The sequence below is a fragment of the Fibrella rubiginis genome, assembly GCF_017353185.1.
GTDB lineage: Bacteria > Bacteroidota > Bacteroidia > Cytophagales > Spirosomataceae > Fibrella > Fibrella rubiginis.
Map to the genome: position 1 here is coordinate 1 of NZ_JAFMYV010000009.1, position 57,671 is coordinate 57,671.

Annotated in this window: 49 protein-coding genes (1 of these 49 running past the window's edge); 24 read left to right on the plus strand and 25 right to left on the minus strand. The window is 56.6% G+C overall.

Going from position 1 to position 57,671, the window contains the following annotated elements:
* The 4 genes from J2I47_RS16995 to J2I47_RS17010 all read left to right on the plus strand — a co-directional run.
* The coding region (locus J2I47_RS16995) for a fumarylacetoacetate hydrolase family protein (RefSeq protein ID WP_229374706.1) at positions 1-990 on the plus strand (990 nt) is incomplete at its 5' end.
* 161 nt (positions 991-1,151) lie between these two features.
* Positions 1,152-2,279: an FAD-dependent oxidoreductase gene (locus J2I47_RS17000; protein ID WP_207365794.1), complete on the plus strand. Its 1,128-nt coding sequence runs from the start codon at positions 1,152-1,154 to the stop codon at positions 2,277-2,279.
* A gap of 104 nt (positions 2,280-2,383) precedes the next feature.
* On the plus strand, positions 2,384-3,145 hold the full coding sequence (locus tag J2I47_RS17005; protein ID WP_207365795.1) for a cyclase family protein: 762 nt from the start codon (positions 2,384-2,386) through the stop codon (positions 3,143-3,145).
* A gap of 33 nt (positions 3,146-3,178) precedes the next feature.
* A complete protein-coding gene (locus tag J2I47_RS17010) occupies positions 3,179-4,060 on the plus strand; it encodes an alpha/beta hydrolase (RefSeq protein ID WP_207365796.1) in 882 nt (293 codons plus the stop codon).
* An 80-nt stretch (positions 4,061-4,140) separates the two neighbouring features.
* On the opposite strand, the gene J2I47_RS17015 is transcribed toward J2I47_RS17010, so the two are convergent.
* The 11 genes from J2I47_RS17015 to J2I47_RS17065 all read right to left on the minus strand — a co-directional run bounded on the left by J2I47_RS17015 (position 4,141) and on the right by J2I47_RS17065 (position 16,263).
* The gene (locus J2I47_RS17015; protein WP_207365797.1) at positions 4,141-5,451 is read right to left on the minus strand and encodes an MFS transporter; all 1,311 of its coding nucleotides are present in this window, start codon (positions 5,449-5,451) and stop codon (positions 4,141-4,143) included.
* Positions 5,408-6,478, minus strand: coding sequence for a zinc-dependent alcohol dehydrogenase (locus J2I47_RS17020; protein WP_207365798.1), 1,071 nt, complete (start codon positions 6,476-6,478; stop codon positions 5,408-5,410). The genes J2I47_RS17015 and J2I47_RS17020 overlap by 44 nt, the downstream gene beginning before the upstream one ends.
* A gap of 8 nt (positions 6,479-6,486) precedes the next feature.
* A complete protein-coding gene (locus tag J2I47_RS17025; RefSeq protein ID WP_207365799.1) occupies positions 6,487-7,356 on the minus strand; it encodes an amidohydrolase family protein in 870 nt (289 codons plus the stop codon).
* A 12-nt stretch (positions 7,357-7,368) separates the two neighbouring features.
* The gene (gene madM / locus J2I47_RS17030; RefSeq protein ID WP_207365800.1) at positions 7,369-8,133 is read right to left on the minus strand and encodes a malonate transporter subunit MadM; all 765 of its coding nucleotides are present in this window, start codon (positions 8,131-8,133) and stop codon (positions 7,369-7,371) included.
* Positions 8,121-8,504 (minus strand): malonate transporter subunit MadL, encoded by a 384-nt coding sequence (gene madL / locus J2I47_RS17035; RefSeq protein WP_207365801.1) that lies wholly within the window; start codon positions 8,502-8,504, stop codon positions 8,121-8,123. The genes madM and madL overlap by 13 nt, the downstream gene beginning before the upstream one ends.
* A 31-nt stretch (positions 8,505-8,535) precedes the next feature.
* Positions 8,536-10,017 (minus strand): acyl-CoA synthetase, encoded by a 1,482-nt coding sequence (locus J2I47_RS17040; protein ID WP_207365802.1) that lies wholly within the window; start codon positions 10,015-10,017, stop codon positions 8,536-8,538.
* Positions 10,018-10,036: 19 nt separating this feature from the next.
* Positions 10,037-11,131, minus strand: coding sequence for a 5-methyltetrahydropteroyltriglutamate--homocysteine S-methyltransferase (locus J2I47_RS17045; protein ID WP_207365803.1), 1,095 nt, complete (start codon positions 11,129-11,131; stop codon positions 10,037-10,039).
* A 61-nt stretch (positions 11,132-11,192) separates the two neighbouring features.
* Positions 11,193-12,323: an alpha/beta hydrolase gene (locus J2I47_RS17050; protein ID WP_229374707.1), complete on the minus strand. Its 1,131-nt coding sequence runs from the start codon at positions 12,321-12,323 to the stop codon at positions 11,193-11,195.
* The gene (locus tag J2I47_RS17055) at positions 12,320-14,116 is read right to left on the minus strand and encodes a feruloyl-CoA synthase (protein WP_207365804.1); all 1,797 of its coding nucleotides are present in this window, start codon (positions 14,114-14,116) and stop codon (positions 12,320-12,322) included. The genes J2I47_RS17050 and J2I47_RS17055 overlap by 4 nt, the downstream gene beginning before the upstream one ends.
* A 28-nt stretch (positions 14,117-14,144) precedes the next feature.
* Entirely contained in the window at positions 14,145-14,912 is a 768-nt protein-coding gene (locus J2I47_RS17060) for a crotonase/enoyl-CoA hydratase family protein (RefSeq protein WP_207365805.1), read from the minus strand.
* A 13-nt stretch (positions 14,913-14,925) separates the two neighbouring features.
* Positions 14,926-16,263: a spinster family MFS transporter gene (locus J2I47_RS17065; RefSeq protein ID WP_207365806.1), complete on the minus strand. Its 1,338-nt coding sequence runs from the start codon at positions 16,261-16,263 to the stop codon at positions 14,926-14,928.
* Positions 16,264-16,390: 127 nt separating this feature from the next.
* On the opposite strand from J2I47_RS17065, the gene J2I47_RS17070 reads away from it, so the two are divergent.
* Entirely contained in the window at positions 16,391-17,299 is a 909-nt protein-coding gene (locus tag J2I47_RS17070) for a LysR family transcriptional regulator (protein ID WP_207365807.1), read from the plus strand.
* A 32-nt stretch (positions 17,300-17,331) separates the two neighbouring features.
* On the opposite strand, the gene J2I47_RS17075 is transcribed toward J2I47_RS17070, so the two are convergent.
* The gene (locus J2I47_RS17075) at positions 17,332-18,225 is read right to left on the minus strand and encodes a helix-turn-helix domain-containing protein (protein ID WP_207365808.1); all 894 of its coding nucleotides are present in this window, start codon (positions 18,223-18,225) and stop codon (positions 17,332-17,334) included.
* A 115-nt stretch (positions 18,226-18,340) separates the two neighbouring features.
* Between J2I47_RS17075 and pcaH the strand changes: the two genes are divergently transcribed.
* The 10 genes from pcaH to J2I47_RS17125 all read left to right on the plus strand — a co-directional run bounded on the left by pcaH (position 18,341) and on the right by J2I47_RS17125 (position 28,648).
* The gene (pcaH, locus tag J2I47_RS17080) at positions 18,341-19,024 is read left to right on the plus strand and encodes a protocatechuate 3,4-dioxygenase subunit beta (RefSeq protein ID WP_207365809.1); all 684 of its coding nucleotides are present in this window, start codon (positions 18,341-18,343) and stop codon (positions 19,022-19,024) included.
* A complete protein-coding gene (gene pcaG / locus J2I47_RS17085; RefSeq protein WP_207365810.1) occupies positions 19,021-19,596 on the plus strand; it encodes a protocatechuate 3,4-dioxygenase subunit alpha in 576 nt (191 codons plus the stop codon). Before pcaH ends, pcaG begins: the two co-directional genes overlap by 4 nt.
* A 30-nt stretch (positions 19,597-19,626) precedes the next feature.
* Entirely contained in the window at positions 19,627-20,700 is a 1,074-nt protein-coding gene (gene pcaB, locus J2I47_RS17090) for a 3-carboxy-cis,cis-muconate cycloisomerase (RefSeq protein ID WP_207365811.1), read from the plus strand.
* Positions 20,701-20,808: 108 nt separating this feature from the next.
* Entirely contained in the window at positions 20,809-21,927 is a 1,119-nt protein-coding gene (gene pcaDC, locus J2I47_RS17095) for a bifunctional 3-oxoadipate enol-lactonase/4-carboxymuconolactone decarboxylase PcaDC (protein WP_207365812.1), read from the plus strand.
* A gap of 13 nt (positions 21,928-21,940) precedes the next feature.
* Entirely contained in the window at positions 21,941-23,158 is a 1,218-nt protein-coding gene (locus J2I47_RS17100) for a 4-hydroxybenzoate 3-monooxygenase (protein ID WP_207365813.1), read from the plus strand.
* A gap of 3 nt (positions 23,159-23,161) precedes the next feature.
* Entirely contained in the window at positions 23,162-24,505 is a 1,344-nt protein-coding gene (locus tag J2I47_RS17105; protein WP_207365814.1) for a 3-oxoacid CoA-transferase, read from the plus strand.
* 106 nt (positions 24,506-24,611) lie between these two features.
* Complete coding sequence (gene pcaF, locus J2I47_RS17110; protein WP_207365815.1) at positions 24,612-25,820, plus strand: 3-oxoadipyl-CoA thiolase; 1,209 nt, start codon at positions 24,612-24,614, stop codon at positions 25,818-25,820.
* Positions 25,821-25,869: 49 nt separating this feature from the next.
* On the plus strand, positions 25,870-26,247 hold the full coding sequence (locus J2I47_RS17115) for a gamma-glutamylcyclotransferase family protein (protein ID WP_207365816.1): 378 nt from the start codon (positions 25,870-25,872) through the stop codon (positions 26,245-26,247).
* A gap of 226 nt (positions 26,248-26,473) precedes the next feature.
* Positions 26,474-27,268 (plus strand): energy transducer TonB, encoded by a 795-nt coding sequence (locus J2I47_RS17120; RefSeq protein WP_207365817.1) that lies wholly within the window; start codon positions 26,474-26,476, stop codon positions 27,266-27,268.
* Between the two features lie 57 nt (positions 27,269-27,325).
* Positions 27,326-28,648, plus strand: coding sequence for a glycoside hydrolase family 2 TIM barrel-domain containing protein (locus tag J2I47_RS17125; RefSeq protein WP_207365818.1), 1,323 nt, complete (start codon positions 27,326-27,328; stop codon positions 28,646-28,648).
* A gap of 3 nt (positions 28,649-28,651) precedes the next feature.
* On the opposite strand, the gene J2I47_RS17130 is transcribed toward J2I47_RS17125, so the two are convergent.
* Positions 28,652-31,195: a glycosyltransferase gene (locus tag J2I47_RS17130; RefSeq protein ID WP_207365819.1), complete on the minus strand. Its 2,544-nt coding sequence runs from the start codon at positions 31,193-31,195 to the stop codon at positions 28,652-28,654.
* Positions 31,196-31,290: 95 nt separating this feature from the next.
* Entirely contained in the window at positions 31,291-31,812 is a 522-nt protein-coding gene (locus tag J2I47_RS17135) for a GNAT family N-acetyltransferase (protein ID WP_207365820.1), read from the minus strand.
* A 228-nt stretch (positions 31,813-32,040) separates the two neighbouring features.
* Here J2I47_RS17135 and J2I47_RS17140 point away from each other — a divergent pair, with 228 nt between their 5' ends.
* From J2I47_RS17140 to J2I47_RS17155, 4 genes are all read left to right on the plus strand, one after another.
* The gene (locus J2I47_RS17140; RefSeq protein WP_207365821.1) at positions 32,041-32,934 is read left to right on the plus strand and encodes a helix-turn-helix domain-containing protein; all 894 of its coding nucleotides are present in this window, start codon (positions 32,041-32,043) and stop codon (positions 32,932-32,934) included.
* Between the two features lie 125 nt (positions 32,935-33,059).
* Positions 33,060-33,941: a helix-turn-helix domain-containing protein gene (locus J2I47_RS17145; RefSeq protein WP_207365822.1), complete on the plus strand. Its 882-nt coding sequence runs from the start codon at positions 33,060-33,062 to the stop codon at positions 33,939-33,941.
* Positions 33,942-34,003: 62 nt separating this feature from the next.
* A complete protein-coding gene (locus J2I47_RS17150) occupies positions 34,004-34,174 on the plus strand; it encodes a BBE domain-containing protein (protein ID WP_229374708.1) in 171 nt (56 codons plus the stop codon).
* A 292-nt stretch (positions 34,175-34,466) separates the two neighbouring features.
* Positions 34,467-35,627 (plus strand): vanadium-dependent haloperoxidase, encoded by a 1,161-nt coding sequence (locus J2I47_RS17155; RefSeq protein ID WP_229374742.1) that lies wholly within the window; start codon positions 34,467-34,469, stop codon positions 35,625-35,627.
* A gap of 67 nt (positions 35,628-35,694) precedes the next feature.
* Here the strand turns inward: J2I47_RS17155 and J2I47_RS17160 are convergent, their stop codons facing one another.
* The 6 genes from J2I47_RS17160 to recQ all read right to left on the minus strand — a co-directional run bounded on the left by J2I47_RS17160 (position 35,695) and on the right by recQ (position 46,047).
* Positions 35,695-37,422, minus strand: a complete 1,728-nt coding sequence (locus J2I47_RS17160) for a M28 family metallopeptidase (RefSeq protein WP_207365824.1) — start codon at positions 37,420-37,422, stop codon at positions 35,695-35,697.
* A gap of 347 nt (positions 37,423-37,769) precedes the next feature.
* Positions 37,770-39,158 (minus strand): RagB/SusD family nutrient uptake outer membrane protein, encoded by a 1,389-nt coding sequence (locus J2I47_RS17165; RefSeq protein WP_207365825.1) that lies wholly within the window; start codon positions 39,156-39,158, stop codon positions 37,770-37,772.
* 270 nt (positions 39,159-39,428) lie between these two features.
* Positions 39,429-42,629 (minus strand): SusC/RagA family TonB-linked outer membrane protein, encoded by a 3,201-nt coding sequence (locus J2I47_RS17170; RefSeq protein ID WP_207365826.1) that lies wholly within the window; start codon positions 42,627-42,629, stop codon positions 39,429-39,431.
* A gap of 177 nt (positions 42,630-42,806) precedes the next feature.
* On the minus strand, positions 42,807-42,998 hold the full coding sequence (locus tag J2I47_RS17175) for a hypothetical protein (RefSeq protein ID WP_207365827.1): 192 nt from the start codon (positions 42,996-42,998) through the stop codon (positions 42,807-42,809).
* Between the two features lie 155 nt (positions 42,999-43,153).
* Positions 43,154-43,861, minus strand: coding sequence for an MBL fold metallo-hydrolase (locus tag J2I47_RS17180; RefSeq protein WP_207365828.1), 708 nt, complete (start codon positions 43,859-43,861; stop codon positions 43,154-43,156).
* Between the two features lie 29 nt (positions 43,862-43,890).
* Positions 43,891-46,047, minus strand: a complete 2,157-nt coding sequence (recQ, locus tag J2I47_RS17185; protein ID WP_207365829.1) for a DNA helicase RecQ — start codon at positions 46,045-46,047, stop codon at positions 43,891-43,893.
* A 242-nt stretch (positions 46,048-46,289) separates the two neighbouring features.
* On the opposite strand from recQ, the gene J2I47_RS17190 reads away from it, so the two are divergent.
* A complete protein-coding gene (locus J2I47_RS17190) occupies positions 46,290-46,946 on the plus strand; it encodes a hypothetical protein (protein ID WP_207365830.1) in 657 nt (218 codons plus the stop codon).
* A 111-nt stretch (positions 46,947-47,057) separates the two neighbouring features.
* On the opposite strand, the gene J2I47_RS17195 is transcribed toward J2I47_RS17190, so the two are convergent.
* The 3 genes from J2I47_RS17195 to J2I47_RS17205 all read right to left on the minus strand — a co-directional run bounded on the left by J2I47_RS17195 (position 47,058) and on the right by J2I47_RS17205 (position 51,797).
* Positions 47,058-50,405 (minus strand): glycosyl hydrolase family 28-related protein, encoded by a 3,348-nt coding sequence (locus J2I47_RS17195; protein ID WP_207365831.1) that lies wholly within the window; start codon positions 50,403-50,405, stop codon positions 47,058-47,060.
* A gap of 116 nt (positions 50,406-50,521) precedes the next feature.
* Positions 50,522-51,028 carry a peptide-methionine (R)-S-oxide reductase MsrB gene (gene msrB / locus J2I47_RS17200; protein WP_207365832.1) on the minus strand — a complete coding sequence of 169 codons (507 nt, stop codon included), beginning with the start codon at positions 51,026-51,028 and terminating at the stop codon, positions 50,522-50,524.
* 118 nt (positions 51,029-51,146) lie between these two features.
* A complete protein-coding gene (locus J2I47_RS17205) occupies positions 51,147-51,797 on the minus strand; it encodes a peptidoglycan DD-metalloendopeptidase family protein (protein WP_207365833.1) in 651 nt (216 codons plus the stop codon).
* 160 nt (positions 51,798-51,957) lie between these two features.
* Here J2I47_RS17205 and J2I47_RS17210 point away from each other — a divergent pair, with 160 nt between their 5' ends.
* The 3 genes from J2I47_RS17210 (at position 51,958) to J2I47_RS17220 (ending at position 55,322) form a co-directional block, all read left to right on the plus strand.
* Positions 51,958-52,812 (plus strand): SDR family oxidoreductase, encoded by an 855-nt coding sequence (locus tag J2I47_RS17210; protein ID WP_207365834.1) that lies wholly within the window; start codon positions 51,958-51,960, stop codon positions 52,810-52,812.
* Positions 52,813-52,898: 86 nt separating this feature from the next.
* Positions 52,899-53,762 carry an SDR family oxidoreductase gene (locus J2I47_RS17215; RefSeq protein WP_207365835.1) on the plus strand — a complete coding sequence of 288 codons (864 nt, stop codon included), beginning with the start codon at positions 52,899-52,901 and terminating at the stop codon, positions 53,760-53,762.
* A 228-nt stretch (positions 53,763-53,990) separates the two neighbouring features.
* Positions 53,991-55,322 carry a sialidase family protein gene (locus J2I47_RS17220; protein WP_207365836.1) on the plus strand — a complete coding sequence of 444 codons (1,332 nt, stop codon included), beginning with the start codon at positions 53,991-53,993 and terminating at the stop codon, positions 55,320-55,322.
* A 311-nt stretch (positions 55,323-55,633) separates the two neighbouring features.
* Here J2I47_RS17220 and J2I47_RS17225 read toward each other — a convergent pair whose 3' ends face one another.
* The gene (locus J2I47_RS17225; RefSeq protein WP_207365837.1) at positions 55,634-56,470 is read right to left on the minus strand and encodes a ThuA domain-containing protein; all 837 of its coding nucleotides are present in this window, start codon (positions 56,468-56,470) and stop codon (positions 55,634-55,636) included.
* Between the two features lie 87 nt (positions 56,471-56,557).
* Here J2I47_RS17225 and J2I47_RS17230 point away from each other — a divergent pair, with 87 nt between their 5' ends.
* Complete coding sequence (locus tag J2I47_RS17230; protein WP_207365838.1) at positions 56,558-57,415, plus strand: sugar phosphate isomerase/epimerase family protein; 858 nt, start codon at positions 56,558-56,560, stop codon at positions 57,413-57,415.
* Positions 57,416-57,548: 133 nt separating this feature from the next.
* Here the strand turns inward: J2I47_RS17230 and J2I47_RS17235 are convergent, their stop codons facing one another.
* Positions 57,549-57,671: the 3' end of a Gfo/Idh/MocA family protein gene (locus J2I47_RS17235; protein ID WP_207365839.1), read on the minus strand. The gene runs 1,023 nt beyond the window's last position; only the last 123 of its 1,146 coding nucleotides appear in the window; the start codon falls outside the window, past its right edge; its stop codon occupies positions 57,549-57,551.

The window sequence follows — 57,671 nt, forward strand, 5'->3', positions numbered from 1 at the left end:
CAGCGGCGGACCGCCCAAATCCTTCCCATGAAACTCGTCACCTTCCAAAATCCTGAGAAAATTGCCCGTGCGGGCTGGCTTACGGCTACCGGTGTGGTCGATATGGCCCTCGTCAGCAACGGGGCACTGCCCGCCGACATGCTGTCATTTATTGATGGGCATGAAGCGTACATGGCTCTTATGCGGGCAAATAGCTGGCAGGAAGCCGAGGCAACGTATTTATTCGGCCAGGTACGTCTGCTGGCTCCGCTGCCTAACCCCCGCAGCTTCCGCGACTACATTGGCTTCGAGATGCACATGCTCAACGCGTCGCGGTCGTTTGGGCATAGCATCGGTGCGGCCTGGTACGAGATGCCGATTTTCTACTTCACCAACCATCAGGCGATCTACGGCCCGGACGACGATATCAAGCGCCCCGCCAACGAAACCAGGCTGGATATTGAACTGGAAATGGCCTGCGTGATTGGCAAAAAAGGCCATGACATCGAAGCCGGTGAGGCACGTCCCTACATTTTTGGCTACACCGTTTTCAACGACTGGACAGCGCGGGCCATTCAGAAACGCGAAATGGAAGTGCCGCTGGGGCCGCACAAGGGCAAAGATTTCGCCAACGCCATTGGACCCTGTATCGTCACCGCCGACGAGATGGAGCAGTACCGTTGCACCATTACCCCCGCCGATTTTCCCGAACCCCTGCGCTTTCCGCATGGCCCCACCGACCGGCTCGACGTGGCTATGCAGACCCGCATCAACGGCGTTACGGTCTGCGAAGGCAACTACAAAACGGCCTTCTACAATTTTGAGCAGATGATTGAGCGAGCCTCTGAAAATGGTGTCAACCTGATGCCGGGCGATGTGCTGGGGTCGGGTACCGTGGGCCGGGGCAGCCTGGTCGAAAACGCCTTTTCGGTCCACCGCCCGCTCGAACCGGGCGACGTGGTCGAGTTGGAAATCGAGGGCATCGGCATCTTACGCAATCAGGTTGTGTAGCTCACTGACAAGATGAATAAGGCAGAAAAACCAAGCCGCCCCTGTTGTGGAACATTACTAAACTTGTAAATAGGCCGCTGATTGTTATGATGCTTATGATGCATTATGATTTTTAAAAAGGAGATCATAAACCATCATAACAATCAGCGGCCCATCCTATCATGAAAAAAGCACTGATTGTCGGTGGTGGCATCGGCGGGTTATCGGCGGGTGTGGCCCTTCGCAAAGCGCAGTTTGAGGTTCACCTGGCTGAATTAAGTCAGGCGTATGATGTCTATGGGGTGGGCATTATTCAGCCCTCCAACGCGCTTCGGGCGCTCGATTCGCTCGGCCTGGCCGATGCCTGCATTGAACGGGGATCACCCTATGGCAAGGTGAAGATGTGCAGCGCGGGTGGCTTCCCCTTCACCGAAGTCGGCACCCCACCGATGGGTCGTCTGCCGGTGCATAACGGCATTTCCCGGCGTATTCTGCACGACGTATTGCATGAAGGAGCGCAGGCGGCGGGCGTCATTTTCCGCATGGGCCTGAGCGTTTCGGCCATCGACAACAGCGATGAGGGCGTTAGCGTCACCTTCACCGATGGCAGCACGGACCACTACGACCTGCTGGTGGGGGCCGACGGGGTCAACTCCCACGTCAGGAAGTTGATTTTCGGTGATCACAAACCACGCTACACGGGCCAGTCGGTGTGGCGGTATGCATTCGAGCGGTTGAAAGAACTGGAGACGGGCTACATGTTTATGGGCAAACAGACCAAAGCGGGCCTGATTCCGATGACGGCCAGCAGCATGTACATGTTTGTGGTATCGGCGGAAGGGGCCGACAACCCGTTCATTCCCGAAACTGAACTGGTGCCGCGTCTGCGTGCCCTGCTGGCCGAATACTCAGCCCCGATGGTTACGAGCGTAGTGGACCAGATCACCGATCCGAAGGGGGTTATTTATCGCCCGCTGGAAACGCTGCTCATGCCTGCTCCCTGGTACAAAGGCCGGGTCGTGATGATGGGCGATGCCGTTCACGCCACCATTCCGCAGCTGGGGCAGGGGGCCGGGCTAGCCATTGAAGACGCGGTGGTGCTGGGCGAAGAACTGACCGTTGGTGATGCCGTCTCCGCCGCGTTGGACCGCTACATGGCCCGGCGCTACGAACGCTGCAAAATGGTGGTGGACGTGTCGGCCCAGGTTGGCGAATGGGAACAACTCGACTGGCAGGGGAAGCTACCCGAAGAAGCTAACATCGGCGCGTTGATGGGGCGGACACTAGGTGCGCTGGGTGCTCCAATTTAAAATGTCGGATTGGGGATTTCGGATTTCGGATTGGCTCCGCATCGCCCAACCAAGTAGTGAAGTTGAAGCGAAGCCAATCCGAAATCCGAAATCCCCAATCCGAAATGAAAATCATTGACTTATCCGTAACGATATCGACCGATATTAAAGAGCCACTGCCCACCCGGATCGACTACGAGGATCACAGGGAAGGCGCGAAGAAAATGGGGTCCAAGCTGTTTGGCGGAGCCTCGGAAGATGTGTTCTTGGAAGGCAACGGTCCTGCCGGCGAATTTCTTTACCTCACAGGCCATGCCGGTACCCATATCGACGCCCCCTGGCACTACTTCCCCACCTGCGAAGGCAAGCCCTCGCGCACCATCGAACAGATGCCGCTGGAGTGGTTTTTCAACGATGGCGTGGTACTCGATTTCACCGACAAACCCGACGGCTACTGCTTCACCGTGGCCGACGTGCAGGAGAAACTAGCCGCGATCAATTACACCCTCAAACCCTTCGACATCGTGCTTATTCGCTGCGATGCCGATAAGCGATTGCACGACGATGATTTCGTCAAAATCCACGTCGGAGCCTCCGCCGAAGCGACGCACTGGCTGATAGATCAGGGCATTAAGGTGATGGGTACCGACGGCTGGGGTTGGGACATACCCCTGCACCTTCAGGCCGAGGACTATTTCAGCAACCCGCGTCCGGGGGTGATCTGGGCGGCGCACTACGTAGGGCGCGAGAAAGAGTACTGCCAGATTGAGAAGCTGGCGAACCTGGATCAACTGCCTCCGCACGGCTTCAAGGTGAGTTGCTTTCCGGCCAAGATCAAAGGTGGCAGCGCAGGCTGGTGCCGGGCCGTAGCTATTCTTGAGAACTGATTAACGAACTATATCCCCAGACAAACGCTACCCATGCACAAGTACCTGCTCCTGGTTGCCTTGCTCAGTGTGACCACTGCCCAAGCTCAACGTGTTATCTCGCTCTACGACGGCAAGGCCCCCGGCTCTGAAAGCTGGACCTGGCAGGAGGCCGAAAACACGAAAAATCTGTTTCAGACACGGGTCATCTATAACGTATCTACCCCCACGCTGACGGCCTATTTGCCTGACCCGGCTACGGCTACTGGCACCGCCGTGGTGGTAGCTCCCGGTGGCGGATTTCATACGCTTTCGATTGACTCGGAAGGGATAGATGTAGCTAAGTGGCTCAACAGCAAAGGGGTAGCCGCTTTTGTGCTCAAATATAGGCTGATACATAGCCTGACCACCGACCCTGTGGCGGAGCTAATGGGTAAGATGGGCGACAGCAAAAAACTCGATGCTGAAAATGCCCCCGTTGTTCCCCTTGCCATTACCGACGGCAAACGGGCTATGGAGTATGTGCGGAGCCATGCCGCCGAATTTGGCCTGCGCCCTGATCGAATCGGGCTGATGGGTTTCTCGGCGGGGGGCACCGTCACCATGGGCGTTGGGTTTGACTATACCCCGGCTAATCGTCCCGATTTTCTGGCTCCGATCTACCCTTACCTGGGCACAGGGGCTATTGCCAGACAGGTGGTACCCGCCGATGCGCCACCCCTGTTTGTCTGTGCCGCCACCGACGATCAGTTGAAACTGGCCCCGCACAGTGCCAAACTCTACACCGACTGGATTGCCGCGGGTAAGCCCGCCGAACTCCACATGTATGCCAAAGGCGGGCACGGATTTGGTATGCGCAGACAAAAGCTCCCCTCCGACAGCTGGATTGAGCGGTTTGGTGAGTGGCTGGCATCAAGCGGATTTCTGACTAAGTGATGATGGGCCGCTGATTGTTATGATGCTTATGATCATAATGCATCATAACAATCAGCGGCCCATCAAGCGTAGTCCGCCAGTCAACGTAGTTCTTTCGAGGGAACGGTGAACGCCATCACGCCTGCTACCAGCAGTGGTAGCGAAAACAGGAAAAACAGGGTTGCTTTGCCTAAACCGGCGTCGGACAGCGCACCGAACAGGGCAGGTCCGAGAATAGCCCCCAGCCGCCCCACGCCCACCGCCATCCCCACGCCTGTGGTCCGTATGCTGGCCGGGTAGACACGCGCCAGCACAGGGTAAAATCCGTTGAAGCCACCCTGCACGAAAAAACCAATCAGGAACGTCATGCCAAACATCAGGCCATACCCCATTGTGAGGTTGCCGTAGAGTAGCATGATACAGAAAGCCGTAACCATAAATGTGAGAATGAGCCGCCGCAGGCCGAAACGGACAACCAGCGCCCCCAGCGCGAAACTTCCGCCAAAGGCACCGACGTTCAGGGCTGTGCCGATGTAGGTGGCCAAATCGAAGGGCATACCGGCATCTTTGGCAAGGGTAGGCACCCAGCTCATAAGGGTATAGAGGGTCATGAACCCGAAGAAAATACCGGTCCATAATCGGAACGTGGCCGCCCGAAAGGCCGGGGCAAAGAGTTCGCTGACCGGCACAGTGGTGTGGGCAGGGGCGGGCGGCAGGGCTTCAATGGGCGCGTGACCCATGCGGGCGAGGAGGGCGTTGGTTCGGTGGAGGGCGTTTTTGGGTTGCCGTTCGGTCAGGAAGGCCAGGGATTCGGGCATGAACAGCCCAATGCAAAGCAGCATCAGCCCCGACAAGGCACCCGCCGCCAGATACGCCGACTGCCAGCCAAACTGCGGAATGGCCCAGATCGTGAAGTAGCCTGCCAGTATGGCGCCGATGGGCCAACCCGCCTGCACCAGCCCGACGCTGAAATCGCGCCGTTTGTTGTTGGAGAATTCGGCCGCCACCGCCGCCAGCGTGGGCAGGATACCGCCAATACCGAGCCCCGTTACCACCCGAAAAGCAAGCAGCTGCCCGTAGGCCGTTACCAGCGACGACAGCACCATGCCGCTGGTAATGAGGCTTAGCGAGATGATAAACAGGGTTCGGCGACCCAGCCTGTCGCCGAATGGAGCCAGCAACAGGCACCCCGCCGTCATGCCCGCAAGGCCCGCGCTGAACACATAACCCAGTTCGCTTTTCGAGAGTCCCCATTCGCGAACCAGTTCGGGGCCGGTAAACGATACCACCAGCACGTCGATGCCGTCGTTCATGTTCAGGATGAAACAAATGGCAACAATCAGCACCTGAAACGAGCTCATTGGCCGGTCAATCAGGCTTTTCAGGTCCGTGGGAGGTAGGGTAGGGGTCATGGCTATTGTTAAGGGTCAGGTCAATCACCAGCTTACTTGCTTCGCCCTGCGCCGCCGAGTCAAGAGCCGCCTGCAGATCGCTGAGCGGAGCATAGCCCGACACAATGAAGCCGGGCTGGATCACGCCCGCCTCAATCAACCGAAGCGTTCGCCGGAAATCGTCGGGGTGGTCGTAAATAAGGGAGGGAACGATGGTGATGCCCTCGCGGGTGAGCTTGAGGGGGGTGAAGGTAGCCGGTTTGGCCGACAGCCCCACCAGCACAATCTCGGCCCCACGCGGTGCCGCCGCCGTTGCGAGTGAAGCGGTTAGCGCCGCCCCCGCGCACTCAAATACCGTACGGACATCATACCGTAGCCAGCTTTCGGCCAGGGTATCGCTTTGTTCATATGGCGTACCCATCGGGCAAACAGCCAGCGCCCCCAAACCTTCGGCCAGGCTTACTTTGGCGCGGTTGAGTTCGGTCACCAGCACCCGGTAGCCCAGGGCCAGCGCCAGGTGCGTGACCAGCAAACCAATGGCCCCCAGCCCGATTACGGCAATGGTATCGCCGGGTTTGGCCTGCGCCGTCAGCAGGGCGTGCAGGGCCACCGCCGTTGGCTCAACCGTCACGGCGTCCTGATCGCTGATGGTGTCGGGAATGGTCCAGCAGAAGTCGACGGGTACGATGACGTAGTCGGCAAAGCACCCCGGCTCATTCAGGCCAATCGTGCGTTTGTTGCCGCAGGTATTGGCTTTACCCGTCCAGCACTGGCGGCAGTTACCACAGGGAATATTGGGTTCAATGACTACCCGCTCGCCAACCGCCCGGCCCACCACGCCTGGCCCCAGTTTGTCGACGTAGCCAAGCCCCTCATGACCGATGATGCCGGGCCGTTCGAGCAGCCTGTGCCCCAGAAACAGATGCACGTCGGAGCCGCAGATGCCAACCAGTTTCAGCTTCACGCGCACGTCGCCAACACCCGGTTCGGGCAGGGGAGCCTCCTGAATGGCAATGCGTTTTGGTGCAATTAAGTAGGCCGACTGCATGGGCGTTTCTAGGGCGCTAGGGTCAACATTCGGATAGCGTTCTCCTTCAAAATCAGGGGTTTCACGTCGTCTTTAAATCCGGCGTTCTCAAAGTCCCTCAGCCAGCGGTCGGGGGTGATGAGTGGGAAATCGGTGCCAAAAAGCACCCGGTTTTTAAGCTGTGTGTTGGCATACTGCACCAACTGTGGCGGAAAATACTTCGGCGACCAGCCGCTCAGGTCGATGTAAACGTTGGGCTTGTGCATGGCTACCGACAGGGCTTCATCCTGCCAGGGCCACGACGGGTGCGCAATAATGATGGGCGCGTCGGGGAAGTCAATAGCCACGTCGTCCAGGTGAATCGGGTTCGAGTAAGCCAGTCGCAGGCCACCCCCGCCCCGCACCCCCGCCCCAAAACCCGAATGGCCGGAGTGAAACAGCATCGGCAGGTTGTGTCCGGCAATCTCTTCGTAGAGGTGATAGGCTATGCGGTCGTTGGGGTAAAAGCCCTGCACCGTGGGGTGGAATTTGAATCCCTTCACGCCAAACGCCTCGATCAGCCGCCGGGCTTCGCGGGCACCCATCCGGCCTTTGTGCGGGTCGATGCTGGCGAAGGCGATCATCACGTCGGGGTTGTTGGCGGCCCCCTCAGCCACTTCCTCGTTTGGGATGCGCCGCCGTCCGGTTTCGTGTTCCGAATCGATGGTGAACATCACAAACGCCATGTTCCGCTCCCGGTAATAGTCGGCGGTTTCCTGAATCGTGGGCCGTTTGTCGGACTTAAAATACCGGGCAAATGCCTCGTCGAACTCCGGGCGGTAGTCATCGTGTGGCTGGCAGCACGACACCTCCGCGTGCGTGTGTACGTCGATGGCGACGATTTTTTGCAGGTCGATCATGGGGAAAGTACATTAATGGCCAACGAGCGCTGCCACCAGCAGGTACAGGACCGATGGACAAAGCAGGCAGCCTAAGCCGGTGTAAAATGTGGCCGTCATGGCGCCGTAGGGTACCAGTTTGGGGTCTGTGGCCGCCAGGCCCGCCGCTACCCCGCTTGTTGTACCCATCAGGCCGCCGAAAATCATGGCCGTTGAGGGGTTGTTGAGGCCAATGGACCGGGCAATGAGTGGAGTGCCGATGGTGACCAGAATGGACTTGACCAGGCCCGCCGCAATGCTGTTGGCGATCACATCGGACGATGCCCCGACGGCGGCCCCCGTAACCGGCCCGACAATGAACGTGCAGGCGCCGGCTCCGATGGTAACGATGCTTTTGGCGTCACTGTAGCCCATAAGATACGCGATGACGGCCCCACAACTGAACGTGAACACCACCCCGATCAGCAGTGAAAGCACACCGGCCATACCCGTTTTGCGAACAACGGCGAAACTGACACCCAGCGCCGTAGACACGATGGCGAAGTCGCGGAGCATGGAGCCGCCCATGAGTTCGAAACCACTCAGTGCTTTTATATCGGCGATGCCTTTGCTGCCGCCCGTAAGCAGTCCGCCAACGTAAGCCATCGACAGGCCCAGAAAAATAGCGATGGCCGAGCCGGGAATTTTGCTTCTCGTCAGCTTTCGGGACAATTCGTCAGACACAACCATGAGCAGCCCTGTTACCAGAAACGCTACGATAAGGCCGTTTTTGACAAGCAGGGTCGTTATGTAGTCCATTCGGTGGGTGTTTCAACGGGTGGTTTGGCGGCTGACAACAGAGGCAGAAACAATAGGCACAACGCCACCGGCACAACACCCGCCAACAGCGCCGTGAAGCCACTCGACAAGGCCACCCGCACGTTTTGGGTAGCCGACATGGCGACAATGACGGGAATGTACAGGTTGCTCCAGAAAAGAATCCCGCTTTGCATCTGCGGCAGGAATCGGTCACGTTTTTCGAGCCAGTTTTGAGCGAAGATGAGCAGCAGCATGGCAAAACCCACCCCGCCAATGTTGGCGTTCGTGTGCAGGAGCCGACCCAGCGTTTCGCCCAGCAGCTGACCGGTCAGATAACAGCCCGCTAACAGGGCAACACCTCGAATGAGCATGGGAGCAGTGGTTTTGGGTAAAAAATTGAGTTTAGAAGCTGGTCTTCAGGTCATTTTTTGTCACCTTCCCCATCGCATTTCGGGGCAGTTCGGTCACGATCACATACCGGCGTGGCACTTTATAGGCGGGCAGTCTGTCGCGAATCCAGCGGTTCAGTTCGTCGGTGTTCAGGGTGGCCTCCTGGCCGACTACGAGCGCCGCCGCTACCAGTTCACCCCACTCATCGCTGGCGAGGCCCACCACGCTGCAATCCTCAATTTGCGGGTAGGTGCGTAATACCTCTTCAATCTCCAGCGCCGAAATTTTGTAGCCACCCGACTTGATAATGTCGGTGGAACTGCGACCCAGCATTTTGTAGTAGCCGTCGTCGAGCACCGCCACGTCGCCGGTCCTGAACCAGCCGTCTGTTGTGAAAGCGGCTCTGGTGGCTTCTGCTTTCTGCCAGTATTCCTTAAAAACAGCCGCGCCTTTCACCTGGATTTCGCCTGCTTCGCCCGGTGCCACGTCGTTGTCGTGCTCGTCGGCCAGCCGGACGGTCACGCCCGGCAGGGGCTGCCCGATATGGCCCGCCCGGCGTTCGCCCCGGTAGGGGTTGCTGATGGCCATACCCAGTTCGGTCATGCCGTAGCGTTCCAGCAGGCGGTGGCCACTGATGGTTTGCCAGCGTTCCATCACCGAAACCGGCAGCGCCGCCGACCCCGACACCATTAGCCGGAAGGTGGTCATGGCCGCTGTCAGCGCCTGCTGCTGGTCGTTGGGCAGGGTGTCGTAGTGGGCAATGAGCTTAAAATAAATGGTTGGCACGGCCATAAACACCCCCCTGCGCGGCTGTTGGGCCATATCCAGAAACCAGTCGAAAACGCCCTGCGCCGAAAAATGGGGCATAAATGCCACCGTGCCGCCCGCCCGGAGTGTGCAGGTCACCACGTTGATGATGCCGTGAACGTGGTGCAGCGGCAGTACGCATAGGCTCTGGTCAGTGGGGGCATAGTGCCAGGCATCCACCAACATCGACACCTGCGCGTCGATGTTGGCGTGGGTGCTCACCACGCCTTTGGGCAGGTTGGTGGTGCCGCTGGTATACAAAATCATGGCGGGGCGGCTGGGCGGCACCGTTGGCAACACGCCCACCGTCACTAGGTCGTCGTTGCCCGGTACCACCAGTCGTAATTCATGCTCCAGAACATAGGCTGCTAAAACAGACTCAAATTCAGGCGACACCACTACAATGGCCGCCTGTGTGTCTTCGATGACGTACGTCAGCGAGGGCAGCGGGTGCGTGGTGCAGAGGGGCACGGCAACGCCCCCCGCCAGCCAGATGCCCCGCTGCACACGTACGTAATCGAAGCCGGGTGTAACCATAAACGCCACCCGCGCCCCGGCCAGATCGGCCCCGTTGCCCAGCAGCACGCGGGCAAAGCGTTGGGCCGCGGTTTGTAGCTCGTTGTAACTAAACGAACGGCCATTGGCCATGATAGCCGTTTGGGTCGCGTTCTCTGGTATCTCGTTCATGCCATTGGGTTTAACAGGCTCAGGCTTTGCCCCATACGTGGATGGCTGTGTTGACAACCAGTTCCAGCTTCCGCCACTGATCGTCGGCGGTGAGTTCGTTGCCGTGGTGGGTACTCGAAAAGCCACACTGCGGGCTAACGCACAGCTGCTCAAGCGGCACGAACCGGGCGGCTTCGTCAATGCGTTTGGCCAGATCATCCATCGTTTCAAGCTCACGCAATTTCGACGAAACAAGGCCGAGTACCACCATTTTGTTTCTGGGTACAAACCGGAGCGGGGCAAAATCGCCGCTGCGTTCGTCGTCGTACTCCAGGAAATAAGCGTCTACGTTGATGGCGTTGAACAGCGTTTCGGCCACCGGCTCGTAGCCTCCCTGCGCAAACCAGGTGCTGCGGTAGTTGCCCCGGCACAGGTGAATACCCACCGTGAGGTCGTCGGGCCGGTCGTTGATCACCGCGTTGATGAGGGCGGCGTAGGTGCGGGGTAGTTCGTTCGGGTCTTCACCCCGCTCAGCCGCTGCCGCCCGCATAGCAGGGTTGCAGAGGTAAGCCAGGTTGGTATCGTCGAGTTGCAGGTACCGCAATCCGGCCTTGTATAACTGGCTTATTTCCTGCCGATAAGCCGTGGCCAGGTCGTGGAAAAACTCGTCTATATCCGGGTACGAGTGGATGTCGATGGCCTTGCGCCCACCCCGAAAATGAACCATCGTCGGCGACGGAATTGAGACTTTGGGCGTTTGATTCACCACCGACTGGAGGTAGTTGAAATCGGCCACCTGAATGTCGTGCTGGTGGGTGAGCTTACCCGTCACGCTCAGGGTAGGCGGGGTGAATCCGTCGCCGGCTACTTTGGCTTCGATGCCACCCGTGACCGTTACGCCGGCCAGTTCTTTCAAAAAATCGAGGTGAAAATAATCCCGCCGAAACTCACCGTCGGTGATGGCTTTCATGCCGGTGGCTTCCACTTTCCGGACGGTTTCGGCAATCGCCGCGTCTTCAATAACGCGAAGTTGAGCGGCTGTGATCTCGCCTTTTTTCCAGCGAAGCCGGTTTTCTTTTACGGCGGGGGTTCGTAATAAACTGCCAACGTGGTCGGCGCGAAAGGGTGGTTTCATAAGGGTCTGGTTGCGGGTGTCTGGACGTAATGGCGGTGCTGGGTTTAACCTTGTCTGGGTCTCAGTCAATAAAGCCGGGGCTGGCCTTGGTGCCGGTTTTTACCCACCGCCGCAGGGCGTCGAAGGCGGTGGTGGTCTGGGTTGGGGTAAACGCGCAATGGGCCTGCCCGTTGGTGTAGTTGACGGTAAAAAAGGCGTCTTTGCCCTGCTGGTGCACCATGTTTTCGTAGTTGACCACGCCGTAGGTAGGCGGAATCAACTGGTCGTAGAGGGTGTGCACGAGCAACACGGGTTTGCTGATTGTACCGGTGCGGTCATATTTTTTGAAGAGCCGATCGGGATTTGCCGTTGCCGCCAGGCGCTCGGCTTTCTGGTTCACCAGCAGGTTGTCGGGGAAGCCGCTGTAGACCGTGTTCGTGTTATCGAAGGGGTTGCCTTTGGCTTTCTGGGCCAGGTCGCGCAGCACGTTTTCATTGAAAAAAAGCGTAAAAGGCAAGTCGTCGGGTTTCAGGTCGAACCGGCGGGCAAATGCCACCGCCAACGCCGAATCTTTGGCGAAAATGGCCCGTCTGATTTCCTGCGCCCGCGCCATCATCTTCCGTACGTCCTGCGCCTGGTAAGGCTTTGATAAGTCGAAAATAGCCGTCAGCGGCGTGACAACACCCGGAAACAGCCCGTTAAACGTAGCGTACATATCGAACTCCTTGCGGCATTGCAGGTACGGACGGCTCGACAGCGGGCAGAGGGGCAGGCCACCGGCGTAATCATTGCCGAAGTTTTCGAGTGTCGCCAGCGCGATACCCCCACCCATGGAGTGGCCCACTATAAACGTGGTGTCGGGTTTGCCGTAGGTCTTGACCACATGCTGTCGCAGGGCTTCCGTATCATCTACGCCCTGCGCGAGGGCAAACCCCTGGTACTGGTAATCGGAGGCGGCCACGGCAAAACCCCGATCCAGAAAAGGCTTCATGCGGACCAGGAAATCGGGATTCTGGTTTTGCAGGGGCCTGCTGCCCACAAAGTCGTAGCCATGGGCGTACATAACCAGCTTTTTTTGCCAGTTGGGCGGAAATAAAATTCGGTAGCGGGCACCAGCAATAGCCCCCGAATCGATCCTGACCACCGATTGGGCCATTGTGCTGTTAGCGAGCAGCCACAAAGCGAAAAGTATCTTTCTTACGTGTGCCATCATTTGGTATAAAGTTGTTGAACCAACACGGCTCGATGCTGCAAAACAGCCCGCTGATTGAGCGAGCCTTTATCCGTGATTTCGCCCAGATCAATAGAAGGCGGGTCGAGGGCCACAATGGCCCTGGCAATGCGGTTGGCACTGCCCGTGGCGGTTTGGTTTAGCCGGGCCAGCAACGCATCGACAAACTGCTGCACCGCCGGGTGCTGAAACACAACCCGTTGCGGGGTATTGGCCGGGAGGTCGGCCAGTTGCTGGCAGGCCTGCGGGTTCAGAAACAGAATGGCACTCACGTATTCCTGGTCCAGGCCGGCCAGCACGACGTCCTGCACCACGGGCGAGCCTGCCGCTAATACACTGGCTTTCAATATACCCACATTCACCCAGGTGCCCGTCGAGAGCTTAAAATCCTCGGCAATTCGCCCGTCGAACAGCAGCCCTTTGTCGGGGTCTGTTTCGTCGACAAACCGGACGGCATCACCTGTTTTGTAATACCCCTCCTCGTCAAACGCGCTGGCCGTGGCTGCGGTCTGTTGCCAGTAGCCGGGCGTTACGTTAGGACCTTTGTAGCGGATTTCCAGCTTGTTGCCGTCTGGCACGAGCTTGACCGACAGCCCCGCCACCGGCACGCCCAGCAGCCCCGAATAGCTGCCCGGCCAGTTGGCAAACAAGGCCGACGGTCCCGATTCGGTGCAGCCAAGCCCCGTAATAATGGGTACCACCCGCCCCGTTGTTTCGCGGGATAATGCTTCCAGCCGCGACCACACAGGCTGGGCAAGGCTGGCCCCGGCGTAGAAAAGGAAGTGCAGGTTGCGGAAGAACGTAGCCCGCAGATCGGGTTCAGCCTCCAGATAGGGGAGGAGCATCGAAAACCCCTTTGGCACGTTGAAATAGGCCGTTGGCGACAGTTCACGCAGGTTTTGAACGGTGGTTTCGATGCCATCGGGCGTTGGCTTGCCGTCGTCGATGTACAGGGTGCCGCCATTGTAGAGGGCCATGCCAACGTTATGATTTCCCCCAAACGTGTGGTTCCAGGGCAGCCAGTCTATGAATACGGGCGGCTTGGCTGCCAGGCAGGGAAAGGCCTGCGTGATCTGCTGCAAATTGGCGCACCACATCCTGTGGGTGTTTATGACGCCCTTGGGCAAACCCGTTGAGCCGGAGGTAAACAGGATTTTGGCAACTGTATCGCCCGTGACGCGCTCGTGGGCTTTGGCAACGGCGGTGGTAGGGGTAGTGGCAAGCAGGTCGTTGAAGGAAACCGCTACCGGCTCCTCCACCGATACCAGTCGGGCCGTTGGAAACAGGCCGCGCGCCATGGCCAGTGCGGGGGCGTACTCGCGCCCGTTTTGCGCGAAAATCAGCTTCGGCGCCAGGAGCGTAAGGGTGTGCCGAAGTTTGCTAAAATCGCCGGAGGTCAGTGCGTAAGCGGGCGAAATAGGCGAATACGGAATACCAACGTGCAATGCCGCCAGGGCCAGCAGGGCGTGTTCGAGGCTGTTTTCTGACAAAATGGCGATGGTATCCCCTTCGGCAAATTGCAGGTCGAGCAGGTACTGCGCAATGGCTTCAACACGCCTCAGGGTGTTGGCATAGGTAAGCGGTTGCCCCCAGCCAGCCGCGTTCCGCCGGGCCAAAAACGGCTGATCGGGGGTGTGCCCGGCCCAATGCATGAGCTTTTGAGTAATGGTCTGCGGAAATGGCTGTAAGGCCTGCTCTGAATGGATCAGTATAGATCCATCGGAGCGGGTCAGTTTCCGGGTTGCAATGGGGCCAAACGTTGCTGTCTGTGTCATGTATGGATCGCGGATGAGACGGCCAGGCTTATTCGCCTACTTTTTTCGCTCTGCCAGCCAGAAAATCCTGCAGGCGGGCTTTGGCTTCGGGCGCATCCTGGGCAATGGCGGCCGTGAGTGATTCCATCAGCAGCCCCTGCTCCTGCGGAGACTCGGCAATGCGCGGTAGGATGTGCATGAGCGCGTAGTTGGTCATGTCCGTATTGCCCGCTACTGTCTGGGCCAGTGCCAGTGCCTGCGGTAGTCCTTCGCCGTTCTCCACCAGATATTGCGCCAGACCGATACGTTCGCCTTCGTCGGCGGTGTAGACGCGGCCCGTCAGCATCATATCGGTCATGCGGGCCAGGCCAATGAGTTTGGGCACGCGCACAGAAGCGCCGCCGCCCACAAAAATGCCCCGTTGCCCTTCGGGGAGGGCGTAGAACGTGCTTTTTTCGGCCACCCGGATGTGGCAGGCAGCGGCCAGTTCCAGCCCGCCACCCACGCAGGCCCCGTGCAGCACGGCGATGACGGGCACGGTACCAAACTGCACCCGGTCCAGCGCCCGGTGCCACATCCGCGAGTGGTGCAGCCCCTGCACGGCGTTGCGTTCGGTCAGGGCTGAAAGGTCCAGCCCGGCGCTGAAATGCTGCCCTTCGCCCCGTAATACCACGCAACGGATACCGTCGGGAATGGCCGAAAACAGGGCTTCGATACCCAGAATAAGCTCATCGTTGAGGGCGTTGCGCTTGTCGGGCCGGTTGAGCTTCACCAGCAGCACGGCACCCTGAATAGCAGTTTGAAGGAAAGCTGTCATGTTGCGTTTACCGTTATTGGGATAGGGCCTGTTCGGCTGGTATGGTGAGCAGCATGGCGTTACGGTAGGGCTTGAGGGCCAGCCAGGTGAGCAGCAGCGTCATGATGCCGCCAATGGCAAACAGCAGCATCAGCGAATAGCGGATGGCCCCTTCGTCGTGGAAGACGTAGTCGGTGAAAATAGCCACCGACGTGGGGCCTAAGCCAATGCCAATGAGGTTAAGGATGAAGAGAAAGATAGACGAAGCCAGCGCCCGCACCTGGTTGGGCATGATTTCCTGAATGGCTGCCGTAGCCGCCCCAAACGGAGCCGCCAGCGCGAAGCTGGGCACAAAAACGGCCAGCAATGCCCATTCGGCGCGGGGTAGCAACGGCAGCACCACCGCCAGCAAACAGCCCACCCCACCCAGCAACCCTACGCGTAGCCTGCCGTCGGCGATGCCCTGCCGCACGAGCCGGTCGGCATACCAGCCACCGAAGAGCGCACCCGAAATAGACGACGCCACCAGTACGGCGCCGTAGAAGGCACCGGCGCGGGGCACCTCCCAGCCGTAGGTGCGGGCCACGAAGGTGGGAATCCAGGCATTGCATCCGTAGTTGACCAGCGCCCCGAAGGCGGTGGCAAAGCAGATGAGGAGATAGGCCCTGCGGTGCCTGAAAATCAGCGTTAATGACTCGGCAAGGGATGGCCGAACCACCTCGCCCTGGTGCTGAAGCGTATGGGTACGGCCCGGTTCACGGATGGTCAGCAGCAACGCCGCCACCACCAGTCCCGGCAAACCGATGTAAAGAAAAATGAGCTGCCAGGGAAAAACGGCACCCAGCAGCGGCACCGTCACCAGCCCCGCCGTAGGTAACCCCGCCACAATGCCCGATCCGATGAGCATGGCCAGCCCCGACCCCAGAAAAACACCCAGCGAAAACACGCTTAGCGCCGTTGCCAGCCTGTTTTTGGGGAAATAGTCGGCAATGATGGAATAGGCCGAAGGCGACAGCGTAGCCTCGCCAACCCCAACGCCCATACGGGCCAGAAAAAACTGCGAATACGTCCGGATGCCGCCGCAAAAACTGGTCATCAGGCTCCAGACGGTAATGCCCACAATGACAATATTCCGGCGGTTGTAGCGGTCGGCAAGCCGGCCAATCAGGACACCAAACAGGGTGTAGAAAATGGCGAAACTCAGGCCCATCAGCAGGCTCATTTCGGTATCGCTCAGGTGCAGATCGCGCTTGATGGGTTTCACAAGCAGGCTGAGAATCTGCCGGTCTATGAATGACGAAATGTTGGCCAGCGTCAGAATGAAGATGGCATACCAGGCCGACCGTAGTGAGGACCGAACAGACTTTTCCATAGAGTACCCTGTCGTTTATCCTCACAAAAAGGCAGAAAAAGGTGGGTAAAGTCCAATACCAGTTTGTTATAAGGCGATAAGAAAAACTTATTAGGCTTACTTTTAGCTGTTGCAGCAAACGGGCAGTATGGAACTACGACAGCTACGGTATTTTATGGGGGTAGCCGATGAGTTGCACTTTGGGCGGGCAGCCAAAAAATTGTTTGTCTCGCAGCCTGCACTTAGCCAGCAGATTCGGGCGTTGGAGCGCGAACTGGGCGTCGAACTGTTCGTTGCCAAGAAACGTACCCAACTGCGGAAGGTTGAGCTAACCGAAGCGGGCACCCTGTTTCTGACCGACGCCCGGCAGATTGTGCAGGCCAGCCAGCGGGCCATTGAGCAGGTACGGCGCGTTGGGTCGAGCCAACAGACGGTTACCCTGGCTGTGTTTAAGCTGATTTTGCCCCATCGTATTTTGGGTATGCTGGATCTGTTTGCCACGCACTTTCCGTTGCTCAAAATTCAGCTTGTTGAACTCCCAACGGCCCTGCAGGTGCAGGAATGGGTGGCCAATGACCGCGTCGACATGGGCCTGACCGTGTTACCCCTGGCGCATAAGGGGCTGCTGGCCAAACCTTACGCGATCACAGAATACCGAATCCTGATGAGCCGGAATCATCCGCTGGCGGGTGGGGCGGCTGTTCAGCTGGCGGCGTTGCGGGGCGAAAAATGGGTGGATCATGGGCAGGATGCCGGGTTGTATTATGACCAGCTCGAGGCCGTTTGCCGGGCGGCAGAGGTGGACCGGGAAAAAAACATTGTGCAGATCGTGCCTTCTTTCGACCTGCTGAAAAGCCTGGTAAGCCTCGGCAAAGGCATTGCGTTTGTTCCGGCTTCGCTCAATTTAGCGCAGGAACCCAACCTGCTGGCCATGCCCATTATGAACGCCGACGGAAGTCCGTTCCGGCAAATTCTCATTCGGCACATACTGATTCATCAGGCCACCCAACCTACCCCGCTGGTGCAGGCGCTGGCCGGCCTGGTAGCCGCCGTGTAGCCGCACCCATGTTTGGTTTGTCTAAGATGCCGCTAGTTGTCTGGCCCGGCTACGCCGTTTCTGCGGAACGCTTTGGGCGACAGGCCGACGTACTTTTTGAACAGGCGGGAGAAATAGGCCGCGTCACCAAAATTCAGTTGGTAAGCAATTTCGGCCACCGTAAAATCAGTGTGGGTCAGGTAGCCGCGGGCCTCCGTCAGAAAATAGTCATAGACAACCTGCATGGCCGTTTTCCCGACTAAATTCCGGCAGACTCTGTTTAGATGTATCGCTGTAATGTGCTGTTCGTCAGCGTATTGGCTGATATTTTTTTGCGGGTTGCGACTACGCCGAATGCTCTGTTGAAACTGCTGGAAGAGGGTGAGGCTGCGGTTTCGGTTGGTGGTATCTACCGTATGATGCCCATTTACGTACCTGAACAGGTCGGTCAGCAGGGCCGTAAGCAACGAATTAATGACCGTACTGCGGCCCGGCAGGTTATCCGTCGCTTCGTCGCTTAACCGGATAAGGATCATTTTCAGGTAAGTAAACCAGGTTTTATTAGTCTGTAAAGCAATGATATGCAGATCGTTATGCCCACTGTCGAGAAAAGGCAGGCTGCTGACTACCTGCTGCACAAACGCCGACGACAACGTCAGCACCATGCCGGTTGTGTTGGCCGAGTAGTTGAACCCGTGCAGGGTATTGTCGGGAATTTGCAGCAAACAGGGGCTAGTAAACAACAGGTCGCCCCGTTCGGTATAGAGCGTGCCGCTGCCCGTTTCGATGCAAAAGAGCTGGAACAGCTGTGCGTGGATATGCGGTTTGATGAGCCATTTATGCTGAAGGCTACGGGCTTCGATTCGTTCGATATGCACGAAATCGGGTAAGATAGCGGGGTAATGGTCGCCGTAGAGGCCATCGTAATTCTGGAGGGAGGCCTTCATGGCTCGGGTAGTCGGTGGCGCAGGATGTATGATTTGTCTCTGTTTATTGCTGCTTCGTCCAAAAGGCGTTCCTCCAATGCCTTTACTTTTGCTCTGTTGACAGTCCTTCTACCGTATGACCGCTTCGGCAACGCACCCGCCCCACCTGTACCCGGACTATAAGTCTACGATCCTGCGCAGCCCAACACAGCCCCTGTTGCTGGTGCCCGACCACCTGCGTAACCTGCGCCTGCCCGTCTTCGGCGAGTCGTGCCTGGGTGAACTGGATAACGACCTGACCAAAAACGCCCGCAAAAACGGCGAACCCATCGGCGAACGAATCAGGGTATTTGGCCGGGTGCTCGACGAGTCGGGTCGACCGATACCCAACGCGCTGCTCGAAATCTGGCAGGCGAACGCTGCGGGTCGGTACATTCACAAAGCCGAAATTCACGATGCTCCCCTCGACCCCAACTTTTTGGGTGCGGGCCGGGTGCTGACCAACGCCGAGGGCCACTATTCGTTCTACACCATCAAGCCGGGGGCCTACCCCTGGGGCAACCATTACAACGCCTGGCGACCCAATCACATCCATTTTTCGGTGTTCGGGCATTTCCTCGATCAGCGGCTGGTGACGCAGATGTACTTCCCCGGCGACCCGCTGTTTGCCTACGACCCCATCTTTCAGTCGACGCCCGTGCAGGCCCGCGAACGGCTAATTGCCCAGTTTCGGATGGAGCAGACGGAGGCCGAATTTGCCCTTGCCTATGAATTTACTATTGTGCTCAACGGCCGTACCCAAACCCCTTTTGACCGATGAACCCGCCGCTGTTAACACCTTCGCAAACCGTTGGGCCGTTTTTTGCCTACAGCCTCACGGCCCGCCAGTATGGCTACGACTACAGCAGCCTGCTCGATGCGCACCTGGCCGACACGAACCGCGACAAACAAATCATACTAACCGGTCGTATCTTCGACGGGGCGGGCAACGTAGTCAATGATGCGGTGGTTGAATTTTGGCAACCGGAGCCGCAGCACCCCGACGTCATCGACTATCCCCGTCGGCCGGGTACGTTCAGGGGCTTTGGGCGGTTGGGAACAGGCACTACCGCCGACCATAGCTTTACGTTTACCACGTTTAAGCCCACAGCAACGGTGACCGGCGATGCTCCCCACGTCAACGTGATCCTGATGATGCGCGGCTCGCTACGGACGCTCTATACACGGCTTTATTTCGCCGACGAACCCGAAGCCAATGCCCACGATGCGCTGCTGAACAGCATTGCCTCTGAACGGCGCACTACGTTACTGGCCAACCAAATTGGTGTCGACACCTACCAGTTCGACATCCGGTTGCAGGGTGAGAATGAAACCGTATTTTTTGACCTGTGAATAGGTCCGCCGCTGCGGGGCCATCTAACCATGCTAGCCGACTCGATTTTTACGACCCCATCTGTTGAAGCCCTGTTTGCTGACACGGTCGAACTGCGGTACATGCTGGCGGTCGAAGCGGCGTTGGCAGCAGCGCAGGCGGCCGCTGGGCTGATTCCCGATGCCGCCGCGCAACGCATCAATGAGGTGTGCGCCCAAACCGACTGGTCCATCGAACTGATTGCCACACAGACACAGCTGGCCGGAAACCCGGCCATTCCGGTTGTGAACGAGTTAAAACGACGGGTGGGCTTATTGACCCCCAATTTGGTTGGGTACGTTCACGTTGGCGCTACCAGCCAGGATCTGATCGACACGGCTTTGATGCTACAGCTAAAGGCCGCTTTCCCGCTGCTTCAGACTGCGCTGGTCGACCTGATCGGGCAATTAAAAGCCCTGGCTGATGCCTGCGGAAATACCCCTCTGATGGGTCGTACGCTGCTGCAGCATGCTTTACCAATCATGTTTGGGCATAAGATCGCGGGCTGGCTCGATGGCCTGAACCGATCTGCCGCCCACCTCGAACACATGGCGCAAACCGGGCTGGTGGTGCAACTGGGCGGCCCGGTGGGTACGTTGGCGCAGATGGGCACCGAGGGACCAGCCATCCGGAAACAGGTAGCCGAGGCCCTGGGACTGGGGGATGCCCCCGCCTGGCATACACAGCGCGACCGGCTAGCCGACATTGCCGCGCCGCTCGGCACGCTCAACGGACTGCTGGGCAAACTAGCAACCGATATGATCCTGCTGATGCAAACAGAAGTGGATGAACTGCGCGAACGGGCCGAAGCAGGCAAGGGTGGCTCATCGTCGATGCCGCACAAGCGTAACCCGGTCTCGGCTACGTTTATGGTTGCCATTGCCCACCAGACACCCGCTTTAGTCGCCACCTTACTGGGGAGCATGCTTCAGCCCCACGAACGGGCCGCCGGGGCCTGGCATAGCGAGTGGCCCGTTATCCGGCAGTTGGTTAAACTCACCGCCGCCAACCTCTATCACGCCAACAACCTGCTGACGGGCCTGGAAGTAGATACAGCGCGCATGAAAACGAATAGCAAAAATTGATGGGCCGCCGATCGTTATGATTTTTATGATCCTGTATGATTTAAAGAAAGATCATGTAGGATCATAAAAATCATAACGATCGGCGGCCCATCAGAACCATCAATCATAATGCTTCACTACCAACTCGACGGGCGGCAAACTGGCCCTGTGCTGGTTTTTTCCAACTCGCTGGGAGCTAATCTGAGCATGTGGGATTGGGTGTTGCCCCGGCTGCGACCCCATTTTCGTATCCTGCGCTACGACACGCGGGGGCATGGGCAATCGGAGGTGACGCCGGGACCTTACACGCTCGATCAGTTGGGGGGAGATGTCATTGCCCTGCTCGATGCGCTGGCTATTGACAAAGTCTTTTTTTGCGGGCTGTCGTTGGGTGGGCTGACCGGGCAGTGGCTGGGTGTTCACCATACCGACCGGTTGCATAAACTGGTTTTGTGCAACACCGCAGCCCGTATCGGCACCATCGAGGGTTGGCATGAGCGCATACAGGCCGTGCAGGAAAATGGCGTAAAAGCCCTGGCTCCGTCTATCCTGGCTCGCTGGCTCACCGAAGCATACCGCACAGCCAACCCCGCCCTGGCCGCGCAGTTGCTGACCATGATTGGGCAGACCGCCACCGATGGGTACACCGCCTGCTGTGCGGCCCTGCGCGACGCCGATCTGCGCGATGCCATTAGCCGGATCAACGTCCCTACGCTGGTCATAGCGGGTCAACAGGACCCCGTTACCACCGTGGCCGATGGCCAGTTCATCGCCGAACAAATCCCCGATGCCCTGCTGCGGACGCTGCAAACAGCCCACCTGTCGGCCATCGAAGCGGCGGATGCGTTTGCCGATGCCCTATTGTCCTTTTTAAGCCCAACCAGCGCAGGCCTCTACGACGTTGGTATGACAACCCGACGGGCGGTACTGGGCGATGCGCACGTAGACCGGGCCACCGCCAATACAACCCCGTTTACGGCTGACTTTCAGGATTTTATTACGCGCTACGCCTGGGGCGACATCTGGACCCGGCCCGGCCTGCCCCGCCATTCGCGGAGCCTGATTACGCTGGCCATGCTCATTGCGCTCAACCGCGAGGCCGAATTCAGGATGCACGTCCGGGCGGCGTTTAACAATGGTGTTACCGTGGAAGAAATCAAGGAAATAATCATGCACTCAGCCCTCTACTGTGGCCTTCCTGCCGCCAACGCGGCCTTCCAGGCTGCTATGGAAGTCATTGATCACTAGTCTAATAGCTACCATGAAGCACACCCAAGTAGGCATTATCGGGGCTGGTCCAGCAGGGTTGTTGCTGGCGCAGTTGCTGCATCAGCAGGGAATTGAATCGGTGGTGCTGGAAAACCGGCCCCGGCAGCGTGTAGAAAGTCGGCAGCGGGCGGGTTTGCTGGAACAGGGCACCGTCGACAGGCTCCGGCAGGCAGGAGCGGCTGACCGGCTCGACCGCGAGGGGCTGATTCACAACGGCGTGATCCTGAGCTTCAACGGCAAACGCCACCGCATCGACCTGGCCGAGCTAACGGGCGGCTCCCGCGTGACCATCTATGCGCAAACCGAAGTGGTGAAAGACCTGATTCAACTACGGCTGGATAGTTCGTTGCCAGGCGCGGGCGAATCTATTGTTTTTGACGCGAAAGCTGTTGACATTCAGCACGTTGATGATGGCGAAAAGCCAGTGGTTCACTACACCCATAACGGCGAAGCGCATACCCTTACCTGTGATTTTGTGGCGGGCTGCGACGGCTTCCACGGCATTTCGCGCAAGGCCATCCCGGAGGCGTTGACGCGGGTCTATGATAAAACGTATCCCTACTGCTGGCTGGGTATTCTGGCCAAGGTGCCCCCCTCTACCCACGAGCTAATCTACGCCTACCACGAGCGCGGCTTCGCGCTCCACAGCATGCGGTCGCCCGACATTTCGCGGCTCTACGTGCAGTGCGACGTGACCGATACGGTAGATGACTGGCCTGATGAACGCATCTGGTCGGAGTTGCAAATCCGGCTGGGCACAACAGACTGGGCGTTGCAGGAAGGCCCCATTCTGGAAAAAACCATTACCCCCATGCGGAGCTTCGTGAGTGAACCCATGCAACACGGGCGGCTGTTTCTGGCGGGCGATTCGGCCCATATTGTGCCACCCACCGGTGCCAAAGGCCTCAACATGGCCGTTGCCGATGCCGGGCAGTTGTTCGACGCGCTGATGCGCTGGTACCGCGACGGGTCGATGGCCGACTTGCAGGACTACACCGCCTGTTGCATGCGCCGGGTTTGGCGGGTACAGGAGTTCTCGAACTTCATGACCGACCTTTTTCACCATAATGCAGATAAGTCAGCTTTTGATCTGGCCCTGCAAGCATCCCGATTTAACCAGCTCATAGCCAGTCAGGTAGCCTCGGCGGTAGTTGCTGAAAACTACGTTGGTCTGGGAGCAAAACGAGCGGGTGAATCTGTACTGACCTAATCCATGAAAACAGTACCTCAATTAACCGTTCACGAAGCGGCTGCGTTGGTCAACGACGGCGATACCCTGCTGCAGGGCGGTTTCGGCATGACCGGCAACCCGGTTCATCTTATGCATGCCCTGGCCGAACGCGGCACCCGCAACCTAACCTTCATTGGCAACAACACCGGCGAACCGGGACTGGGCGGCGGACGGCTGTTGCGCAATGGGCAGCTTAAAAAAATAATTGGCTCGTTTTTCACGTCCAATCCCGACGCGGTCAGGGCGGCGCAGTCGGGTGCGGTGGCCTACGAACTGCTGCCGCAGGGAACGCTGGCCGAAGCCCTGCGGGCGGGCGGAGCCGGTATCGGCGGGTTCTACACGCCCACCGCCGCTGGCACCCTCATTGCGCAGGAACAGGAAACCAAAGTGATCGACGGGGTGGAGCAGGTATTTGTGAAGGCTCTTCGCGGTAATGTGGCCTTTATCCGGGCCTGGCGCGCCGACACCGCTGGCAACCTATGCTACCGGATGACCGAACAGAACTTCAACCGGGCTATGGCCACGGCGGCCGATCTGGTCATTGCTGAAGTCGAAGAAATCGTGCCCGTTGGCAGCCTTGCTCCGGAACACATCCACACGCCCGGCTGCTTCGTGGATTACCTGGTCGAAGCAAAACTGACCCTCGACGACCTGGGCAGTTCGGCTTCGGTTTCGTCGTCCAAAAAAGTCGATGACAGTCGGATGAATATGGCCCGCCGCGCCCTGGCCGAATTGCGTCGGGGCGATGTGGTCAACCTCGGCATCGGCATCCCGACGTTGGTGGCCGACCTGATCACGCCGCAGCACGGTGTCATCCTGCACACCGAAAACGGCATGCTCGGCGTTGGCCCCGTGCCGGTTAATGGTGGCGGCGCGATGGACTACCCCGTCAATGCCGGTAAGATTCCCGTGACGGCCCTGCCCGGCAGCAGCTATTTCGATTCCGCCGATTCGTTTGCCATGATCCGGGGCGGGCATATCGACGTGGCCATTATGGGTGGTCTGGAAGTAGACGAAGCCGCCAACCTGGCTAACTGGGCCGTACCGGGCAAACCGTTGCTGGGTGTGGGCGGCGCTATGGACCTGGCACGGGGCGCTAAACGGCTCATTATCACCATGACTCACACCAATCCCGACGGCTCGCCGAAGATTGTTCCGGCCTGCAGGCTGCCCCTCACGGCCTCCGGCGTTGTTAGCTTACTCATCACCGACCTCGCCGTATTCGGCTACCCGAACGGCCAACTGACCCTGCTCGAACGAATGCCCGGCGCAACGCTAAACGAGATTCAGGCTAAGACAAGTGCAAACTATATAATTGCCCATTGATGGGCCGCTGATTGTTATGATGCTTATGATGCATTATGATTTAAAAAAAGATCATAATGCATCATAAGCATCATAACAATCAGCGGCCCATCAATCCCCAACCCCCATGACTGACGCTTATATCATTGATGCTATCCGCACGCCGATTGGTAGTTTTGGCGGTAGCCTGTCGCCCGTCCGGGCCGACGATCTGGCCGCTTTCGTGCTGACGGCCCTGCTGGAACGTAGTCCAACGCTGCCACCCGACGCCGTGGCGGACGTTATTTTGGGTTGCCACAATCAGGCGGGCGAAGACAACCGCAACGTGGCCCGCATGGCGCTGCTGCTGGCCGGACTGCCCCCCACCGTGCCGGGCGAAACCGTCAACCGGCTGTGCGCATCGGGGATGTCGGCGGTGGTGCAGGCGGGCCGGGCTATCCGTGCGGGCGATGGCGACGTGTTCATGGCCGGGGGTATAGAGCACATGACGCGGGGTCCCTGGGTGATGTCGAAGAGTGCCAGGCCGTTTGGCAATGATGCCAAACTCTACGATTCAAGCTTTGGCTGGCGGTTTGTTAACCCCCGGATGGAAGCCCTGTATGGCATCGACACGATGGGCATGACCGCCGAAAACCTGGTTGATCTCTATCACATCAGCCGCGATGATCAGGACCTGTTTGCCTACCGGTCGCAGCAGAAAGCGGCGCAGGCGCAACAGGCAGGGCGGTTTGCGCAGGAAATTCAACCCGTTCCGATTCCACAACCCCGGGGGGCAGCTCCTACTCTGTTTGCGGAGGATGAATTCGTGAAACCGCAAACGTCGCTGGAGAAGCTGGCGCAGTTAAAGCCGGCATTTAAACAGGGCGGTACCGTTACGGCGGGCAACGCGGCCGGGCTGAATGACGGCGCAGCGGCCATGCTGGTGGCTTCTGACAAGGCTGCCCGGCAATACAACCTCAAGCCCGTGGCCCGCCTGGTCAGTTGGGCTGTGGTAGGCGTCGAACCGCGCATTATGGGTATTGGCCCGGTGGGCGCTACACAGCAGGCCCTGGCCAAAGCGGGGCTAACCTTAGACCAGATTGACGTTATTGAGCTGAACGAGGCCTTTGCTGCCCAAAGTCTGGCCTGTACACGCCTGCTCGGCCTGACCGACGACGACACCCGTGTGAACCCCAACGGCGGGGCCATTGCCCTCGGCCATCCGCTGGGCATGTCGGGCACCCGTTTGCTGCAAACGCTGGCGCTGGAACTGCAACTAAAGCAAAAACGCTACGGCCTGGCCACCATGTGCGTTGGGGTGGGGCAGGGGTATGCCGTCGTCATTGAGCGCGTGTAATACCCTGGGGTAGGTACGTCGATTTGGCTCATAATCACTATACTTGCTTATGAATCTATTTGTCTACGGCACCCTGCGCAGCACTTATGGCAACCCAATGGCCCACTTGCTCCGGCAGCATGCCCGCTTGCTGGGACATGGCTGGGTACCGGGGCGTCTTTTTAACCTGGGCTGGTATCCCGGTGCTACCTACGAACCCGACAGTAGCCACCGCGTCTGGGGTGACGTTTTTCAGATCGTCGACGAATCAATCCTAACTCAACTGGATGACTATGAAGGTATTAAGCACCACCCCGACGACGAATACGCCCGCCGGGAAGTGCCCGTCCACATGGCCGACGAAGCCGTTTCCTGCCAGATGTACGTATTCCTGAAAGTAGATGGGCACCAGACGCTGATCGAGTCAGGCAATTTTCTGGAAAGGTAGAAGGGGAGAGAGCTAAGAGCCAAGAGGTGAGAGTCAAGAGCCAAGAGGTGAGAGTCAAGAGCTAAGAGCCAAGAGGTAAGAGTGGCTGACGCAAGTGTACTCCTACGTCAGCCACTCTTACCTCTTGGCTCTTAGCTCTTGACTCTCACCTCTTGACTCTTAGCTCTCTCTCCTGTGCATTCATGCACCCGTCTGCATCTACACGGAAACAAACGTCTGTGTAGTCATGGCCAATTTCGACGATCTTATTTTTGAACACCGCAACCAGGCCTACGGGGCCTATGACCTGCGGAAAGCCTACCGGGCCACGCTGGGCCGGGCCGTTGTGCTGGGAAGCCTGCTGTTTGTGGGTGCCCTGCAAATCCCCTCGCTCTATGCGCTCGTAAAACCCGAACGTACGGCGTTTATGGATGAAATAACGCTCACAAACGTGACAACGGAAGCGCCGCCTGAAGACAAAGTGGTAATTCCGCCGAAAGAAGAAATAGCCCCCACGGTGGCTACGGTAAAGAATCTCGTGCCTGAGGTAGTGGCCGATGCCCCCGATGACGTGCCTCCCATCGCTACGGTCGACGAACTGAAAGAGGCCATCTCCGGCCAGACTACGCAGGAGGGCACCGGCGACATGGAGATCATCGCTCCGCCCGAATCGTCGGCCCCCACGGCCATTGAGCAGGCTATAGAAAAACCAGAAGTAAACGATGACGCTCCCTTCACCGTCGTTGAGCAGCAACCCGAATTTCCGGGCGGGATATCAGCCCTGGCCGCGTACCTGCAACGTAACCTGCACTACCCCGGTGCTGCCAGCAGCGCGGGTGTATCGGGCAAGGTATACCTGAACTTCATTGTCAACACAGATGGCAGCCTCGTTGACGTGGAGGTGATCAAAGGCATTGGTTTTGGCTGCGACGACGAGGCGCTTCGCGTGGTGAAAAACATGCCCCGCTGGAAAGCCGGGCGGCAGGCCGGCCGGACGGTGCGCGTGAAATTCACCCTGCCCGTGGTTTTTCGGCTGGATTAACCCACTTGTATAATTTTGTTGCCAACGTGACGGATGAGGCAAGGGTAGTCAACATATATGATGATTACCTATTGGGAAGTTAAAACGCGAAGAATCTTCTGGTTAGCCCCGCTGTTTTTAGTCATGTTGGGTGGTTGTGAGGGCAGAAATGGGCAACGCCCCACCGACACAGCCCCCACGGCACCCACCGCCATTCGGTTCAACGGGCAGTCGTATGAACTGTACTGGCATGGCAAACCCTACTACATCAAGGGTGCAGGCGGCGTGAGCCATCTGGCCCAGCTCAAGGCCTGTGGTGGTAATTCGGTGCGGGTTTGGGACGACATAGACGCCGGCCGGATTCTCGACGAAGCCCAGCGGCTGGGCCTGACCGTGATGCTGGGTCTCTGGGTAGAGCGCGAAATGGAGGGGTTCGACTACGACGACCAGCCCGCCGTGGAGCGGCAGTACCAGCGCATTCGTAAAACGGTGCTCAAATACCGCCACCACCCGGCTCTGCTCATGTGGTGTGTGGGCAACGAATGGGCATTGGAAGCCGATAATTTCAAAGTATACGACGAGGTGAACCGCCTCTCTCAACTGGTTCATTCGCTGGATAACAATCATCCCGTCAGCACGGCCATGTCGTCAGACAGTGAACGGTCTATTCGCCTGGTAGCCCAGCGTTGTACCGATGTCGACGTGCTTTCGGTAAACTCATACGCACTCACGTCGCAGCTTGCCAAATTTCTGGATAAAGGTGGCTGGCACAAACCCTACCTGATTTCGGAATACGGCGCCCCCGGCTACTGGGAAACAACCCTGGCCCCCTGGGGTGCGCCCGACGAACCGAACAGTGAACAGAAAGCCAAATCGGTGCGCGACTTTTACCACGCTTACATCGGATCCTACCCGCCCAATTGCTTTGGCGCTTACCTGTTCTATTGGGGAACCAAGCAGGAAGAAACCCATACGTGGTTCAGCGTTTTCGACGAAGAGGGCCGCGAATCGCCGCTGGTGGGGGTGATGCAGGAGTTGTGGTCGCGGCGCAAACCGGCTAACCTGGCTCCGGTAGTTAAGCGGCTATTGATTGACGGAAAGCCCTTGCTAAACCAGTCATTTACGGCGTCAAGGCCATGGCATCAGGCTCATTTTCAGGTTGTTGACCCGGAGAAAGATACGCTTACCTACTACTGGGAAGTGAAACAGCGAGCTGAGTCGGGCACCGACTACGTAGGCGTACCCCGCCCCGCTCTTGAAGGGCTTCTGGATGGTAACAATACCCCAACTGTTCGCTTCCGGCTACCGGCCAGGCCCGGTGCCTACCGCCTCTTCGCCAACGCCTACGACGGGCATCATCACGTGGCCACCGCCAATTTTTCGTTTGAGGTAAAGAAGTAAGTCTTACTCCGCCGCTGTCATCAACGCCTTGCGATGCCGTTGTAAAGCGGCCCGTTCGCCAAACACAACACCCCTGATTTCGGGGTAGCGCTCCCGCATCAGGTCAAGGGCTTCAGTCGTCCATTGCGCGGCGGTGCGAGGTTCGGTCAGTGACGAAAGCTGGGTGATCAGAATGGGTTTCTGGCGGATGGTATAGTCGGGATGGGTGCGCACAGTGGTGTGTATTGGCTGAAACAAGGCAGCAAACGAATGACTTTTCCAGTTAGCCTCCGCTGCCGGATCGTCTATTTCATCAAAACCAAGCCAGTCAACAGCGTCATTGCCGGGGTAATGGGCCACAAGCGTAGCCGGTTTGGTAGGGCACCACACCCAGAGCAGGTTGTCGGCCCCTTTCCGGCGACAACCTGCCACCAGATAGCGCCACGTTTGCTGGTAAAGGGCCAGGTCACGCTCTTCAGAAAGGCTCCAGGGCTGGGCGGGATCGTCGAAACGGGGCATGAAACTGACCAGAATGGGGGTACCATACGCTTTTGCCGACAGGGCAAATTCAGCCAGGGCCTCGTCGCGCTCACCCCGCAGGATACTGCCCAGAAACGCCTGAAGGCCCCCTTCTCCCGCCGACAGTCCCGCTGGTTCGATCAGGAGTAGGGGAAATTTGACGTCTGGCTGGCCGCTTGCCCGCCCAGGAATGGCTGAGCCTGCCGCCACTGGCCAGCTTAGGTGATAAGGCACGATCAGGGTATCGGCCGTTTGGCGGGCCAGGGTAGTGCCGTCGGGGGTCAGGCCCACGTAGAAGGGTTGGGTGGTGGCAAACCGCAGGTGTCTGGGCAGGTGGTCGGTACGTTTGTTGTAGGTAAACACGCCCATTCCCAGCGTCAGCACCAGCACGCCAATAAACAACGGCAAAGCCCACCGCCGGAGCCAGTAGTAGAGGCTGTAGCGAACCCGCCAGGCAACCAGCCGCATAGACCAGAAAAAATCGGGCCTCCAGGCCGACAACCGGCTGATCCAGCTGCCAATAGTCAGCAGCATCTTCTCCTGACCAATGATGATGTTGATGCTCATAATCAGCACGTTGAGCAGGCCAAAGCCAATCATCAGCTGCGAATAAACGTTGTTCAACGTGAATCGGCCATACCAGTAAAGGCTAAAACCAATGGCGCCCAGCGTGAGTAGGGCCATAAGCAGATTGGGTAAGATGAGGACCAGGTTATTGCGCGGCTTGTCGTCTTTCGGGGTGGGGATATAGGGCACTTTTACCCGGAAAATAGTGTAGACAAACCCCAGCACATACACCCACCACGTACCGCTGGCCAACACACCGCCCACCAGGTGAAAGCCGGCTTCGTGCCGCTCTACCAGCCACCGTTGCGCATACTGCCGAACCAGAAACGCGGTCAGAAAAACGGGAACATAGGCTGTGGCAAACAGCAACAGATCGAGTTGCAAAGGCAGCCGCATCAGCACCAGCGACAGAATGGGAATCAGAATGTCGATGAGTTGCACCGTACCCAGCAGGTAATACAGCGGCAGGGTGCCGTAGTGCAGCTTTTGCCGAAACGATAGTCCGCCAAACACGCGCGGGTAGGTGGTTACGAGCAGTTCAAACGTGCCCCGCGCCCACTTTAACTGCTGCTTGTAATAGGCCGATAGGGTGGCCGGTACCAATCCGTATGACAGCGGTAGTGGCACATACGCCGACGTCCAGCCTTTCGCGTGCAGCCGCATGGCCGTGTGCATATCTTCACTCAGCCCGTTGGCGTGCCCGCCGATGCTGTCCAGCGCCTCGCGCCGGAACGTGCAGTTGGCACCAATGGCCTGGGCCGTGCCATATTGACCCATGCAGGTCATCATGGGGCCATAGAAACTGTATGTCTGCTCGGTGGCACCAAAGGCTACTACGCTCTCTTTGCGGTTGTAATACGCCTGCGCGCATTGCACAAAACCCACGGCGCTATCCTCAAAATAGGGGAGTACATGGTCCAGGAAATCGGGGACGGGCACGTGGTCGGGGTCGATGACGAGGCAGATGTCGCCGGTGGCCTGTTGCAGTGCGTTGTTGATGTTGCCCGCTTTGGCGTCGGTTTTGTCCCTGCGCGTCATGTGCCGTACGCCCATCTCGGCGCAAACCTGACGTAGATATGGGTCGTTGGCCTCGTCGCAGAGGTAGGTAGTGTGGGGGTAGGTGATGGCCTGAATAGCCCGCAATGTGTTGATGATCATGGCGTGGGGTTCGCCGGGGCAGTAGGTCGTCAGCACGTCGACGGTCCAGTCGCGGGTGACGGCGGGGCGCACGAGGGGCTTCACCTGCCAGTAGTGGTACCATTCGTGCAGCAGCCGGAGCGACTTAAACAGTACCGAGATCGTGAGGAGGGCAAACAGCCACGAATAGCCCCGGTTCTGCGGCTGAAAATACACCCACAGAAACGCCGCCATAAACAGCAACCCCATGACAATCAATAGCCTGACGGGCCGTAGATCATGGGGTTTCGACGAGAAATTATACGCTTCGTTAGGCGTAGCGTCCGTAAAGGTGGGCCATTGCATGGATAGATAGACGAATGAGGCTGTCCAGTTTAGACTTCATCTTTTCCGTCCGGTCAACACAATTAACTGTACTGTTTGTAGCGGGTGCTTAACGATCAAAATATTATCCTATAATACTGGCACAAAAAGTCCTGCCCGAACTCGTGAATTTGTTTTTGATAAAGCGGGGTAAAGCCGTTGCGTTCGTAGAAGCGCATCAGGGCCGGGCGGGTGGCATCGGTCTCTAACTGAATCTCGTGGATACCGCGTTTCAGGCAGACCTCTTTACAGAAATCGAGTATAGGCTTGAATAGGTTCTGCCCCGCAAAGGACCGCCGTATGGCTAGTTTGTGAATGATGCCTACGGTATTTGCCGGTACGTCGGGATAAAAGAGCGGGTCTTCCCATTGCAGGATAAACGTACCCGCCGGTTCGGCTGATTGGGATGCCGCACCGGCGTTGTTATCGTGAGCATACATCACGTAGCAATTGTCGCGGGTATAGTCGCTGATGAGGTTTTCCGCCGTTAGTGTGTCTGGCTCCCACATCAGTTGCCCTGAGTCGACGAGCCACTGTCCCACTTCCCGCACAAGTTGCAGAAAGACATCAGGCTGGTCATTATGAAAGGTATAGATCACCGGTAATGCTAGTTAAAAAAGGAGACTTTGCTGGCTAAACGGGTGCTTTCAGCCAGCATATTCAGTAACACAGCCAGAGTATGGGCTGTGTGCCACCACTTTTCGGGTCAGCTGTTAACACACGCTCGATTGGCAACTAGTACTGCTGGTACATAGATTTGTCTATTCCTACCCAGAAGGGCTAACGGTGAGTTGCCTCGAAAGCCGATGATACTAGCTACTTCCATTATGACGAACATACATGATTTTCTTGCCTATCTGCCGGGTACCTGCAAGCAGTTGGTTTGCAAAGACATACTGTTTGCCTACTACGACTGCCTACAGTCGCAGCACCGGGTGGATATTTATACCCACCACAGCTATCTTACGTTCACTATAAGCGGGGGAAAGCATCTTCATCGGGCAGGCAAAACCTGGACATTGACGAAGGGATGCTGTGAGTTTGTTAAGAAAGGGGCGTTTATTCAAGAGATGTATATTGACGAAGGATATCGCGCTATCACGATTTATGTGCCTGATCCGTATTTGCAAAACCTCATTCGTGAACACCGTCGATTTTACCATGTTAAAACGACCCCTAATCAACATACCGAGCAAATTATTGAATTGACTGTTAACGAAACAACGGCCAGGTTTATCCAGACGGTGCTGGCGTTCTTCAGTAATGCAATACTGCCTACCGAAACCGTTTTAGAAGAGCGGTTTCAGGAATTAGTTTATGCGCTGCTCACAAATCCGGCTAATCATAACCTTGTCACCTATTTAAACAGTTTGACGGAGCGGCCGCACGTATCGCTTTATGAAGTGATGGAGACTAATTATATGTACAATCTCTCCCTATGTGACTATGCCCGTATTGCCTGCCGGAGTTTGGCTACGTTCAAACGAGAATTTGCTACCATCTTCAATACGACACCTGGTAGGTGGCTGATACAAAAAAGGCTTTCATACGCCCAAACATTGTTGGAAATTACCGGGAAAAGTATTGCTGATATCGTATTTGAAAGCGGTTTCGAGAACGGTTCGCACTTCAGCCGGGCCTTTAAAGAAAAATATGGAATCGCACCCCTGCACTACCGCCAGCAAAACCAGAAGAACCTGACGGCAATCGGAGGGATTTAGCTCGTGGCTCCGCTATTTTGACCTCTACAGGCAATAAGTTGAGCCTCACAGCAAAGTGCTCTCCATCAGCAACGTATACCTTTGTTCTGTTCCTGAGCGAGTTAGCCCGCTAGACCCTTACGGTTATGATCAACGTGTACGAGTTTTTACGCTACCAGCCCGAACTCTACAAACAGTTCGTCTGCAAAGACTTGTTATTCGTTTATTACGACTGCCCGCAAGTAGTTCGCAAAGTAGATGTGTTCACGCATTACAACATTCTTTCCTTTGTCATTGATGGCAAAAAGCTGATAAACCGGCCTGAAAAGACGTGGCTGTTACAACCCGGATCCTGCTATTTTTTCCGGATAGGGGCTTACAATCAGGAGTTATATCTGGACGAAGGCTGGTGCTCCATGAATATGTACATCCCGGATAAGTACCTACAGCAACTCATCAGGCAGTATAATAAGCACACCAAAAATAAACCACTTGCTGAGCAACCCCTCGAACAGGTTACGGAACTGGCCGTCAGTGAACTCACACGAAGCTTGTCACAAACTATTCTGGCACACTTTTCTGATGATCAGCCGCCCGCCGAAGCGCAGTTGGCGCAGTATTTCAATGACTTGTTTCTGTCTATTCTCGATGATCCAGCCAATCAGCTAGTAGCTGCCTACCTGAATACGCTGGCCAAATGCCCCGATACGTCGCTGTACACGGTGATGGAAACGAGTTTCATGTATAACCTGTCGCTGACCGAATTCGCTAAGTTTTCTAACCGAAGTGTAACCACCTTCAAGCGGGAGTTCAAACGTATTTTCAATATGCCACCCGCCCAATGGCTACTACAAAAGCGATTAGACTATGCGGAGGTGCTGCTGACGAATACCGAAAAAAGCGTCGCCGATATTGCCGCTGAGAGTGGTTTCGTGAGTAACGCCCATTTCAGCAGAACATTCAGCCAAAAATTCGGTGCCTCACCCCTGCACTACCGGAAGCGGGGTGCGCCCTTGCTGATTGCCTGACATTTTTTCGTCAATTTCCTCTCACCAATAACTTCCATCAAACATGGTAGCTGAACGCTCTATTGCCCAATTCAAAGCAGCCCTGCACGACCAGCTATCGACTCTCAACGCGCGGCGACGACCGCATCCGGGCCACTTACGGTACAAACTACCAGAGGCCGGCCGCTACTAAAGCCACGTATGACCCGACTAATTTCTTCCGGGTAAACCAGCATATTCCGCCAGTCCGGTAAGACCTTTTCCAATTCGATATCGCCTGTAGGAGGGCCTTCCTGTAGTAGGTTGCTGATCACCGTCTGTGCTGCTTCTCCAACAAGTTTTCCGGCAAAAAAGCCGGACTGGGTGTCCGTTGCCAAAAATTCGTTCGTTTTTAACCAATCAAATCCCATGAAAAAGTCGTTCACTCTTACACTCCTTCTCAGCGCAGCCTTGTTGATGGCGTTCAACTCTCCGACTTCGGTGAGGCCCCAATGCATTGCCGAAAAGCCACTGGTGCAATCCAACCAGGTTATCATAGACTGGAATATGGTTGCGCTTCAAGCTTGCGGTGGCATTACTTATCAGCACGCGTTGCTGGCTTCGCATACCTACGCGATGGTGCACATGGCTATGTTTTTTGCCCTCAACGCCATTGCGCCCACCTATCAGCCCGATGACGCACTCCGCAAGGATGCACAGGCCGCACCCGTTGCGGCAGCAGCAAAAGCAGCTCATGACGTGCTGGCGGGTATTTTTCCCGAAAAACTACCCATGCTTGACTCGGCCCTGATTCAGTCGCTGACGAAGGTGCCAGTTGGTGAGAGCCTGAACCGGGGACTTGCTCTAGGCGGAGAAGCGGCGGCTGTCGTTCTGAAATGGCGCGACGGTGACGGCGCAATGCAAAACCCGGCGGTGGATGTGGCGGCCTCGACTGAAGCGGGCGTTTACCAGACGGTGCCGCCGTTCACATTTGTCTTTGCCCCATTCTGGCGCACCATGAAGCCTTTCGGTTTGAAGCAACCCGACCAGTTTCGCTCGCTTCCACATCCAACCCTTAACAGTACTGTGTACACCACAGCGTTTGACGAAGTAAAGGCAGTAGGGTCTATCGTGAGCCAAACCCGCACACCCGACCAGACGGCTTACGCAAAGTTTTGGTATGAATTTTCAGAAATTGGCTGGAACCGTATTGCTCGCACGGTGGCCGCAGATCGGAAGCTCGACCTGCTGGCAACGGCCCGGTTATTTGCCCTGCTTAATATGGCGATGGCCGACGCCTACATCTCGGGCTGGGATGCCAAATTTCATTACAATTTCTGGCGGCCTTACACAGCCATTCGCGGTGCCGCAACAGACGGTAATGCCGCAACATCGCCTGACCCGGCTTGGGAACCGCTCATGCCGACACCACCTGTGCAGGACTACCCGTCTACGCACAGTGCCTTAGGCAATGCCGCCGCTGTGGTGCTGGCGCACGTTTTTGGCGACAAAACCCGGTTTATAGCTACCTCCACAACGGCCGACCCCGTAACGGCTACGCGCAGTTTCAGCAGTTTTAGCCAGGCGGCAAAGGAGAACGCCGATTCGCGGGTTATGGCTGGTATTCACTTCCGGTTTTCGTGTGAGGCGGGTCTGGAGCTTGGCCGCAACGTGGGACAGTGGACGGTACACAATCATCTGCGGCCCCGATTGGTAGGGGCGAAATGAGGAGTCTCGACGGATATGCGTACGTGCTCCTTCTTCTTTTTCCATGAAACAGACAGGGCATTTATTTTTAACGCCCCTTCGTTAGTGGCCCAAACTTCGTCCCAAAGAAATCCCCCTGGTTCCAGACGGGGCGGATGTCGGCCTGGGCGGTGAGGTAGCCGATCAGGAATTGAAGTTGCACATGCCGGGCCGCCGCGCTCCAGTCGAAGGGTTGGTTCATGTCGTCCTGCGGTGTGTGGTAGATGGTAGCCCGCCAGTCGAGGTTGAGCTTGGTGCCGTCGCGGTCGTCGCCGGTGGTGCTGCCGCTTTTGATGTAAATGGCCGGAATGCCCTGCCGCACGAAGCTGAAATGGTCGGACCGCATAAACACGGCCTGTTCGGGGATGGGGTCTTTAGCGATCTGCACCCCCACAAACTGCGCGGCGGATTCAACGGCTCCCTTCATGCTCGAATGCTCGGAACCGTAGGGCACAATGTCGAGCAGGGGGTGGAAGAAAAAAGGCATGTCGAGGCAGAGATTTGCTACGATACTGGCCTTCGGCACCGTGGGGTTCGACGCGAAATAATCAGAACCAAGCAGGCCCATTTCTTCCCCCGTAACGGCCACAAACAGGATCGACCGGCGGGGTGCTTTGGGCAGCGACGCCAACAGCCGGGCCGTTTCCAGGTTGATGGCCACCCCCGATGCATTGTCATGCGCCCCGTTGTTGATCGAATCGGCAGACGTTCCTGCGATTTTGACAGGATCAGTCCGGCGATCCGGCGTGACGCCAAGGTGGTCGAGGTGCGAGACATAAACCACGTATTCGTCTTTCAGTTTGGGGTCTGAACCGGGCAGTAACCCTACGATGTTTTCGCCCACAAGTCCGTCGGCGAGATCAGTTTGGGTCTTGGCGCGAAATGAAACCGGCAGCGGAAACGCCTGCGCCTGACCCAGGTTGGCCGCTTTTCGGACTTCGTCAAACGTTTTCGGTGCCTTGTCGAACATCAGCCGGGCGGTTGAATCACCCAGTGAAGCCACCACCGCCAACTGTGGGAACGTGCGTTGTGCCTGCCCTTTGGCATCGGTCCAGCGGTAGGTGGCCTGCCGGTTACGCGGGGCGTTAGCTTCAATCCGGGCGCGGACGTCGGTGGGCAGGCTGAACGTGATCAGGCCTACGGCTCCGCGTGCGGCCGCCACCTCGGCTTTCGCCGACCCCGAATAGGCTCGTTGGTTGGAAGGGAACGTAGCCGGTGCACCGTTGAAACACGCTACGATCTTGCCCTGCACGTCGATCTTAGCGTAGTCGTCGTACCCCAGTTCGGGGGCCGACACACCAAAACCCACAAACACCACCGGGGCGGTCACTTCGCTGATGGGCTTGCCAAAGTTTGGGCTGAAGATGAAATGCTTACCGTAGGTCAGTCCTTTGGCCTGCCCACCCCGAATCATCACCAGCGAACTACCTTCTTCGCGCACCTGGGCTTTACGCAGGGGCACTGCCTGCCGAAACGTGCCATTTTGCCCACCCGCCGTAGCGCCGCCCGGCGTGGCAACACCTGGCTTGAAGCCAAGGGCTATAAACTGTTTTTCTACATACTGCGCCGCTAGGTCGTAGCCGGGTGTGCCCGGTTTGCGCCCCGCCAGTTTGTCGTCGGCGAGGTAGCGCATGTGTGCTTCAATGGTCTTGGGCCGTACGTTTTTCGCCGCCTTCTGCGCCTCGGCAGGAATGGCTGATTTGGACTGCGCAACGGTTAGGTTATAGGGTAATAATGTACTGATAGTCAGTAGTATAGCAGGTATAATTTTTTGCATTGGACTTGGCTGTTGGTCATTCGCTGTTTTCGTAGGTAAGATACCATCAAATGATTTACAGCCAGCAAAACGGCCCCGTCGGGGCCGAATGTTTGTAGCAAGCGGGGGCAGATCAACATATCGGCGTTTGTGGGTGTTGCTGGCGCTTTATGACTTCGCGCTTTGTGTCCTTGTGCAGAATAAAGGTTACAATAATAGCATTTTTTGTCATCCCGACGCCAGGAGGGATCTACTTTCCTTCAAGCAGATTCTGAATTAGGAAAGTAGATCCCTCCTGGCGTCGGGATGACAAAAAAGCACGAAGCCATACGCATCAGCCATCCTCATAGGGCAACAACACCTACGAGCTAATAACCCGGATTTTGCGGGAACGTGGCTGGGTTGTTATACGCGTCTATTTCGGCCTGTGGAATGGGGTAAATCAGGCGGTTGGGGGGCACGGTGATGTTCACGGCTTTCAGCGCATCAATGGCCGTACCGGTACGGATAAGGTCGAACCAACGGTCGTTTTCCAGGGCCAGTTCCAGTCGCCGTTCGTTGATTACTGCCGTGCGGAAAGCGGCTTGTGAAGCCAGTTGTGCCGCCGTGTAGGCAGGAGCACTCGCCCGCGTCCGGATTGCGTTGAGCGAGGTAAACGCTTCACCAGTAGCGGTGTAGCCCACTTCGTTCAGGGCTTCGGCATACATAAGCAGCACATCGGCATAACGCAGCACCGGGAAATCGTTGCCCACGTCGTTGGCCGATGAGAACTCGTCGTAGAACTTACGGGGCACCACGTTCACATTGTTCGGCACAGGCACCTGCTGTATCAGCGCCAGTCGTTTGTCGCCCGCCGGGTAGGCAGCTTGCAGCGTTGGCTCTATGTTATTGCCGATGTTAGTGCCGTACCAGAGGCTGTGGCCTTCCAGACCGCCTTTTTTGTATTTCACCGCAAACAGAATCTCCGCGTTATTCTTGTTCGTCACCAAAAACGGATCGCCGGGGTTAGCCAGCAGTTTGTAGGTGCCCGCGTTGACTACGTCGCGCAACACGGCTACGGCTTCGGCGTATTTCTTTTCGGTCAGATACACCTTGCCCAGCAGTCCCTTTGCCGCACCCGACGTGGCCCGGCCAATGTTGGTGCCCGTATAGCTAACGGGCAAATTGGTGCCTGCCGCGATCAGGTCTTTTTCGATGGCGGCGTAAATATCAGCCACCGAATTCCGGGTATACTGCCGGGCATCTGCCGTGGTACCAGCCGTCAAGACCAGCGGCACACTACCCCACAGCCGCACCAGGTTGAAGTAGGAGAGTGCCCGGATAAACTGCGCTTCGCCCTTGTAGCGGGCCTTCAGCGTAGCGTCGAAATCAACCGCGTCGATCTTGTCGAGAATGAGGTTCGTGCGGTTGATGCCCGCGTACAAACTGCCCCAGGTGTCGCGCAGAATGGTGTTGGTGGTCGGCTCGATGAACCGGTCGATGTTGTAACGCAAACCCGCGTTAGACGACGGGTCGTTGTCGAAGAAATTATCGCTCCGGGCTTCGATCAGCGTGTTGAAATCCCCGCCGTACTGGTTGCTGCTCTGCAGGGCATCATACGCCCCCGTTGCGGCGTTGCCGAAATCGTTGGCGGTGCGGTAGAAGTTGGCCGCGTTGGGCTGCGACTGGGGTGTCAGGTCCAGAAAATTGCTCTGGCACGACAGCCCGCCAAGCACCCAGAGTGGGAGAATCAGGAGGCGAAAGGGTATCGTTTTCATTAAAGTTAGCTGTGTTTTATGACTGATTATCAGTTGTTTTACTTCCTTGGTGAGCGCTGTGAAGCTACGCGCTGTAGTGTGGCTTCGCGCTCTAAGCCCTTCGACAGGCTCAGGGTGACACTGTAGCACCGAAGCTCCAGCTTCGGGAGTGAGCAATGGGCTAGGCATTAACTTAGCCGTTGTCACTCGGCTGGAGCCGAGCGACAACGGCTAACCGGGCGACAACAACCCGCCGAGCAACCACGGTGGGCTAGTCCGCATGACCCCCCCCTAAAAACTCAAATTAACCCCCACCGACGTGGTGCGGGGCAGGGGGTAGGTGCCGTAGTCTTCGCCGGGCGACAGCGCGCTGTCGGGGCGGCTGCTCACTTCGGGATTGAATCCGGTGTATTTCGTGAAGGTGAACGGGTTTTGGGCCGTCACATACAGGCGGGCGCGGGTCAGGTGCAGGGTGCTGAGCAGGGGGGTGGGCAAGGTGTAACCCAGCGTCAGCGTGCGGATGCGGACATACGACCCGTCTTCGATATGCCAGGTTGAAATCTCACCGTTCGATCCCGTTTGCAGGCGGTTGGCGCGGTTATGCAGCCCGTCGCCGGGGCTGGCTTCCGACTGCCAGCGGTTCAATGCGCCCCGGAACTGGTTGCCGTTGCCTTCTTCGTTGTAGATATAGCGGCGAATCAGGTTCAGGATCTTGCTGCCCTGCGACCCCTGCACCGTAGCGCCCAGATCGAAGCCCGCAAAGGTGAGACTGGTATTGAAACCAAACGTGAATTTTGGGAAGTAGCTACCCGTCACCGTCCGGTCGCTGCTGAAGTCAATTTTCTTGTCGCCGTTGGTGTCGATAAACCGAAAATCGCCGGGCCTGGTCGTGGCCGTGTGCGGGTAGGCATCTACCTCGGCCTGGGTTTTAAACACCCCGTCATACTGCATGGTCCAGTACTGCCCAATGGGTTCGCCGATGCGGGTGATGAACTGTGCACCAGCCACCCCGCCCGACACGATGATGGGGTCGCCGGTGGGGCCGAGGGCGCGTACTTTGTTGCGGTTAGCGGCGATGTTGGCGTTTACCGTCCAGCCCACTTTCCCGAATGTCTGCCGCGTACCCAGGGTTAGTTCAATGCCCTGGTTGTTCACTTTGCCAATATTCTGCAACTCGGTGCTAAAGCCCGATGCGCGGGGTACGGGTACGTTCAGCAACAGATCAGAGGTGTTGGCGTTGTAATAATCGACGCTCAGGCTGAGGCGGTTGCGGAAGAAGTTGGCGTCGAAACCTACGTCGAGCATGGCCGTTTTTTCCCAGCGCAGGTTGGGGTTGGCCGAGTTGCCGGGGGCCAGTCCGCTCACGATGCTTTCGGCACCGAGCACGTAGTTTTGGTAGTTGAGCAAACTCACCGAGCCGTAGTTCGGAATCTGGAAATTACCCGTCAACCCGTACGACGCCCGAATTTTCAGGTCACTGAGCCAGGTCGCGCCTTTCAGAAAGGATTCCTGCGAAACATTCCAGCCCGCCGACACCGAGGGGAAATAACCGTATCGATTGGCCGCCCCAAAGCGCGACGACCCGTCGGCCCGTACCGCCGCCGAGAGCAGGTATTTGCCGTTGTAGTCATACTGCACCCGACCCAGATACGACAGCAGCGACCATTCCTGCAAGTCGGAACTGCCCGACGTGACCTGCCCGGCGTTGAGTGTCTGCACCAGGTCGTTGGGGAAGTTGGTGGCAGTGAGTTCGTTGGCCCGCCGCCGGTCTTTCTGCGCCGTGAACCCCGCCAGGGCCGAGATGTTGTGCAGCCCGAAGCTGTGGTTGTAGTTCAGCGTATTCTCCACGAGCCAGTTTACAAACTGCTGCGCCCGCGAAAAGCCCGTGGGCACGGAGGGACCTTTGGCATCGCGGATTTCGAGGATCGAAGGGCGGAAATAATCGCGCTGGAAACTGTTGATGTCTACCCCCACGTTGAGCCGGTACGACAGCCCTTTCGTGATGTCATACTGTGCGTAGGCATTGCTCAGCAGCCGCAGTTGGCTCAGCTTGTCGCTTACCTCTTTAGCAATGGCCACCGGATTTAGCAGTGACGTGGTACCATACCCCCAGCCGTTGCCGTCGAAATTATACGAGCCGTCGGCGTTGTAAACAGGCCAGATAGGCGGAATCTGAAGTGCCAGCCCCACCACGCCCTCGCCGAGGTAGGGGCCTTCCCCTTTGATGAGGTCGTGCTGGGCATAGGTTGGGTTCAAATTTACCCCCACCGACAGCCGCCCGCTTTTGATGTCGACGTTGGCGCGGGCACTGTAGCGTTTAAAGCCCGAATTGATTACCACGCCCCGTTGGTCGAGATAGTTACCTGACACGTAGAAACGCACGTTATCCTTCCCGCCCGAAATAGACAGGGTATGGTTTTGGATGGGTGCCGACCGGAAAATGGCGTCCTGCCAGTCGGTATCAGTCAGGCCGGGCGTGTTGTTCAGGTACGGTACAATCTGCGGCGGAATGACGGTGCTGGGTGCACCTGCCAGCTTCTCCCGCACTGACGTTGGGTCGGTGATTTTGCCGGTGGGGTTACGGTCCAGGTAGGCGTTGTTGCGGCCTTCGGCGTTGAGCGTGGCGTATTCATAAGCGTTGAGCAGGTCCAGCTTTTTGGTCACCTGCTGCACCCCCACGTAGCCATCGTAGCTGATTAGGGTCTTGCCTTCCTTGCCCCGTTTAGTAGTCAGCAGCACCACGCCGTTTGAGCCGCGCGACCCGTAGATGGCGGCGGCTGAGGCATCTTTCAGCACTTCGATGCTCTCGATATCATCGGTATTGAGCGTGCTGAGTACGTTGATCGGGTTGTCGGGAAACTGCGTGCTGGTGCTGCCGGTGGCGAATTTGGTGTCGCGCGAAAGGGGGATGCCGTCAATCACGTAGAGCGGATCGTTGCCCGCGCTGATGGACCCCGTTCCCCGCACTTTTACCGACAGGGCCGCACCCGGTGCCCCCGACGTTTGTACTACCTGTACCCCGGCAATTTTGGCCGCCAGGGCCTGATCGAAACTCGATACCGGCTGGTTGGCCAGGTCCCGTGCCCGCACCGAGCCAATGGCCGTGGTCACGTCGCGCCGGTTTTGCACCCCATAGCCCACCACGACCACTTCACTCAGCGCATTGTCTGAAGCCGTGAGTTTGGCATCGACTACCGCGCGATTACCAATGGCGATTTCGAGTGGCTGATAACCAATAAATGAGAAAACGAGGGTAGTGCCGCCGGCAGGCACGTTGAGCCGATACTGTCCCTGACTATCGGTGGTGGCCCCAACGGTGGTGCCTTTCACCTGAATGGTGGCCCCTGCCAGTGTTTCGCCGGACGTACCATCGGTCACGGTGCCGGTGAGGGGCGTTTGGGCGAAGGCCGTTTGGCAGACGAAAAAGAGGGCGATGGTGAGGATACACCAGGTAACGGACCTACCCCGATGGGTACGTAGCAATGTGATCATAAGCGTTGAGTTAGGAGGTAAATTCGGTTAGTTGACTAACTAGCCAACTGATTTGTAAAGATGGAAAAAAAGTAAGTTGACGTTGCCAGCCTAATGCTGAATAGGCCAGACAAATCGCTGACTGTCAGGAAAATAAGCTGTATTCTAATTTAAAGTCAGAATATTCACCCAATTGTACTACTGAAACAGGTAAGGAACACCTACCGCGATGAGTGTGCCCAGCAGCCAGCTCACCACAAACACCCGCGCGTACGGGTTCAGCGGAGCATCAGTAGGCTCTTCCAGTAATAAATCTGAAGTTGGATCAGCCAGCAAATGAGATGAATACTGTTCAGTGCCAGGTGCTGCGGTTTGTTGGTTGTGAGTCATGGTATATGGTGTTAAGTCTAACGCTTTAGTGCTAATAATCTATCGACTTAATAGATTGATATAGAACAACAAATCCGCCCCCGGTGAGAAGGGCGGATTTGGGCATATAACTCAGGAAGGTAGGTTGAAGTTCATTTTAAACCCTGTTTAGCAGTTTACATAAGTTTATCCCGGACAGCCGTGAACGTGTCTTTTAGTTTGTGATTGGCTTGCCCTTTCAACAGTCTGCCATGACCAAAAACGGCTTTGTCAAAATCAAGTTCGGAAACGGCCAGAATGCTTTCAATACCCAAATCTCTGTCTTCGTAGACGGGGCTTAAACCAAGGCCAGCAACGTTGGCGCAGAGATCACCCGCAATCAGGACTCCTTCTTTATGTAGTAACAGCGCAATGTGGCCTGCGCTGTGGCCGGGTGTATGCAACACCTGAAGCCCGCCAGCAAGGGGAAGTACCTCGCTGTGATGGAGTAACTGATCTACGGAAACGGCCTCGATTGTATTACTGATGTTTTTTATGAACAGGTTGAATATGAGCCAGTTAATAATATCCGGCGATAGTATTCTGGGCGACCGTCCGCCAACGCCTTGTTCTACCAATACAGCATCCTGCGTATGCGCCAGCAACGGGATACCCAATTTGTTTTTGATAGACGCCGCACTACCCGCATGATCGGGGTGGGCGTGGGTCAGGATGATTTGTTTGATCGCTTCTGGCTGTTCACCTCCCTTCCGAATGGCCGCGAAGATCTTGTCCATGCTGCCGGTATAGCCCGTATCAACCAAGGTTAACCCGTTGTCTTTGATCACAAACACATTGACAGCCCCCAGCGAAATCTGGTAGAGCGATGGTGTTATTTGTTGCATAGCGAACCCTGTTTGCCGGCTAGTCACGACTACTGCCGCATGAGCGCAATGGTCAAATTAATCTTGCCATAATCGTAGCGGCCTGCCAGGTGGTCGTAGATGGGTTTGGTGCGGTTTTCTTCCAGACCCACTACGGCAATAGCGGCTTCTACTTCACGGCGTTCGGCGGGGGTGATCAGCGTTTCCAGGTCAATGTCATACCCCGCCTGACTCAGTTGAATCAGGTGGTTGGCCACGCTCGACGGGCCAAGCTGCCGCGCCTGCGATATTTCCTCAATGCTCATACCCTTGTTATAATACTCGAACGTCACAAGCTGAGTGGAGCCTTTGGGTTTTTCGCCTACGCTCACCTTACCCATCACAAACTCCACGATTTCGGCCAGGAACACCTTGCCAAACATCTCCAGCTTGCGTTCGCCCACCCCCGATACGTTGCGGAGGGCTTCGGGTGTGGTGGGGCGCTGCCGGGCCATATCTTCCAGCGTTGAGTCGGTGAAGACCACGTAGGGCGGCACGTTCTGCTCGTCGGCAAGGCGTTTGCGCAGGGCGCGAAGTTTCTCGAACAGGGCATCCCGTGTGGCTTCGGTGCGGGCGCGGGGTGCCTTTTCGGCCACCACCGGCTTGGGTGCATCGTCGGGCCGGACCAGGCTAATGGTTTTGCCGTTATGCAGAATATCTTTCGCCAGAATACCGGGCCGCAGGGCGTAATGATTCTCGTAAGCCACCTCAATCACGCCGATGTTGATAAGTTGGTGGAGATAGCTGCGCCAGTCTTCAAACCGCAGATCGGCACCAGCCCCGTAGGTTTTTATTTTGTCATATCCGTTCGAGAGCACCGTGGCCGACCGCGACCCGCGCAGCACGTCGATGAGGGTATTCATGGGCACACGTCCATCAAGCCGGATGATGGCCGATAGGGCTTTCTGAGCCAAAACCGTAGCATCGAAGGTGACGCGGGGGTTGCGGCACACGTCGCAGTTGCCGCAGGGTTCGGGCAGTTCTTCCGAGAAATACGACAGCAGAATCTGCCGCCGACAGGTGTTGGCTTCGGCGTATTGCTTCATCCGTTCCAGCTTCGCCAACTGCAAATCGAGGTTGGCGGGCTTGTTTTCGGTGAGCATCTGCGTGTAGGTGGCCACGTCGGCGAAACTGTAGAACAGCACCGTTTGCGAGGGCAGCCCATCGCGACCGGCGCGGCCGATTTCCTGGTAATAGCCCTCAATGTTTTTGGGCATGTTGTAGTGCATCACCCACCGCACATTGCTCTTGTCGATGCCCATGCCGAAGGCGATGGTAGCGCACATGATCCTGACGTCGTCGCGGAGAAACGCCTCCTGAATCCGCCCCCGTTCCGAAGAGTCCATGCCCGCGTGGTAAAACGCCGCCGAAAATCCTTTCTCCATCAGCTTCGCCGCCAGCGTTTCGCACGACTTGCGGCTGAGGCAATAGATGATGCCGGAGGTATCGGGTTTTTGCTGTAACAGCTTCACAATCTGTCCGATACGATTGTTGCCGGGCAGCACTTGCAGGCTCAGGTTGGTGCGGTTGAATGAGTCGATAAACACCGCCGGGTCGTGCATATCGAGGCGTTGCGCGATGTCGAGGCGGGTAAGCCGGTCGGCGGTGGCGGTGAGGGCAATGATGGGCACCTGCGGAAACCACCTCCGCAACTGATTCAGTTGGGTGTATTCAGGCCGGAAATCATGCCCCCACGACGAAATACAGTGCGCCTCGTCGATGGCAAACATGGAGAGTTGAAGGCTGTTGAGAAAGGTGTAGAACGAATCAGACAGCAGCTTTTCGGGCGAAACGTACAGCAGTTTAATCTTACCCTGCCGACAGTTGGCTTCCACTTCGCGCCACTCTTTGGCCCCCTGCGACGAGTTGATGTAGGCTGCCGCGATGCCGTTGAGGTGCAGGGCCTCCACCTGATCTTTCATCAGTGCAATCAGGGGCGAGACCACCACGCATAGGCCGGGCATCATGAGCGCGGGCACCTGAAAACAAACCGATTTGCCACCTCCCGTCGGCATCAATACGACCGTATCCCGCCCGCTTGTAATCGACTGAATAACAGCTTCCTGCATAGGCCGGAAGCGGTCGTAGCCGTAGTAGCGCTTGAGGTACGAAACGGGGTCTTGTCGGGTGGGTTGCGCGGTGGCGTTGGCTTGTTTTTCTGACAGCATACGGCAGGTGATTCTACTACGTAAAGATACGAAAAAGGGGGGAAGGGTGAAGGAGTTCAACGGCTAAAGTCCAAGGTTGCTTCGCCCATGTCTGACGGAGTAAGCTTGGCCCTTGGCCTTTAGACGTTGAACTTCTTCACCCTTAAATTTCCCTTAATGCGTTGTTTTCCTGCGACTTTTAATCCACTTTTCCGTCGAAGTACCGAAACCAGATTTCTTAACCACTTACCAAACCGATTTCCATGAAAAAGCCCATTGCAGTACTCACCCTGTTTCTTGGCCTTTTAATCGCTTTTGCAGCCCCGGCGCAGACGGCTCAAACGGCCCAAACAAGTACAGCGAAGGTCAAAAAGACCAAAACGGAGAAGTCAACGTCGACTAATACGACAAACGCTGATGCCGACAAGGCTGCGGCGAAAGCGGCTAAAGCCCAGGCTAAGGCTGATAAGAAGGCTGCCAAAGACGCGGAGAAAACAGCCACAACGACGGCCGATAAAGACGCTGCGAAAATGGCTAAAGACCAGGCTAAGGCTGACAAAAAGGCCGCCAAAGAAGCCAAGAAAGATGCTAAAGCCGCTGACGATAGCAAGATGACCGCGGCCGACAAGAAGGCTGCCAAAATGGATGCCAAATCGAAGATGGATGCCGGTGCTGTAGCAACAACCACTACGAAGACGAAGACAACCAAAACCGAGAAGATGGAAGCGAAAGCCGACAACAAGTCGGCGAAGGCATCACCCAAAACCGAGACAAAAGCCACTCCCGCCGATTATAAAGCCCCCGTTGACCGGAGCATGAAAGGGCCTAACGGAGAGCAGGTGATGACCGGTCCCCGTGGCGGCAAGTACTACATCAACAAGAACGGCAACAAGACGTACCTGAGCAGCCTGAGGGATTGAGTTGACGCAAAACCCAGCTGCTTAAACGGGCAACGCCCCCCGGTCACCCTGCGAAGTGGTATCTCGCAGGGTGACCGGGGGGCGTTGCCCGTTTAAGCAGCTGGGTTTTCACTATCGGCTCACCATGACCCGCGAGAGTTGCTGACGCCTCGCATCACCAACACGCACCAGGTAGAGGCCAGTGGTCACATCGTTTACCGACACGCCCCAAGTGTTGACGCCCGCTTCGGCACGTCGGCCCAGATGCATCACCTCGCGGCCCGATAAATCCATTAGGCTGATCTGGACATCACCCGCTTCCTGGGACACGTACCTGATATTGATTTGGTCGTGGGCCGGATTAGGATACACCAACAGGGCCTCGGCGGGAAGTTCGCTCGAAACACCCTGGCGGCCCCCCGATGCCGGCAGGGGGGCATCAATGCGCAGGTGGTCTAGATTGGGGCCACCCGTGCCAACCGCTTTTAGTTGAATGGTGTTCGTACCCGCCTGCAACGCCACCATAAGCTGCGCGTTGGCCCAGGTACTGGCACTGCCTGTTGGCGCAAAAGCTATGTTGGTAATCACCTGCCCATTGACTCGCACCTGCGGCGACCGGGTGGTGGTGCCACCCAGCGAATAGCGGAAGTTAACCGGGTATGTACCAGCCTGGGCTACGTTCACCGTCCACAAAATATTGTCGTTATTATTGCTGTCAAACCGCTCGTAGGCCGTTCCGGTGAAGCCATTGGCCGACGTGGCCGTTTCCACACCCGTCAAGACGGCCAGTTCTGCCTCGTAATACTGGCTTTTGCCAGGCAGCAGGTTTTGCAGGTTAATGATGTTTGTGCCCAAAATGGGTCGCTGGAAGGTGCCGTCGGGCAGTTTCCAGCCCACACCCACGTAGATCGGTTCCCCATCGTTCATGATCAGCGTTGACTCAAAATAATAGAGCTTACCCTGTTCCAGGCTGATTGGGGCCGATTCCTGACCGGGGTTCTGGGTCCATCGATAATCTTCAAACGGATTGCCGTTGTAGCCTCCCGCCGCCACAAACACCTTGTCGGCAGGGTGGACCGTGGGGCTTACCCACAGCCGCGACTTTTCGTTGGCGGCAGCATAGAATGTGTACAGACCCGTCTGTGGCGGACATAGAAACCCTTTTAAAACCCCCGATATAGATGACCCTGGCGTGTTGCCGTCGTAGTTGATGAACTCTGCTTTTGGTAAAATCTCTACCACGTCGGGTGCCCGGTTGATCGGGATGCTGTTCAGGTTATAGTCGGCGGGGTCGTTCCATTTCTCCCAGTAGGCACCTTTGCCCATTGCGCAGGTAGGCTGCGAAAGCGTCGTGATCCGCACACTCTCTGCTGTGACCACCTCGCCAAGGCCGTTGGTGGCCTTCACAACCAGTACGCTGTCGCCTGGCACCAGCGTTGTTGTTATTGAATACGGGGAAGAGCCGTCCTGTCCCACCCGACGACCATTGACAAAATACTCGACCTTCGAGATACTTTTCTGGGAGCCAAAGGCCTGCACCTCGATCTGGCGGGGGCCTTCCACAAACACATCTTTGTTGCGGGGGTAGGTAATAAACGCCGTTAGGGGCGCGGCGCAGGTAGCCGATGAAGGGGCTGGTGAGGGCGACCCGGCATACAGTCCGATGAAGCGCGATGAGGTGGCCGCCGTTAGTGTTTTGGTAACGCCGTCGCGCGTTTCGCGCACCATCTGATTGAATGTCTGCCCCGAAAAATTCACCTCATACATGACAGCAAACGAGGCGGCGGCTTCGTTGATGACGAAGATGGGCGTACCCGGATCGGGCGAACCTGAGTAGTTGGTGTAGCCCAACAGTTCGGTGCGGCCTTTACTCTCAGTGGTTAGGATGGGGCCTTGCCCTTCCGTTTTCATGCCAAAGATCCACAAGTCGCCGCCTGTGTTTTTAACCAACTGACCATCGCCCTCTGCGTTGAACTGCCAGGCCCAGACCTGTTGCCCGTTGAAGTGGCACTGCCCCACGGCCACGTCTTCCATATAGACGTCGCCGGCTCCGCAACCCGCGCTGGCATAGGGTAATGCCAGATTTTTCATGATGAGTGTACGCGGCCCGGCATGGTAGACACTCGCCGTTGAGTTGTTAGTGCCGCCGATTAGATCCTGAATGATCAGGGGGTTTGATCCTGTCGTGACCACAAACTGCCCACCCCCTTCTACCGTTGCCAGGCCAGCCCCGGTAATGCGCCGCGTGGTGGCTTTCACGTAGATCTTTCCGGCCAGATAATACCGCCGCCCATTCGGAAAATAGACCGTCTCTGCCCCGGAGTCGATAGCTCGCTGCACCGCCAGCACGTCGTTAATGGTGCCATCGCCACGGGCACCGTAGTCCATCACGTTGGCCCATGAAGCCGGTGAGTCGGGGTCGCCCCAGGGCACTACGGGCGTTTGCCGCACAGGCAGTTTCAACGACGTACTAATTGACCCACCAAATTGTGATTGTAAGCCAACGTTCTGGTATTCAGATAGGTTGTTGCCCGTAGGGCTGGTGCCGCCCAGGTTCGTTAAGGCACGAGCGTAGCCCGAGGTGCGGATGTTACGGACATAAATACCGTTGGTTCGAATGGCCGTCTGCGTAGTTGAGCCAGGGCCAGTCAGTGTTGCATTGATCAGCACCGCCGACCCGTTCTGACTGGTGAAGGCTGGGGCTTTGGTCTGCGTGCTGGTCAGCCCATCGACGAAGAGCTGGTTGTTGAGGTTTCGGATGCCAATGATGTTCTGGTTTTCCAGCATCAGGTTCTTGATGGTCACGCTGTTGAGCGCGTTAACGTCCACCCCATAGTCAAACCCTTTCACATATACGTTTTTGACGTAAAGCGGCCCGATTTCGCCCGAAAACTGCAAATCAAGCCCACGTACGCCCTGCCCGTCGCCCGACACAATGTCGACATCTTCAATAGAGCCTTCGTTACTGGCATGAAAACGTACCGCCGCCGTGCCGGGGTTGCCGCTGCCGGTGTGGAAGGTCAGGTTACGGATCGAGTTGAAAAACCGTTGCGCCGGGTCTGGACCGGTGTAAACCATGGCTTTAGGATTGTTCTTATCCTGATAAGCAGGCAGGTTGTCGAAGAGCCGGATGACACACTCGTCATGATTTTCGCCAATGATGCGGGTAAAACGCCAGGGATCGCCCCAATCCAGGGTATTGGAAATCATGTAGGTTCCCTTCGGGAAAAAAATCGTCCGGCGTTTGTCGTCTTTGCTGTCAGTTAATGCTTGCTGGATAGCCGCGTAATCGTCGGTAACGCCGTCGCCTTTGGCGTTGTATGGTGCTTCTTTGATGTTGATGACCCCCGAGTTGGCCGGGTAACGAATGGTAATACTCTGCCCGTACAGTGTTGTTTGTGCCAGCAGGCCAACTAACAGGATAAGGCCAGATAATCGGCTGATAAGTAGGCCAGAACAGGTACATAGTGTAGTGCGCATAAAGCTCTTGTTGGATTTTGTTGAACTTTTGTTAAACAAAATCCAATACTACGACCGTAGTCCGAACACTTATAGAAAATACTTAAGGAACGGTAATCATATCCTTGCCCGACTGGTTAATCTGGCTGAAATAGCAGGGCATCGCCGTTGATGCAATAACGTAACCCCGTGGGTTCGGGGCCGTCGGGGAAGACGTGGCCTAGATGCCCGTCGCACACGGCACAACGTATTTCGGTGCGGTTGCCGTCTGGTTCGGTATAGGTGGCGTTGGTTACGATGGGGGCAAAGAAACTGGGCCAGCCCGTATTGGATTCAAACTTGGCTTTTGAGGAAAACAGGGGGTTGTGGCAACCGGCGCAAACATAAACGCCCGGCCTTTTTTCGTGGGTAAGGTCGCTGCTGTTGGGCCATTCGGTGTTGCTTTCGCGCAGCACGGCATACTGTGCCCGTGAAAGTTGCGCTTTCCAGTCGGCATCCGTCCTGATCACACGCCGCCCACCTGGTGAGGTCGCTCCCGGTGGCCGTTGGTGCGGTGGCCGGGGCGTACCGAAATAGGTGCCAATACCCCAGATCGCCACCAGCAACAGCCCGACAATAAGCAGGAAACGTTTGTTCTGGTTCATTTTATATTGAGCTTGACAAGCTTGATTTGGCATGGGTTAACCTGGCCTAATAGCCCAGCTTCCTGCTGGGTAGCTTCGCTTGCTAGAGCGCATAGCCTCTAGCAAGCGAAGCCTATATTTACGCCTGTAAACCATTAATCATCAGCCACTTGTTAGGATTCGGGCACCGGCTCAGCCACTCGTTGCGTTCCGATGGGCGGCACACGCCGGGGAAGTCGCCGCGCAGGCCGAGCATGTCGTGCATGAGTTGAAAATGAAGGTGTGGAGGCCAGTCGCCGTTTTCGGGGTAGGGGCCAAATTCGGCTAGTTTCTCACCCGCCTGAAACGGTTTTCCTTCATACAGATCGGTTAGTGTGGCGCGAGATAAATGCCCATAAAGACTATACCGTGGGAAACCCTCGGTGTTGTGTTCCAGAATAATTGTGGGGCCATAATCGGCGTAGCGGGCGTTATCGGCAAAGCTATGCACTATTCCATCAACGGGAGTCAATACGGGCGTACCGGCTACAGCCCAGAAATCAATACCAAGGTGAATGGTACGGGGTTCGTCGCCAGTGGGGGTAAAGTGCGGACTGTTGCGGTATACTACCCGGTCTTCGTCATAGCCCCCCACGCCCACCACGGCCCCCGCCGCCCGGACTTTACCAAACACGTAGTCATTAAACGTGTCGATGTTGGTCAAGTCCAGCGTGGCTAAATCGGGGTTGTTGGCGGTGAAATCAAGTACGAGGTAGGGGTCTTGTGAGAAATTGAAGGGAAGCAGTTGCATGAGTTGACAATGAAATTTTTGTCAAAAAAGATGACAATAAACTAATTGTCAAAAAGCGAATCGTTCAATCTACCATTTCAATAGATTTCTGAAAACAACCAGTGCGGGTTTAAGATTACGTCGCATAGAACAATGCGGCAGGAGCCGTAACGCAACGTATATGGAAAATATGATTTTGCCGCAGCACCAGGACCCGCAGCCGGGGCTGGAGGCGAAGATGATCCCCGAGCCGAAATACATTCGGCATCTGTATAAGGGGGCTGACAAACTCAAAGACAAAGTAGCCCTGATCACGGGTGGCGACTCGGGTATTGGTCGGGCAGTGGCTATCCATTTTGCCCGCGAAGGAGCCGACGTAGCCATTGTTTACACCCCCGCCGAAGAAAAAGATGCCCAGCAAACCAAAGACCTGGTAGAAGCAGAAGGCCGTGATTGCCTGCTCCTTAGCGGTGACATCAAAGATCCCAAGTTCTGCGAACAGATCGTGGCCGACACCGTCCGGCAGTTTGGCAAGCTGAACATTCTGGTCAACAACGCGGGTATCCAGTACCCCCACGCGCAGTTCGAGCAAATCCGCGACGAAGACTTGCTGAAGACCTACGAGACGAACATCTATTCGATGTTCCGGATTACCAGAGCGGCTTTGAATCACCTGAACGAAGGCGATGCCATCATCAACACCACGTCGATCACAGCCTACCAGGGTCGCGCCGACTTGATTGATTACTCGTCGACGAAAGGGGCGATCATGACGTTTACGCGGGCACTGTCGCAGAACCTGTCGGAGAAAAAAATTCGCGTCAATGGCGTAGCACCCGGCCCCATCTGGACACCCCTGATTCCATCATCGTTCGATGCCAAGACGGTAGCCATGTTTGGCAAGGACGTACCCATGAAACGCCCCGGTCAACCGTCAGAAGTGGCCCCCGCCTACGTTTTCCTCGCCAGTGAGGACTCTTCTTACGTCACCGGAGCCGTGTTGCATCCTAACGGTGGCACCATTGTCAACGCCTAAAAAACGCTGGATATTGGAATTAAGACGCTAGACAAGATCAGTGCCTGTCCAACGTCTACTATCCAACGTCCACAATCCTTATAGAAATGGAACAAATGGAAATCGATGCCAAGCCGCAGCACCAGGATGCGCAGCCGGGCCTGGAACATGAAATGGACCCTAAGCCAATCTACATTCGGGATGGCTACAAAGGGGCCGATAAATTACTAAACAAGGTAGCTCTCATCACCGGCGGCGATTCGGGTATTGGCCGGGCCATTTCGGTGCATTTTGCCCGCGAAGGAGCCGACGTAGCCATCAGCTACCACCCCCGCGAAGAGCAGGATGCTCAGGAAACCAAACGACTCGTGGAAGCCGAAGGGCGCAAGTGCCTGTTGTTACCCGGTGATTTGCGGAGTTTGTCCTACATCCGTGAGGCCGTAGGTAAGGTGCTGAGCACATTCAAGCGAATCAATATTCTGGTCAACAACGCGGCCAACCACGTGGAGCAGAAGGAGTTTGCGGGTATTTCGGATGAGCAAATGCGCGATACGTTCGAGATCAACATCCTGGCTATGTTTCGCCTGACCAAAAATGTACTGCCGCACATGCAGGCGTTTGATTGCATTGTCAATACCACCTCGGTTGTATCCTACAAAGGCAACAAAACGCTGGTCGACTATGCTGCTACGAAAGGAGCCGTTACCTCATTCACGCGGTCGCTGTCGCAGAATATGGTTGATCGCAACATTCGGGTAAATGCCGTGGCGCCCGGTCCCATCTGGACACCGCTGATCGTGTCGACGAAAGCTGCTGATGAAGTGGCCGATTTTGGCAAGGACGTGCCAATGGGGCGTCCGGGGCAACCCGCTGAGTTAGCCCCGGCCTACGTCTTCCTGGCCTCGGAAGATGCGTCGTATTTTACGGGACAAGTAATCCATGTGAACGGTGGCGAAGTAGTAAACAGCTAAACCGCTGGTTTTATGACGTTAAAAACCCTCATCGGCCAACGCTGATGAGGGTTTTTGCGTAGTAGACTAAGCTGACTTAGCCTGTCAGGCTCTCTGTTTGGCATTGCCTTGTTCGCCCGGCAAAGAGATAAGAAGATGAGCTTGTCAATAGCTCATTAATTTTGAATCGTTCTAAACAAGAAATACCTTTGGGGTATCAATTTGCTTTCACCGCTAACCGCTTCCTCTATGCGTCTCGTTCAAGGTTTCCTGTTTGCATTCGTGTTGCTGACTCAGACTGGCCACTGTCGCCCCGGCAAACCACTCGTGGCCGATGATACCCGCACCGTGGCGATGCCCGTGCTGACCCAGACAAAAACCGGTCAGGTGCTGCTGTCATGGACCGAAAAAGACCCCGACGGACTGGTGTCGTTTAATACGGCACTCTCTGCCGACGGGGGTAAAACATTTTCGGAAAAACGCCTCGTTTATGCTGCCAAGGGCATCGGTAATAGTCGTCTGATGAAGCCCCGCATTCTGGTGCAACCCAACGGTACGCTGGTGGCGGTATTTGTGCTTCGCACTGAGACTGCCCCTGCTGCGACCACCTCGGCCATGCCCAGCCCTGCCGCCCCTGCTCCGGCTGAGCACAACCACGCGGGCATGAACCACGGCGATATGAAGCCCACCGAAGCCCCAAAACCTGCCGCCACAACCGGCGAACGCGGCGGACGGCCTAGCCGTGGCCCCGCTACGACGCAGATCATGGTTAGTTCGTCAACAGACAACGGACAGACCTGGACCGCCCCCAAAGCGGTTGACTCTGACCCTACGCCGAACCTGCTCCGCGGCTTTTTCGACGCGGCGGTGTTACCCAATGGTGAGCTGGCCATAGCCTACCTAAAAGACGTAGCGGGCAGTACTAAACACGAAGAGCGTAACCTGCGGCTGGTAGTGACCAAAAACGGCCAATTTCAGCCGGAGCGTATCATCGACCCCGTGGCCTGTGATTGCTGCAACGTGGGCCTCCTGGTCGATGCCAACGGGGCGCTCAACGTGTATTACCGCGACAACAACGACGACATTCGGGATATGTCGCGCATGGTTTCCACCGACAATGGCCTGACTTTTTCATCGCCGAAAACGATTTACGCCGACAACTGGAAAATCAACGGTTGTCCCCACAGCGGCCCTAGTGCCATTAAAATGGGTAATTCGGCATTAGTGGCCTGGTATTCAGGCACCACCAACAATACCCCTGGTCTGCGGGTGGTGACGCAACAGGGTGAACGGCTGGCCGTGATCGAAGAGCCGTCGGCCAAAAACGCCTCGTTGGTTGAGGTGCCAGGTGCTGGTGTGCTGCTTTGGGATCAGGTACGGGGTGCTACCGAAACGCCCACGTCGGCCATTGCTTATCGGACGTTCCGGGGTGGGAAATCGTCGGAAACGAAATGGCTGGCCGATTCTGAGCAGGGGCAAAACGCGAGTGGGCTGGTGATCAACAACCAGTTGGTGGTAGCCTATGAACTGAAGCGTCCTGGCAAACCCAACGCGCTCCAGCTTGGGTACGTGTCGCTGTAAGGCACATGGTTCTGTAGAAAAAAGGGCCTCTGCTATGTAGCAGAGGCCCTTTTTGGTTAATAAGCTATGTCACTCATGACCCCATCGGGGTCCAGTCTTTGTAGCAAGAGCATGTTATTGTGATTGTGGGATTCGACTCCAGCGGAGTCGCGTCTTTGTAAACTGTCAAACCCTATTAAGACGCGACTCCGCTGGAGTCGAATCCCACAATCACAATAACATGCTCTTGCTACAAAGACTGGACCCCGATGGGGTCATGCGTAATGCGAAGCCACATCTGGCGAAGCACGCACGCAAACCTGACGGACAAACTAATACCGCACTGCTTCGTCGCGTCCATTGGCGTAGGCGCGGTTAAAATCGACCATTTTGACTTGGCCCGCTACGAAGCGAATACCCTGAAACAGATGGTTCACGTAGGTAGGGTCGGTGTAGTCTTTTTTGTCGTGGCCCAGGGTCGTACACCAGCTGTGGCCGCCGTCGTAGGCATAGGCCCAGGCGGCAGGATAGAGGTTGGTGAACATACCCCGGTTGGCCGTGATCTTTTCGGTTTCGTCGGGGTTCAGGCCCGCCAGGTTATGCGCCAGCAGTACCGTGGGGCCGGGCGTCATCTCCTTGATAAAATAACATTCGTCGCTCTTGTTCCAGGTTGCCGGCAGACCCTGCATGGATGGATGATGGCTGTCGAGTACCGTCATCTTCAAGGGTTGAAATTTAGGATGCCAGGCAAAGGTGCCGCCCAGTAACTGCTTGAACCAAGGCCAGTTGCGCTCTGTGCCCAATACCGAATGCACCCCTACGAATCCCCCACCGGCTTCGATATACCGCCGGAAAACAAGCCGTTGCGCATCCGTATCGAACACGTCGTTGTTGGTATTCAGGAACAGAAGCAGCGTGTATCGCCGCAGGTTGTCTTCCGAAAAAATGGTCGCACTACTCGACGTATCGACGCGAAAACCGTGTTGCGCTCCCATCCGTTGAATGGCCTTCTTCGCTTCGGAAATGTTGTCGTGGACGTAGCCCTTGCCGTTTTTGGTATAGACCAGTACCGACACTTTTTTCCAGTTGACGGTGGTTTGCGCCGTTGCCGTCAGGCAAACAAAGGCGGCAATTAAGAACGGCAGGCAGTGGGTAGCTAAGCGGGTCATAAGGAAGGTAAAGACAACGGGTGATAGGTATGCTTGTGGCCGATAGCGCTTTGTGTTTGGACTACATAGCCAACAGCGCTTACTCACATGAAAAAACGAATGCTTGCCGGTTGTTTACTCCTCTCGGCTACCCTGTCGTTTGGGCAGAAACAGGGTACTCCGCTCTACAAAGCCGCATTCGGCGTACAGGCGTACACGTTCCGCAACAGCTTCCCAAAGGGAACACTGGCTACGCTCGACACCATCAAAGCGCTGGGGTTCACTGAATTGGAAGGCGGCGCGACAAAAGACATGACGCCTCAGGAATTCCGCAAAGCCTGCGACGAACGGGGTATCAAAATCACCTCGACGGGGGGCGGCTATGAGCAACTGGTGAAAAACCCGCAGGAGGCCGCCGCCACGGCCAAAATCCTGGGTGCCACCTACCTGATGTGCGCCTGGATTCCGCACCAGAAAGGCAACTTCACCATCGAAAACGCCAAAAAAGCGGTCGACGATTTCAATGCTATCGGTAAGGTGATGAAGGAAAATGGCATCACCTTCTGCTACCACGACCACGGCTACGAATTTCAGAAATACGGCGATGGTACCCTGCTCGACTACATCATTCAGCACACCAACCCGGCCTACGTGTCTTTTGAAATGGACGTGCTCTGGACCGTTTTCGGCGGTGGCGACCCGGTGGCATTACTGAAAAAATACGGTAGCCGCTGGAAACTGATGCACGTAAAAGACCTCAAGAAAGGCGTGGTGGGCGATCTGACCGGCGGCACTCCCGCCGAAAACGATGTGGTTGTTGGCCAGGGACAGGCCGATTTTCCGAACATTATCAAAGAGGCCAACCGGGTGGGTATCAAACACTTCTACATCGAAGACGAAAGTAACAAAGAGTTCGAGCAGATCCCAAAAAGCATCGCGTATTTGAAGAGTCTGAAGGGTAAGTAGGCGTGTTTTTTGGACAGGATTAAAGGGATTTGCAAGATTGACAGGATTCTCTTTTACTGTTGAAAATGAATTAAAAATTCTGTCAATCTTGCAAATCCCTTTAATCCTGTCCAAAAACTTTGTCTATCCTCATCTACTTACTCAACTTAATCACCTCCGCTTTTTTCTGCGCCTTCAGGGCCAGTTCGGTAGCCAGGAAACAGTGCGCCTGCGTCATGGCGGTTTCGGTGCGGTTCAGCACGTCGTCGATGAGCTG

What these genes read in the sequence shown, in the direction of transcription:
- J2I47_RS17160 (WP_207365824.1), bottom strand. Translation starts at nt 37,422, where the DNA reads ATGCAAAAAATTATACCTGCTATACTACTGACTATCAGTACATTATTA.
- J2I47_RS17130 (WP_207365819.1), bottom strand. Translation starts at nt 31,195, where the DNA reads ATGCAATGGCCCACCTTTACGGACGCTACGCCTAACGAAGCGTATAAT.
- J2I47_RS17145 (WP_207365822.1), top strand. Translation starts at nt 33,060, where the DNA reads ATGATCAACGTGTACGAGTTTTTACGCTACCAGCCCGAACTCTACAAA.
- J2I47_RS17120 (WP_207365817.1), top strand. Translation starts at nt 26,474, where the DNA reads ATGGCCAATTTCGACGATCTTATTTTTGAACACCGCAACCAGGCCTAC.
- J2I47_RS17170 (WP_207365826.1), bottom strand. Translation starts at nt 42,629, where the DNA reads ATGATCACATTGCTACGTACCCATCGGGGTAGGTCCGTTACCTGGTGT.
- J2I47_RS17040 (WP_207365802.1), bottom strand. Translation starts at nt 10,017, where the DNA reads ATGAACGAGATACCAGAGAACGCGACCCAAACGGCTATCATGGCCAAT.
- J2I47_RS17175 (WP_207365827.1), bottom strand. Translation starts at nt 42,998, where the DNA reads ATGACTCACAACCAACAAACCGCAGCACCTGGCACTGAACAGTATTCA.
- J2I47_RS17010 (WP_207365796.1), top strand. Translation starts at nt 3,179, where the DNA reads ATGCACAAGTACCTGCTCCTGGTTGCCTTGCTCAGTGTGACCACTGCC.
- madL (WP_207365801.1), bottom strand. Translation starts at nt 8,504, where the DNA reads ATGCTCATTCGAGGTGTTGCCCTGTTAGCGGGCTGTTATCTGACCGGT.
- J2I47_RS17220 (WP_207365836.1), top strand. Translation starts at nt 53,991, where the DNA reads ATGCGTCTCGTTCAAGGTTTCCTGTTTGCATTCGTGTTGCTGACTCAG.
- pcaG (WP_207365810.1), top strand. Translation starts at nt 19,021, where the DNA reads ATGAACCCGCCGCTGTTAACACCTTCGCAAACCGTTGGGCCGTTTTTT.
- J2I47_RS17225 (WP_207365837.1), bottom strand. Translation starts at nt 56,470, where the DNA reads ATGACCCGCTTAGCTACCCACTGCCTGCCGTTCTTAATTGCCGCCTTT.
- J2I47_RS17000 (WP_207365794.1), top strand. Translation starts at nt 1,152, where the DNA reads ATGAAAAAAGCACTGATTGTCGGTGGTGGCATCGGCGGGTTATCGGCG.
- J2I47_RS17125 (WP_207365818.1), top strand. Translation starts at nt 27,326, where the DNA reads ATGATGATTACCTATTGGGAAGTTAAAACGCGAAGAATCTTCTGGTTA.
- J2I47_RS17165 (WP_207365825.1), bottom strand. Translation starts at nt 39,158, where the DNA reads ATGAAAACGATACCCTTTCGCCTCCTGATTCTCCCACTCTGGGTGCTT.
- pcaH (WP_207365809.1), top strand. Translation starts at nt 18,341, where the DNA reads ATGACCGCTTCGGCAACGCACCCGCCCCACCTGTACCCGGACTATAAG.
- madM (WP_207365800.1), bottom strand. Translation starts at nt 8,133, where the DNA reads ATGGACTACATAACGACCCTGCTTGTCAAAAACGGCCTTATCGTAGCG.
- J2I47_RS17075 (WP_207365808.1), bottom strand. Translation starts at nt 18,225, where the DNA reads ATGAAGGCCTCCCTCCAGAATTACGATGGCCTCTACGGCGACCATTAC.
- J2I47_RS17065 (WP_207365806.1), bottom strand. Translation starts at nt 16,263, where the DNA reads ATGGAAAAGTCTGTTCGGTCCTCACTACGGTCGGCCTGGTATGCCATC.
- J2I47_RS17045 (WP_207365803.1), bottom strand. Translation starts at nt 11,131, where the DNA reads ATGAAACCACCCTTTCGCGCCGACCACGTTGGCAGTTTATTACGAACC.
- msrB (WP_207365832.1), bottom strand. Translation starts at nt 51,028, where the DNA reads ATGAACCAGAACAAACGTTTCCTGCTTATTGTCGGGCTGTTGCTGGTG.
- J2I47_RS17070 (WP_207365807.1), top strand. Translation starts at nt 16,391, where the DNA reads ATGGAACTACGACAGCTACGGTATTTTATGGGGGTAGCCGATGAGTTG.
- J2I47_RS17155 (WP_229374742.1), top strand. Translation starts at nt 34,467, where the DNA reads ATGGTTGCGCTTCAAGCTTGCGGTGGCATTACTTATCAGCACGCGTTG.
- J2I47_RS17060 (WP_207365805.1), bottom strand. Translation starts at nt 14,912, where the DNA reads ATGACAGCTTTCCTTCAAACTGCTATTCAGGGTGCCGTGCTGCTGGTG.
- J2I47_RS17115 (WP_207365816.1), top strand. Translation starts at nt 25,870, where the DNA reads ATGAATCTATTTGTCTACGGCACCCTGCGCAGCACTTATGGCAACCCA.
- pcaDC (WP_207365812.1), top strand. Translation starts at nt 20,809, where the DNA reads ATGCTTCACTACCAACTCGACGGGCGGCAAACTGGCCCTGTGCTGGTT.
- pcaB (WP_207365811.1), top strand. Translation starts at nt 19,627, where the DNA reads ATGCTAGCCGACTCGATTTTTACGACCCCATCTGTTGAAGCCCTGTTT.
- J2I47_RS17020 (WP_207365798.1), bottom strand. Translation starts at nt 6,478, where the DNA reads ATGCAGTCGGCCTACTTAATTGCACCAAAACGCATTGCCATTCAGGAG.
- pcaF (WP_207365815.1), top strand. Translation starts at nt 24,612, where the DNA reads ATGACTGACGCTTATATCATTGATGCTATCCGCACGCCGATTGGTAGT.
- J2I47_RS17190 (WP_207365830.1), top strand. Translation starts at nt 46,290, where the DNA reads ATGAAAAAGCCCATTGCAGTACTCACCCTGTTTCTTGGCCTTTTAATC.
- J2I47_RS17210 (WP_207365834.1), top strand. Translation starts at nt 51,958, where the DNA reads ATGGAAAATATGATTTTGCCGCAGCACCAGGACCCGCAGCCGGGGCTG.
- J2I47_RS17205 (WP_207365833.1), bottom strand. Translation starts at nt 51,797, where the DNA reads ATGCAACTGCTTCCCTTCAATTTCTCACAAGACCCCTACCTCGTACTT.
- J2I47_RS17195 (WP_207365831.1), bottom strand. Translation starts at nt 50,405, where the DNA reads ATGCGCACTACACTATGTACCTGTTCTGGCCTACTTATCAGCCGATTA.
- J2I47_RS17140 (WP_207365821.1), top strand. Translation starts at nt 32,041, where the DNA reads ATGACGAACATACATGATTTTCTTGCCTATCTGCCGGGTACCTGCAAG.
- J2I47_RS17015 (WP_207365797.1), bottom strand. Translation starts at nt 5,451, where the DNA reads ATGACCCCTACCCTACCTCCCACGGACCTGAAAAGCCTGATTGACCGG.
- J2I47_RS17005 (WP_207365795.1), top strand. Translation starts at nt 2,384, where the DNA reads ATGAAAATCATTGACTTATCCGTAACGATATCGACCGATATTAAAGAG.
- J2I47_RS17230 (WP_207365838.1), top strand. Translation starts at nt 56,558, where the DNA reads ATGAAAAAACGAATGCTTGCCGGTTGTTTACTCCTCTCGGCTACCCTG.
- J2I47_RS17105 (WP_207365814.1), top strand. Translation starts at nt 23,162, where the DNA reads ATGAAAACAGTACCTCAATTAACCGTTCACGAAGCGGCTGCGTTGGTC.
- J2I47_RS17025 (WP_207365799.1), bottom strand. Translation starts at nt 7,356, where the DNA reads ATGATCGACCTGCAAAAAATCGTCGCCATCGACGTACACACGCACGCG.
- J2I47_RS17180 (WP_207365828.1), bottom strand. Translation starts at nt 43,861, where the DNA reads ATGCAACAAATAACACCATCGCTCTACCAGATTTCGCTGGGGGCTGTC.
- J2I47_RS17055 (WP_207365804.1), bottom strand. Translation starts at nt 14,116, where the DNA reads ATGACACAGACAGCAACGTTTGGCCCCATTGCAACCCGGAAACTGACC.
- J2I47_RS17215 (WP_207365835.1), top strand. Translation starts at nt 52,899, where the DNA reads ATGGAACAAATGGAAATCGATGCCAAGCCGCAGCACCAGGATGCGCAG.
- J2I47_RS17100 (WP_207365813.1), top strand. Translation starts at nt 21,941, where the DNA reads ATGAAGCACACCCAAGTAGGCATTATCGGGGCTGGTCCAGCAGGGTTG.
- J2I47_RS17050 (WP_229374707.1), bottom strand. Translation starts at nt 12,323, where the DNA reads ATGATGGCACACGTAAGAAAGATACTTTTCGCTTTGTGGCTGCTCGCT.
- recQ (WP_207365829.1), bottom strand. Translation starts at nt 46,047, where the DNA reads ATGCTGTCAGAAAAACAAGCCAACGCCACCGCGCAACCCACCCGACAA.